Origin of the sequence: Acinetobacter sp. AS23, assembly GCF_023612055.1 — a bacterium.
GTDB lineage: Bacteria > Pseudomonadota > Gammaproteobacteria > Pseudomonadales > Moraxellaceae > Acinetobacter > Acinetobacter oleivorans.
Map to the genome: position 1 here is coordinate 3,054,661 of NZ_CP082274.1, position 57,671 is coordinate 3,112,331.

54 protein-coding genes (1 of these 54 running past the window's edge) are annotated in these 57,671 nt (G+C 40.9%); 18 read left to right on the plus strand and 36 right to left on the minus strand.

Translation table 11 applies throughout. The features are described from left to right. The 13 genes in view from K6I41_RS14445 to K6I41_RS14505 are tightly spaced (at most 42 nt apart) and all read right to left on the minus strand, a layout consistent with a single transcriptional unit that may run on beyond the window. Window positions 1-191: the start of a thiamine pyrophosphate-binding protein gene (locus tag K6I41_RS14445; protein WP_192455525.1), read on the minus strand. The gene continues 1,450 nt to the left of window position 1, outside the view; the window shows 191 of its 1,641 coding nt (coding positions 1-191); it begins with the start codon at window positions 189-191; the stop codon falls past the left edge of the window. 40 nt (window positions 192-231) lie between these two features. Further along, window positions 232-1,698 (minus strand): aldehyde dehydrogenase, encoded by a 1,467-nt coding sequence (locus K6I41_RS14450; RefSeq protein ID WP_250374660.1) that lies wholly within the window; start codon window positions 1,696-1,698, stop codon window positions 232-234. Between the two features lie 13 nt (window positions 1,699-1,711). Continuing rightward, entirely contained in the window at window positions 1,712-2,503 is a 792-nt protein-coding gene (locus K6I41_RS14455; protein WP_240288322.1) for an aspartate dehydrogenase, read from the minus strand. A gap of 15 nt (window positions 2,504-2,518) precedes the next feature. Continuing rightward, a complete protein-coding gene (locus K6I41_RS14460) occupies window positions 2,519-3,313 on the minus strand; it encodes an SDR family oxidoreductase (RefSeq protein ID WP_004703156.1) in 795 nt (264 codons plus the stop codon). A 15-nt stretch (window positions 3,314-3,328) separates the two neighbouring features. Continuing rightward, window positions 3,329-4,153 (minus strand): alpha/beta fold hydrolase, encoded by an 825-nt coding sequence (locus tag K6I41_RS14465; RefSeq protein ID WP_013198648.1) that lies wholly within the window; start codon window positions 4,151-4,153, stop codon window positions 3,329-3,331. Between the two features lie 36 nt (window positions 4,154-4,189). Then, complete coding sequence (locus tag K6I41_RS14470; protein WP_013198649.1) at window positions 4,190-4,711, minus strand: cupin domain-containing protein; 522 nt, start codon at window positions 4,709-4,711, stop codon at window positions 4,190-4,192. Between the two features lie 23 nt (window positions 4,712-4,734). Continuing rightward, the gene (locus K6I41_RS14475; protein ID WP_144733237.1) at window positions 4,735-5,958 is read right to left on the minus strand and encodes an MFS transporter; all 1,224 of its coding nucleotides are present in this window, start codon (window positions 5,956-5,958) and stop codon (window positions 4,735-4,737) included. A 42-nt stretch (window positions 5,959-6,000) separates the two neighbouring features. Beyond that, window positions 6,001-7,212 carry an NAD(P)/FAD-dependent oxidoreductase gene (locus K6I41_RS14480; RefSeq protein WP_250374661.1) on the minus strand — a complete coding sequence of 404 codons (1,212 nt, stop codon included), beginning with the start codon at window positions 7,210-7,212 and terminating at the stop codon, window positions 6,001-6,003. Between the two features lie 28 nt (window positions 7,213-7,240). Continuing rightward, window positions 7,241-8,170 carry a VOC family protein gene (locus K6I41_RS14485; RefSeq protein WP_250374662.1) on the minus strand — a complete coding sequence of 310 codons (930 nt, stop codon included), beginning with the start codon at window positions 8,168-8,170 and terminating at the stop codon, window positions 7,241-7,243. A gap of 11 nt (window positions 8,171-8,181) precedes the next feature. Beyond that, on the minus strand, window positions 8,182-8,946 hold the full coding sequence (locus K6I41_RS14490) for an SDR family oxidoreductase (protein ID WP_192836544.1): 765 nt from the start codon (window positions 8,944-8,946) through the stop codon (window positions 8,182-8,184). Further along, window positions 8,939-10,006: a Rieske 2Fe-2S domain-containing protein gene (locus tag K6I41_RS14495; RefSeq protein ID WP_250374663.1), complete on the minus strand. Its 1,068-nt coding sequence runs from the start codon at window positions 10,004-10,006 to the stop codon at window positions 8,939-8,941. Before K6I41_RS14495 ends, K6I41_RS14490 begins: the two co-directional genes overlap by 8 nt. Before the next feature lie 16 nt (window positions 10,007-10,022). Further along, window positions 10,023-10,322, minus strand: coding sequence for a recombinase-like helix-turn-helix domain-containing protein (locus K6I41_RS14500; RefSeq protein ID WP_250374664.1), 300 nt, complete (start codon window positions 10,320-10,322; stop codon window positions 10,023-10,025). A 27-nt stretch (window positions 10,323-10,349) separates the two neighbouring features. Further along, the gene (locus tag K6I41_RS14505; RefSeq protein WP_192836545.1) at window positions 10,350-10,655 is read right to left on the minus strand and encodes a non-heme iron oxygenase ferredoxin subunit; all 306 of its coding nucleotides are present in this window, start codon (window positions 10,653-10,655) and stop codon (window positions 10,350-10,352) included. Window positions 10,656-10,928: 273 nt separating this feature from the next. On the opposite strand from K6I41_RS14505, the gene K6I41_RS14510 reads away from it, so the two are divergent. Beyond that, window positions 10,929-11,741 carry an IclR family transcriptional regulator gene (locus K6I41_RS14510; RefSeq protein ID WP_005303269.1) on the plus strand — a complete coding sequence of 271 codons (813 nt, stop codon included), beginning with the start codon at window positions 10,929-10,931 and terminating at the stop codon, window positions 11,739-11,741. Between the two features lie 46 nt (window positions 11,742-11,787). Here the strand turns inward: K6I41_RS14510 and K6I41_RS14515 are convergent, their stop codons facing one another. Further along, complete coding sequence (locus tag K6I41_RS14515) at window positions 11,788-12,087, minus strand: hypothetical protein (RefSeq protein WP_250374665.1); 300 nt, start codon at window positions 12,085-12,087, stop codon at window positions 11,788-11,790. 14 nt (window positions 12,088-12,101) lie between these two features. Beyond that, window positions 12,102-12,683, minus strand: a complete 582-nt coding sequence (gene pnuC, locus K6I41_RS14520; RefSeq protein WP_250374666.1) for a nicotinamide riboside transporter PnuC — start codon at window positions 12,681-12,683, stop codon at window positions 12,102-12,104. Between the two features lie 400 nt (window positions 12,684-13,083). Between pnuC and K6I41_RS14525 the strand changes: the two genes are divergently transcribed. From K6I41_RS14525 to K6I41_RS14540, 4 genes are all read left to right on the plus strand, one after another. Continuing rightward, window positions 13,084-14,028, plus strand: a complete 945-nt coding sequence (locus K6I41_RS14525) for a DMT family transporter (protein ID WP_250374667.1) — start codon at window positions 13,084-13,086, stop codon at window positions 14,026-14,028. A gap of 194 nt (window positions 14,029-14,222) precedes the next feature. Continuing rightward, on the plus strand, window positions 14,223-15,011 hold the full coding sequence (locus K6I41_RS14530) for a crotonase/enoyl-CoA hydratase family protein (RefSeq protein ID WP_250374668.1): 789 nt from the start codon (window positions 14,223-14,225) through the stop codon (window positions 15,009-15,011). A gap of 35 nt (window positions 15,012-15,046) precedes the next feature. Next, window positions 15,047-15,925, plus strand: a complete 879-nt coding sequence (locus K6I41_RS14535) for an alpha/beta hydrolase family protein (RefSeq protein WP_005303261.1) — start codon at window positions 15,047-15,049, stop codon at window positions 15,923-15,925. Window positions 15,926-15,953: 28 nt separating this feature from the next. Continuing rightward, window positions 15,954-16,514, plus strand: a complete 561-nt coding sequence (locus tag K6I41_RS14540; RefSeq protein ID WP_250374669.1) for a TetR/AcrR family transcriptional regulator — start codon at window positions 15,954-15,956, stop codon at window positions 16,512-16,514. A 45-nt stretch (window positions 16,515-16,559) separates the two neighbouring features. On the opposite strand, the gene pgaD is transcribed toward K6I41_RS14540, so the two are convergent. From pgaD to K6I41_RS14565, 5 genes are all read right to left on the minus strand, one after another. Further along, entirely contained in the window at window positions 16,560-16,979 is a 420-nt protein-coding gene (pgaD, locus tag K6I41_RS14545) for a poly-beta-1,6-N-acetyl-D-glucosamine biosynthesis protein PgaD (protein ID WP_005303256.1), read from the minus strand. An 89-nt stretch (window positions 16,980-17,068) separates the two neighbouring features. Then, window positions 17,069-18,325 (minus strand): poly-beta-1,6-N-acetyl-D-glucosamine synthase, encoded by a 1,257-nt coding sequence (gene pgaC, locus K6I41_RS14550; RefSeq protein ID WP_250374670.1) that lies wholly within the window; start codon window positions 18,323-18,325, stop codon window positions 17,069-17,071. A gap of 13 nt (window positions 18,326-18,338) precedes the next feature. Beyond that, entirely contained in the window at window positions 18,339-20,333 is a 1,995-nt protein-coding gene (pgaB, locus tag K6I41_RS14555) for a poly-beta-1,6-N-acetyl-D-glucosamine N-deacetylase PgaB (protein ID WP_250374671.1), read from the minus strand. Window positions 20,334-20,577: 244 nt separating this feature from the next. Further along, window positions 20,578-20,916, minus strand: a complete 339-nt coding sequence (locus K6I41_RS14560) for an FKBP-type peptidyl-prolyl cis-trans isomerase (RefSeq protein WP_002117532.1) — start codon at window positions 20,914-20,916, stop codon at window positions 20,578-20,580. Window positions 20,917-21,003: 87 nt separating this feature from the next. Beyond that, complete coding sequence (locus K6I41_RS14565; RefSeq protein WP_005303252.1) at window positions 21,004-21,534, minus strand: YaeQ family protein; 531 nt, start codon at window positions 21,532-21,534, stop codon at window positions 21,004-21,006. Between the two features lie 188 nt (window positions 21,535-21,722). On the opposite strand from K6I41_RS14565, the gene dctA reads away from it, so the two are divergent. Beyond that, a complete protein-coding gene (gene dctA / locus K6I41_RS14570; RefSeq protein ID WP_250374672.1) occupies window positions 21,723-22,985 on the plus strand; it encodes a C4-dicarboxylate transporter DctA in 1,263 nt (420 codons plus the stop codon). A 42-nt stretch (window positions 22,986-23,027) separates the two neighbouring features. Here dctA and K6I41_RS14575 read toward each other — a convergent pair whose 3' ends face one another. Then, window positions 23,028-24,026 carry a CobW family GTP-binding protein gene (locus K6I41_RS14575; RefSeq protein ID WP_250374673.1) on the minus strand — a complete coding sequence of 333 codons (999 nt, stop codon included), beginning with the start codon at window positions 24,024-24,026 and terminating at the stop codon, window positions 23,028-23,030. A 499-nt stretch (window positions 24,027-24,525) separates the two neighbouring features. Here K6I41_RS14575 and K6I41_RS14580 point away from each other — a divergent pair, with 499 nt between their 5' ends. Further along, window positions 24,526-24,726 carry a hypothetical protein gene (locus K6I41_RS14580; protein ID WP_005303247.1) on the plus strand — a complete coding sequence of 67 codons (201 nt, stop codon included), beginning with the start codon at window positions 24,526-24,528 and terminating at the stop codon, window positions 24,724-24,726. A 114-nt stretch (window positions 24,727-24,840) separates the two neighbouring features. Here the strand turns inward: K6I41_RS14580 and K6I41_RS14585 are convergent, their stop codons facing one another. The 4 genes from K6I41_RS14585 to K6I41_RS14600 form a co-directional block, all read right to left on the minus strand. Next, window positions 24,841-25,356, minus strand: coding sequence for an acyl-CoA thioesterase (locus tag K6I41_RS14585; RefSeq protein ID WP_005303245.1), 516 nt, complete (start codon window positions 25,354-25,356; stop codon window positions 24,841-24,843). Between the two features lie 252 nt (window positions 25,357-25,608). After that, window positions 25,609-26,223 (minus strand): MarC family protein, encoded by a 615-nt coding sequence (locus K6I41_RS14590; RefSeq protein ID WP_004794054.1) that lies wholly within the window; start codon window positions 26,221-26,223, stop codon window positions 25,609-25,611. Between the two features lie 11 nt (window positions 26,224-26,234). Further along, the gene (locus tag K6I41_RS14595) at window positions 26,235-28,301 is read right to left on the minus strand and encodes a choline transporter (RefSeq protein ID WP_250374674.1); all 2,067 of its coding nucleotides are present in this window, start codon (window positions 28,299-28,301) and stop codon (window positions 26,235-26,237) included. Between the two features lie 120 nt (window positions 28,302-28,421). Then, window positions 28,422-30,044 carry a BCCT family transporter gene (locus K6I41_RS14600; protein ID WP_250374675.1) on the minus strand — a complete coding sequence of 541 codons (1,623 nt, stop codon included), beginning with the start codon at window positions 30,042-30,044 and terminating at the stop codon, window positions 28,422-28,424. A 265-nt stretch (window positions 30,045-30,309) separates the two neighbouring features. Here K6I41_RS14600 and betI point away from each other — a divergent pair, with 265 nt between their 5' ends. The 7 genes from betI to K6I41_RS14635 all read left to right on the plus strand — a co-directional run bounded on the left by betI (window position 30,310) and on the right by K6I41_RS14635 (window position 39,300). After that, on the plus strand, window positions 30,310-30,933 hold the full coding sequence (betI, locus tag K6I41_RS14605; protein ID WP_005303239.1) for a transcriptional regulator BetI: 624 nt from the start codon (window positions 30,310-30,312) through the stop codon (window positions 30,931-30,933). Then, window positions 30,926-32,398, plus strand: coding sequence for a betaine-aldehyde dehydrogenase (gene betB / locus K6I41_RS14610; RefSeq protein ID WP_250374676.1), 1,473 nt, complete (start codon window positions 30,926-30,928; stop codon window positions 32,396-32,398). The genes betI and betB overlap by 8 nt, the downstream gene beginning before the upstream one ends. A 95-nt stretch (window positions 32,399-32,493) precedes the next feature. Further along, window positions 32,494-34,152, plus strand: coding sequence for a choline dehydrogenase (gene betA, locus K6I41_RS14615; RefSeq protein ID WP_199945223.1), 1,659 nt, complete (start codon window positions 32,494-32,496; stop codon window positions 34,150-34,152). A 510-nt stretch (window positions 34,153-34,662) separates the two neighbouring features. Further along, window positions 34,663-36,303: a malate dehydrogenase (quinone) gene (gene mqo / locus K6I41_RS14620; protein WP_250374677.1), complete on the plus strand. Its 1,641-nt coding sequence runs from the start codon at window positions 34,663-34,665 to the stop codon at window positions 36,301-36,303. A 91-nt stretch (window positions 36,304-36,394) separates the two neighbouring features. Next, on the plus strand, window positions 36,395-36,865 hold the full coding sequence (locus K6I41_RS14625; RefSeq protein ID WP_250374678.1) for a hypothetical protein: 471 nt from the start codon (window positions 36,395-36,397) through the stop codon (window positions 36,863-36,865). Window positions 36,866-37,081: 216 nt separating this feature from the next. Then, window positions 37,082-37,960, plus strand: coding sequence for a homocysteine S-methyltransferase family protein (locus K6I41_RS14630; RefSeq protein WP_199945217.1), 879 nt, complete (start codon window positions 37,082-37,084; stop codon window positions 37,958-37,960). Between the two features lie 5 nt (window positions 37,961-37,965). Further along, on the plus strand, window positions 37,966-39,300 hold the full coding sequence (locus tag K6I41_RS14635; protein ID WP_107881073.1) for a basic amino acid/polyamine antiporter: 1,335 nt from the start codon (window positions 37,966-37,968) through the stop codon (window positions 39,298-39,300). A 54-nt stretch (window positions 39,301-39,354) separates the two neighbouring features. On the opposite strand, the gene K6I41_RS14640 is transcribed toward K6I41_RS14635, so the two are convergent. Together K6I41_RS14640 and K6I41_RS14645 are read right to left on the minus strand one after the other, a co-directional pair. Continuing rightward, window positions 39,355-41,268 carry an esterase/lipase family protein gene (locus tag K6I41_RS14640; RefSeq protein ID WP_250374679.1) on the minus strand — a complete coding sequence of 638 codons (1,914 nt, stop codon included), beginning with the start codon at window positions 41,266-41,268 and terminating at the stop codon, window positions 39,355-39,357. 149 nt (window positions 41,269-41,417) lie between these two features. Next, window positions 41,418-42,125 carry a YoaK family protein gene (locus K6I41_RS14645; RefSeq protein ID WP_151987128.1) on the minus strand — a complete coding sequence of 236 codons (708 nt, stop codon included), beginning with the start codon at window positions 42,123-42,125 and terminating at the stop codon, window positions 41,418-41,420. Between the two features lie 322 nt (window positions 42,126-42,447). Here K6I41_RS14645 and K6I41_RS14650 point away from each other — a divergent pair, with 322 nt between their 5' ends. Beyond that, on the plus strand, window positions 42,448-42,723 hold the full coding sequence (locus tag K6I41_RS14650; protein WP_013198670.1) for a hypothetical protein: 276 nt from the start codon (window positions 42,448-42,450) through the stop codon (window positions 42,721-42,723). 5 nt (window positions 42,724-42,728) lie between these two features. Here K6I41_RS14650 and K6I41_RS14655 read toward each other — a convergent pair whose 3' ends face one another. The 9 genes from K6I41_RS14655 to K6I41_RS14695 form a co-directional block, all read right to left on the minus strand. Beyond that, window positions 42,729-43,169: a YbaN family protein gene (locus K6I41_RS14655; protein WP_191010951.1), complete on the minus strand. Its 441-nt coding sequence runs from the start codon at window positions 43,167-43,169 to the stop codon at window positions 42,729-42,731. A gap of 28 nt (window positions 43,170-43,197) precedes the next feature. Continuing rightward, on the minus strand, window positions 43,198-43,797 hold the full coding sequence (locus tag K6I41_RS14660; RefSeq protein WP_250374680.1) for a biliverdin-producing heme oxygenase: 600 nt from the start codon (window positions 43,795-43,797) through the stop codon (window positions 43,198-43,200). Between the two features lie 32 nt (window positions 43,798-43,829). Next, window positions 43,830-44,750 (minus strand): energy transducer TonB, encoded by a 921-nt coding sequence (locus K6I41_RS14665; RefSeq protein ID WP_250374681.1) that lies wholly within the window; start codon window positions 44,748-44,750, stop codon window positions 43,830-43,832. Between the two features lie 10 nt (window positions 44,751-44,760). Next, a complete protein-coding gene (hsmA, locus tag K6I41_RS14670; RefSeq protein WP_502800616.1) occupies window positions 44,761-46,251 on the minus strand; it encodes a hemophilin secretion modulator in 1,491 nt (496 codons plus the stop codon). A 78-nt stretch (window positions 46,252-46,329) separates the two neighbouring features. Further along, complete coding sequence (hphA, locus tag K6I41_RS14675) at window positions 46,330-47,121, minus strand: hemophilin HphA (protein ID WP_002041986.1); 792 nt, start codon at window positions 47,119-47,121, stop codon at window positions 46,330-46,332. Window positions 47,122-47,312: 191 nt separating this feature from the next. Beyond that, window positions 47,313-50,486, minus strand: coding sequence for a hemophilin receptor HphR (gene hphR / locus K6I41_RS14680; protein WP_284453893.1), 3,174 nt, complete (start codon window positions 50,484-50,486; stop codon window positions 47,313-47,315). A 139-nt stretch (window positions 50,487-50,625) separates the two neighbouring features. Then, window positions 50,626-51,642, minus strand: coding sequence for a FecR family protein (locus K6I41_RS14685; RefSeq protein ID WP_250374682.1), 1,017 nt, complete (start codon window positions 51,640-51,642; stop codon window positions 50,626-50,628). Beyond that, window positions 51,643-52,164 (minus strand): sigma-70 family RNA polymerase sigma factor, encoded by a 522-nt coding sequence (locus K6I41_RS14690; protein ID WP_080779811.1) that lies wholly within the window; start codon window positions 52,162-52,164, stop codon window positions 51,643-51,645. It lies immediately after the preceding gene. A gap of 136 nt (window positions 52,165-52,300) precedes the next feature. Continuing rightward, entirely contained in the window at window positions 52,301-53,191 is an 891-nt protein-coding gene (locus tag K6I41_RS14695) for a LysR family transcriptional regulator (RefSeq protein WP_109046358.1), read from the minus strand. Between the two features lie 186 nt (window positions 53,192-53,377). Between K6I41_RS14695 and K6I41_RS14700 the strand changes: the two genes are divergently transcribed. The 3 genes from K6I41_RS14700 to K6I41_RS14710 all read left to right on the plus strand — a co-directional run bounded on the left by K6I41_RS14700 (window position 53,378) and on the right by K6I41_RS14710 (window position 57,306). Continuing rightward, the gene (locus tag K6I41_RS14700) at window positions 53,378-54,322 is read left to right on the plus strand and encodes a dihydrodipicolinate synthase family protein (RefSeq protein ID WP_000050879.1); all 945 of its coding nucleotides are present in this window, start codon (window positions 53,378-53,380) and stop codon (window positions 54,320-54,322) included. 173 nt (window positions 54,323-54,495) lie between these two features. Continuing rightward, a complete protein-coding gene (locus K6I41_RS14705) occupies window positions 54,496-55,881 on the plus strand; it encodes an MFS transporter (RefSeq protein WP_250374683.1) in 1,386 nt (461 codons plus the stop codon). Between the two features lie 78 nt (window positions 55,882-55,959). Beyond that, the gene (locus K6I41_RS14710) at window positions 55,960-57,306 is read left to right on the plus strand and encodes an OprD family outer membrane porin (protein WP_250374684.1); all 1,347 of its coding nucleotides are present in this window, start codon (window positions 55,960-55,962) and stop codon (window positions 57,304-57,306) included. Window positions 57,307-57,671 lie beyond the last annotated feature (365 nt).

The following is a 57,671-nucleotide window of genomic DNA, read 5'->3' on the forward strand; positions in this document are numbered from 1 at the left end:
CGTGAGTGTGCATCTGCCATGGTGACCGCACCCGCTTCACCACGGGCTGCAACAAAACGCATTTTTTCACGGCGTCCTACTGCATCGGCAATAGGTAAATTGTGGATGGAAATAACACCATAAATACTATCAACTTGGTGCGCTTCTAAAACTCTTGCGATTGCTTCGCCTACATTTACACGTTCAGTCATGTCTGTTCCTCAAAATTTGTTTTTTCAATCCTTGAATTTATTAATCGCACCAAGGGTTAGGCTGTTCATTCAGCCCCATATAAATACTCTTTTGTTGCATGTACGATAAAATGCCCAAACGGCCTTTTTCGCGCCCAATCCCACTGTCTTTAAAGCCACCAAACGGCGCACTAATCGAGAACTTTTTATAGGTATTAATCCATACCGTTCCTACTTCTAACGCACGTGCAATACGCCAAGCTTTACGGTAGCTTTCAGTCCAAATGCCTGCGGCAAGACCAAAACAGCTGTCATTGGCTTGGGCAATTAAATCTTGCTCGTTGTCATATTTCATAACGACTAAAACGGGGCCAAAAATTTCTTCCTGACAGGTTTGAGCACTGTTATTTAAGCCCGTGATAATGGTAGGTAAGTAATAACTTCCTTTGACATAGTCACCAGTTGTAAGTGCTTCACCACCAATCAGAACTTGACCACCTTCGCTTTTAGCAAGCTGCACATAGCGGTCGACGGACTGCAAATGTTTGTCATTGACCAATGGCCCTAAATGCACACCCGCCTGTTCTGGATGGCCCACACGTAAGCCTTTGGTAATTTCAACCAAACGCGTTAAAAACTGATCGTAAAGGCTGCTATGAATAAACAAGCGAGAACCTGCGATACACGCTTGGCCTGCCGAGCTAAAAATGCCGTACGCGACACCTTTAGCAGCCAGTTCAACGTCTGCATCTGGCAAAACGATGGTTGGTGACTTTCCACCTAACTCAAGCGAAGTGGTAATCAGTTTGTCTGCAGCAATATGTGCCAAATGACGCCCCGTGGTTGTTCCACCTGTAAAAGAAATTTTACGAACCAATGGGTGTTGAGCAATGGCATCACCAATGATAGAACCACGGCCAACCAACACACTGAGTAAGCCTTTTGGTAAACCTGCTTCTTCAAAAATTTTGGCAAGCTCTAAAGCAATCAGTGAAGTTGCTTCTGCTGGTTTTAACACCACGGCATTTCCTGCTGCCAAAGCTGGAGCAAGCTTTTGAACTTCACTCGCAATTGGAGAGTTCCAAGGGGTAATGGCTGCCACAACGCCCACTGGTTCATGCACACTCATGGTCATAAAGTCTGGAGCACGTTGAGTGGTGAGCTCATCGTTCAATGTTTCACATGCCGCAGCAACATAACGTGCAGTTGCCGCCGCGCTCATCACCAAGCCACGAGTTTCAGTTAAAGGCTTACCATTATCGCGTGTTTGTAATTTCGCTAATTCATCTACACGCGCTTCAATAATGTCTGCAACTTTGTAGAGAATACGTGCGCGCTCATGCGGCAAGCTGTTTCTCCAACTTGGTTCACGCCAAGCCTGATCCGCTTTTTCAATTGCTTCATTTACATCATCAAGCGTTGCTGTTGAAAGCTCAGCGTTAACCGACTGATCTGCCGGAAACAGGCTTTGAATGACTGCACCACGGCCTAATCGCCATTCACCTGCAATATAAATTTCCTTCGCCATGATCAAATCCTTCTTAAATCTGTATTGCTTCTACACTGTTGCGACAAGCACGAATCACGCTAAGCGCAGCCAAAGTTGATGTTTTTGGGTTACTTGGTAACGGCACGCCCACCAGTTCAATGGTCATTTGCCCAAAGCCACCTTCTGCCACAATGGTGTGTTTGTTTTTGTTGATAGTTGGATCAACCGTTAACTCAACCATGGTTTCATCCATTCCAAGCCCTGCAAGTGCAATCGTTGCTGCAACGTTGGCATTGGCTGGAAATTTCATGGCAGCTTCACGCGCAGTTCCTGTGAAGAAGACCGTAGGTTCAGCAACATGGTCTAAATCGACCAATTGCTCTGCATAACTACCCTTCCAGCTTTTTGGACTTTTACAGCCTTTGTAAGTGACCTTTTGCAAACCACCTTCTTTGGCCGCAGAAATACCGTCAATACCTGCGATAGCCCCTGCCAGTAAATGCAGATGGGCATCATTTTTTTCAGCAGTTTGTTTAAGCTGAATTAAAAACTCGTTATCAGCCAAAGTACCCACCGAAATCAGACCAATGGTCCAGCCTTTCGCTAAAACTTTTTGAGCATGTTCTTTCACTGCTGCTTGACCTGCCACCTCAATGACATAGTCTGGCTCACCATCACATTGCTCAATATCGGAAATCACCTGAATCTCGGAAGACACTTGTGACTGCACTTTTTCAATGCTGCGAGATGGTACGACAATCCATTTGAGTTGCAGATCTTGAGGCAAATGGGCATATACTTCTGCTGCCATTGCGCCAAAACCAATCATCATCAACTTTTTCATGACAGCACCTGATATTTATAAATGTTTGTTAAAACCACCTGAGACATCTATTGCCGAACCTGTGGTGTAAGATGCCAATGGTGATGCCAAGAAAACTAAAGCACGTGCTGGCTCTTCTGGGCGGCCTAAACGCTGCATAGGAATACCGCGATTTTTTGCGATATTGCCTGTCCACTCCTCCCATGACAGATTTAAATCTGAACGGGTTTCATAACGGCGTTTCCACTGCGCAGATTCAACCATACCGAGTAAAATCGAGTTCACGCGAACACCATATTGAGTAAACTCATGTGCCAAAGAATGGGTTAAGTTCAACAGTGCAGCGCGTGCAGATGAAGTCGCAATCATGTGCGGTTCAGGTTGCAATGCCAGTAATGAGTTCACATTGGTAATAGACGCATTTGCCGACTGTTTTAAGTCGTCAAGAAAAGCTCTTACCGGATGTAAAACACTGAAATATTTCAGCTCAATTTCTTTCATCCAGTCTTCATCTTGTGTGTTTTCAAAATTTGAAACACGGCCTTGCCCAGCATTGTTAATGAGCATGTCCACATTGCCCAAATTGAGTTTGACGTCTTTAGCAAATTGCTGAACTTCTTCTTTTTTCAATACATTGCATGCTTTGGTAAAAATATTGGCATGTGGAAATTTTTCTAAAATATAGTGCTTAGAAGCATTTAAACGTTCTTCATCGCGACCACACCAAGCAACTTTTGCACCCTCTGCAACCAGTATTTCAACAGCAGCCAGCCCAATCCCAGATGAGCCACCGGTAACAACTGCAACTTTTCCTTCAACTTGGAAGCTCATAATCCTTAATCTCTCTTACGATTGTTCCTGAATCGTCAACATAATTTGGTTAAATGCTTGCGGTTGGTCGACATAACTTAAATGTCCTGCATCTTCTATGATGAAGCGCTGTTCCAACTGCAATTCCTGAGCAAGCTCTTGTATACCTAACGCAGGAGTGATTTGATCTTGCTGCCCTGCAATCACTGTGCATGGGACTTTTAAATGGGTTAAATAATTACGTATTTCGTCATATGCCAGTAAGTACGATGCATGTGTGAAACCCTGTAGGGTCAACTGTTGCATCACCTCTGAAACTAAGGCTAAGGCTTGTGGCTCTTGTTTATAAATCAAATGAGGTCCACGGCTTTCGGCCATGCCTTTAGCACCAAGTTCTTTCAACATTTTTGGTCTTTTTTCAAAAACCTGAATTTGTGTTTGTTCATCGTGGCGCTGGTAACCTTGCGCTAAGTTAGCGACAACCAAGTGTTCCACTCGCTCTGGGTAAAGTGCAGCGAATGCACTCGCCTGTAAGGCACCTAATGAGTGTCCAACCACAATTGCTTTTTCAATTTTTAAAACATCGAACAATTCAACCAAACGCTTTGCATAATCAGTAGCATCGGGTTGATCAGTTAAAAGTTCATCTGATTTGCCATAGCCCGGCGCGTCCCAGGCAATGACATGAAAATGATGAGACAACACTTCAAGTTGGTTCACCCATGAAGCAGAACCTGAACTAATGCCGTGCAGCAGCACAAGGTACTCGCCCTGACCGGCTTCCCGATAGGCTTGCTGCTGGCCTTGAACAGTGACGGTTTTCACCGGAAATTCTGCTAACTTTTCAATGAGTGTCATCATTTTCAATTCTTTCCTTTTATTCACTTCATCAAACAATTAACGTTTGATTTGAGACAATGGATGCTCTGGTGGATAGTTCGGAATGGTTGGTTTACCTGTTCCTAACATCACACACATCAAGGCATCTTCTTGACCTGGGTTAAACAAACCACGGTAAATTCCCGGTGGAATTGAAATCAGGTCACGCTCTTTTAAACGAGTCTCAAATTTTTCGCCGTTGTGCTCAATGAACAAATCAATTTCGCCGCGAAGCATAAAGAACACTTCTTCAACATCGTGATGAATGTGCAAAGGACCTTCACACTGTGGTGGCAGAACCATGGTTGAAAACGTGAAGTTTTCTGCTGGAACGGTGTTACCGTCATTTGCAACACCTGTTGCACCGGTACCCATGTAACGCATTTGTGCACGGCGATATTTCGGGTCGTAATCAGCTTGGAACTTCAAAGCCTCAAAGTCATATTTACGTGTCTCAAAGCGAGCAATACGCGTGTTTAACCAATCTTCTAAAGAAGCATTTTCTGGTTGTGCCCACGATTCGAATTGTTGTGTAGTCATTTTTTAAACTCCTATACAGTGAATTAATAACGTTTTAAAAGAGGAACTAAGAACAACGATCCAATGACAGCGACAGCAGCCAAGAAGGTAATTCCTAAATTAAAACTATGTGTTTGCATCACGATGTAACCGATAAGAACAGGCGCAATTGCACTTGCAAAATTACCTAAACCGTTAAATATTCCACCCGCAGTCGCCCCTACATTTGAGGTCGTCACTCTTGCAAGCAGAGCAAATACCGCCGCTACTCCAAAGCCCCACGCCATAGCACTTAAAGACATGGCAGCAATAATCAATAGTGGCTCAGTCATAATGACCATCACATACATGAAGATGCCCGCGAGTAATAAACCGCTAAATACTTGAATTGCACGGCGGCCTAACTTGTCAGATAAAAACGCACCGATAATTTCGCCAATTAACATGGCAATGAACGGAAAGCTTGAATACATCCCAAACTCTTTGAGATTGAATCCTTTGTCTTGCATTAAGTAAGAAGGAACCCAGCTGTTTAAGCCCCACAAATACGTCATCAACGCAATGTTAAAGAGACACACCAACCAGAATGCGCTGTTACTTAAGAGCAATTTAGTATTGGCAATGTGACCTTTGAAATTGGTACGTTTACTCTCACCATCAATTTCGACAGTTTTCTTGAGCTGTAAGTTACGTAAACCAAAAACAATGCTGAAAATGGCAATGAGCGTTAAACCCGCCATCACAAAAAACGTGGTGTGCCAGTCATGGTGCGCTAAAACATTTGCAGTGATTGGGAACCCAAGAAATGCACCAATCGGTGTTCCAAGTAAGAACATGGTAGAAGCACGTGCTTGCTGATGATCTGTGTAAGTCTGCTTAACAATGGTGTATGCCAAGGCAAATAACGGACCTTCTGCTAAACCAAGTAATACACGTAAAATCAACATGCCTGAATAACTGGTGGTGAAGCCCATGCAAAACATGAGTAAACCCCAAGAGGTCACGCTCCAGAACAGCATTTTCTTTGGGTTAAAAATGTCACCCAAGAAGCTTAGAAAGACTGATGAAAAACCATAAGCAAGCAAGAAACTTGTCATGAGCCATCCGAGCTTGGCCTTATCTTCAGCAATTCCCATTGCACTTTGAAAATGAGGATCTGAAAATAAAACCGCAATACTAATCTTGTCGAAAAATGCCAGTACCACACACACCATAAGGACAAAAGCAGGCACCCAATGCTTCAATCCACTTTTTTCTTCATTACTCATGCGTCATTCCTTCGATTTGGTAATGAGAACCAGATTTAATGCTTACGGTTTTAACTTCATGACATTAAATTCGGCATCTACTAATAGTTTTGGATCTAAAATGGTGTTGGCTTGCATCCAACGTTTTGCCAGTTTGATCAGCTTTGAATCATTAATGGCAATCATATTCAGCAAACGATTTTCATGGTCGAGATATAAATAACTCACCTGATCCTCACCACCTTGGCGAATCACTACTTCTTTGGTTCTATCTGGTTGATACGTACCTAAAATCTGAATATTGAAGTGGTACTGATCAGACCAGAGCCATGGAATATCTGTATATTCAGTATCAATTCCGAGCATTGATTTTGCTGCTGCAATCGCCTGATTTTGTGCATTTGCCCAAGACTGAATGCAATATCCCAAGCCCGGATGAATCGCGACATCACCTGCGGCATAAATGTTTTGATCTGAGGTTTGCCCAAAACAATTCACCACAATGCCATCTTTCACATCGAGACCAGCGTGCACACCTAACTCTTTGGCAATTTCAGCACCAGCACCTACCACAACACAGTCAAATAACTGGCTATGTTGAGGATGATTTACCACTTCAACTTTGCGATCTGGTGCTTCAACCAAATGAAGGCTTTTGCTGCCTAAATGAATTTTTGTGCCTTGTGTTTCATGCATATTTTTTAAAAATGCAGAAACTTCCGGACTCACACTTCTTGCACATAAACGGTCGCCATATTCAAAAACATGTACCTCTTTACCTTGCTTACGTGCAGTTGCAGCAATTTCTAAACCAATCCAGCCACCGCCGATCACAGCGACATTTTTTGCATTCTTTAAAATTTCAGCCAAACATTCACAGTCTTGCACATTGCGTAAGGTCACAACATTTGGAATGAACTGCCATGTATTGACTGGTACACGTGCACGGCTTCCAGTTGCAATCAACAATTTGTCATACGGCAAAACCTGGCCACTTTCTAAATGAACCTGTTTTTGCTCACGGTCAACTTTTGTCGCAATTTCCGGTTTATGCCATTGAACCTTGAACTCTTGAACTTGTTCAGGAGAGAACAGATTCAAACTTTCATAAGTTGCTTCTTTTGAAAGTACTTGCTTAGACAGTGGCGGACGCTCATAAAACACTTGATCTTCATTTGAAACCACGTGAATTTCGCCCACATAACCGTTTTGGCGTAGTGTGCTTACTGCCCAACCCGCTGCCTGTCCGGCACCTACAATTACGATCTTTTCCATAGCCATCTTCCTTGTAAAGCCATACCTGTTAAACAGGCTTCACCTGACGGCGAGTTGTGTCATCAAGACCACCTTCAATCGCCCATTCGGTGAAAAGCTCTAGACGATGTTCTTCCACACGTGGCTGCCATTCTTCTGTCAAATAGTCATCGTTGGTGTAATATTCAAATGCACCACCCAATGGTGAGTTGACGTACCAGAAATAAGCAGAAGAAATTGGGTGACGTCCCGGCCCAATAAAGGTTGACCATTCCGAACGATTCATATTTAAACCGCCCCCAATCACCTCGTGAATATCACGTACTACAAACGCAACATGATTTAAGCCAGCAGGTTTATTTGGAACACTGAGCAAGAACAAATCATGGTGATAACCTTTACCGCGACAACGTAAGAATGCACCGCGATTTTTATAGGCATCAGATAAATGAAAGCCTACTTTTTCAATATAGAAGTTTTCAGTTGTTGCCAAATCTGGTGTAAAGAACACCACGTGTCCAATCGCAACAGGCTGACCTTTTTCATAGACAGGACTTGCTGCATTCACACGTTGAATGTTGCCGTATTGGTTAATACCTTCCGTTTTAAGTTCTGGTACTTCTTTTACAAAACTTTGTTCAAAACGAATGGTCATGCCATTTGGGTCAAGACACTGAACTGTATTTTCTGAACGTTTAAAACCTTCTACATCAGCCAAACGAGCTGCCAAGTCTTCAAGGTCTTGAGGACTATCAACACCCCAAGTCACTTCACGTAAAGTTGAACCTTGCTCAATGGCAACTGGCAAACGATCATCATCACAATTAAATAGATAAATTTTGCTGCCATTTTGGGTTTGGTATAAATCTGTGCCTTCAATATCTGAACTACTTTGACTTAAACCAAAATCTGCCAAAAACTTGTTTGAAGCGGCTCTATCTTCAACTCCAAACTTTAAAATCTCGATCCCTGTAATCATTTGACTACTCCTTAGTTAAAGACAAAACCGCCATTGACCGGAATATTTTGACCTGTCACAAAAGAGGACAAATCCGACAGTAGATACAATGCTGTTCCATTTAAATCTTGTGGAAGTTGCTGACGTTGAATCGCTCTTCCGTTCACATATAAATCGTGACGTTCTTGAGGCACATACTCGGTTGCTTCAACCAGAGTAAGGCCCGGAGACAATGTATTGACACAGATATTGGACTGCCCCAACTCTCTTGCCATTGAACGCGTCATGGCAACAATTGCACCTTTACTTGCCACATAAGCCATTAGGTTCGGTGCACCCCAAAGTGCTGTATCAGAAGCAACATTAATAATTTTGCCAGCCGCCGATTGCTTTAGATGGGGAACGCATGCCTTACTGATTAGCCATGTACCTTTCACATTAATATTCATGACCCGATCCCAAAGTTCAGGATCGTAATCAATCATATTTTTTCCACCGACATTGGTCGCCAGTGCCGCGCAATTCACAAGGCCATCTAGTCCTTTTAATACTTCAACGCTTTTTGCAACCGCATTTTCAATAGAGTCTGCATTAGCAAGGTCAACGGTGACAGCATGAACGTTTAGCCCTTGTTTCTGTAAAGCTTGTGCTTCTTGTTGCACCAAGTCAGACAAAATATCTGCCATCACAACTTCAGCACCGGCCTCGGCAATGGCTTGAGCAAAATCTCGACCTAAACCACGTGCAGCACCAGTCACTAAAACTTTTTTGCCTTGCAACAACGCTACATTAGCCATGAGCTTCTTCCTGCATCTCGATACGATTTGATGCATTTAGCGCAGCAATTTTCTTTAATTGCTTTTCAGCTTCTTTTTTCATTAAACGGCGTAAACGTGCAAGACCAACATCGTGTTGATAGAGGAACTCTTTTTCACGCGCATGTGGTGCAAGGTTTTCTAAAATAATTCGGTCTTGTTCCAATACATCCCAATGCAACTGTTCTAAATGATTGCGATATAAGAAACGCCATACATTACGTTGCCAGCCACTTACCTTACGGCAGCGCCAGAAAAATACGCGAGTATTGTTAGCGTCAATTGGCGTTGCATAGCCCACAATCCAGAACTCACCACCTGGGCCAAATTGTTTACGGTATGGAATTGAAAGTCGTAACCAACTCGCACCTGTTGAACCATATTCAACCCAGTCGAAGTTCACACCTAATTGACCTTCTTTTTCAAAAACAAAGCCATTATCGGTCGTGCGGTGTTTCATCTCTGCGGTACGATCACCATCTGCCATCGAGTGCGATGTCGCATGTAAATAACTACCATGCATTGGGTCCATCACGTTATCAATTGCGTATTGATGGTTTACTTTCCAGTCTGCTTGGCAAAGGAACGCACTCCATTCTTCACTTGCAAGTTGCTCTGGGAACTCAAGCGGTTTTGGCTGTTCATTTGCATCAATACCAAACCAGATGAAGATTGCGCCATGTTGCTCAATTACTGGGTAGTTCTTTAAACATTTAGTTCCGGTCATTGGACATTCATGAACGGCTGGCACATCGGCAACCACACCATCAGCACGAACTTCAACACCGTGATACCAGCAAGCCACTCGGTCACCCAAATTCCAACCGAGTGAAAGACGTGCACCGCGATGCGGACAGCGGTCTTCAAGTGCATGAACCTGTCCTTCAGCATCACGCCAAACCACAATGTTCTCGCCTAAACGAGTAATTCCAACTGGATTAGCAGCGACTTCCCAACTTGCTAAAACCGGATGCCATTGGTCACGTAAACCAAGTTCTAAATATTCTTCAGCGCTTTGTGAAGTTGATACGATTGCGTTCATTTTATTCTTCCTTGAATCAATAACCTAAACGTTGCATTTCTTCTGTAAAGCTTGCAGAAGTCCATTCATCACCAGATTCACAGCGGAAACCCTGTTGATTAAGTGCAGAAACAACGTCATCTAACTCTTTTGCGCCCGCAGAAAATGCCTGAATCAAGTTCTTTACAAAATCTTGTTCATAGAGCGTTGGTTCTTTATAACGTGTTTGCCAAACCAACAATTCAGATTGACCAGGAATTTGAATATTGTTGATACCTGCTTCGGTTGCCGGCGTTGCATGAATCCAGCTTGCCAACTTTTCATTAAATGTCTTCATTGTTCTGCTTCCTTGTACATGTGAGGACTAGAGTTGAATTTGAATATCATGTCCTTCAACACGAACTGGGTAAGTACATAGGTTTCTACACCCGGGTCCACTTTTTAGCTCACCTGTCTGAATGTCAAAAATTGCTTCGTGCAATGGACATTCAACAGTCTGATCTTCGATAAATCCTTCGGTTAATAAGGCATACGCATGAGGGCAAACATTTTCGATAGCAAAGTAATTTTCATCGACGAAAAATACGCCTATTTTTTTCCCTTCAATTTCGATGGCTTTCGGCTCATCTTCGCTAACGTCACCCTGCTGACAAACTGAGATCCAACTCATACCTTGCGTCCTCATTTTGTTTTATATACAAAACATAATTTGATTTTCAAAACACAAGCTAAGCATAATCCCCTTGATCATTTTTTGTCAAAGTAAAAATAAATATAAAATTCATTAGCTTAATTAATTTTAAATATTTTGTTACGTTTCAAACAAGAAACAAAGTTTTGAATATAAAAATTGTTTTATGCATTTTTAACAATTACAATAGTTATAAAATAAAGCAGCATGCCCCAAATTGAATCATGTTTTATTTATAGGAAAATGACACGAATGAGCATAGCAATTGAAGAAGATTCGCAAGAATCAGAAACAACAAAAAATGATGATCGTTATTTAGTACCCGGACTTGTACGGGGTTTAGCTATCTTGCAAGCATTTAACCAACAAGCGCAAGAAATGACCATTACAGAAATTGCTGAAATTTTAGAAGTGAACCGTTCTAGTGCATTTCGTCTGATCTATACACTCGAATCTTGTGGCTATTTAAGAAAAGCATCTCAAAAAACTTATGCTCTCGATTCTAAAGTCATGGAGCTTGGTTTTAACAGTTTATCTAAACTTTCATTACTCGATTTATCGACACCATTAATGAAAGAACTACGTGACCAAACCAAACTTGCGGTACACCTTTCAATTTTAGAAGGCACGCACATTGTTTTTGTAAATAACATTCAGTCGATGGGAACCTTCACGAGCAACATTAGCTTAGGGACTCGCTGGCCTGCTCATGCAACTGTCATTGGTCAAATGTTATTATCTGATTTACCTGAAACTGAAGTACGTCAGCGTTACCGTAACTTTGATGATTGGGATAGTTTTTCTGAACTGACTCCAACCAATTTAAAAACCCTATTACAAAGATTAGTCTATGTAAAAACCCAAAAAACCATGGTGAGCTGGGGTCATTACAATCATGATATGGCAGCCTGTGCGGCACCTATTTTTAAACAGTCAAACGGGAAAATGGTTGCTGTTATCTCTGTGAGTTGTCCAATTACTACTTACGATGAAAGAACATTTAAAGAAGATATCGCAAGCCTAGTCGTTGAAACAGCAAATAAAATTTCCAAATTTATTTATTAAAAAAAAGCGACGTTAAGTCGCTTTTTTTGTGATTTTATTTCTTAAATTAAAAATTACGCTTAGATACTTTCCCATTCATATCTTGAAAAATCAGTGCCGAAAGACTTTCTTTAATATCAAATTTTAAATACTGCTGTTTAAATTGAACAACTGCATAAAACTCTTCAGCACCGTCATCTAAGCCAGTGGCAGAAATCTGGCTGCCTTGTGGGAAATCTTTGAGCCACGCGGCATTATAAAAATCCGATACTGAACTAAATTCACAATACTGTTTTGGCTCTGCCATTATTTTTGCAGCAATCAGATCAAACTGTTGTTGTTTATAGACATCTAAGCTCAACAACATGATCACTCTCCAAATTAAAGCTGGTTAGAGGCTAAAAGCTGTTTCTTTTTAACTTTTTCCCATTGATACCAACCATAAGCGGCCATCAGAACAAATGCTGCATATAACGCAGCTGTTAAAAATAAATCTTTATAGATAAACATGCCCACATAAATAATATCGACAAATACCCAAAGCACCCAAGTCGCAATATGCTTTCGGCTGGTCCAATACGTTGCAAGTAAACTAAAGGCTGCAAGCTGTGAGTCGAGCATCGGTACTGCTGCATCGGTAAAGTTTTTAAGAACTAGACCAAACACTAAACCACCTACCGCAGCAATAATCATTTGGATGATAGCGGTTTGAACTGCAATAGGTTCAATTCGAATGTCGTGATCTTGCTGCTTCCCTTTGAACCAATAGTAAAAGCCATAAAAATTTACGACCATAAAAAAGAACTGCAAAATTGTTTCGCCATATAATTTAAATTCGTAAAACAAATAGGCATATAAAACAAAGGCAAAGAAATTAAACAGCCAACACCACATATTACGGATGACGGTTAATCCAACTCCAATGAGACTAATTAAGACCGCAAAGATTTCTAGAGGTGACATAAGCTGCTTATTGAGATCAATTTGACGAGGTATTATGGGAAAAATATGAAGCTAAGCAAACTACTAATTTAAAGTAATCAAAAAAACCATGTCTCATGCTTGAATCTAATTTGTACTTTTCCATTTATATGTTATAAAAATATCATCTATATTTTAATATACTTATCATGTTTTTATCTAAAGCCCATTGTTGTCTAGCGCGTCAATCATACGCCCCAGAGATTAAGTTCTATGTGGTCAATTGGCGACGTCCTTATTTTGGACAATTTGGCGCTTTAGATACGAAAATCGAGATATTTAATTTGTAATATATCCTCTGATTTTCATCACAAGCCGCCATAAAACGCGGCTTTTTTTATGTCCTTTTAAAACACAAAAACCAAACTTTCTGGAGCTTTATATGAAGCCATTATTTGAACAACAGAGTATATCCACCCCGCAGATTCAGCCGGTTGTAGCATTATCGTCATCTCCGACTCGCCTTGCTACAGCCGGCCAATTTATTGCTGTCGTCATTATTTGGTCACTTACTCCACTCGCGGCCGTCTGGACAGTACAAGAAATTCACTGGGCATGGGGATTATTTATTCGATTCAGTTTGGCGATTCCAATCGCCTTGCTGTGTCTAAGATTTTTTCGTTTAAAGCTCATCTTTAGCAAAAAAGCTGTTTTAAGTTATTGTGCTGGAGCCATTGGCTTATTTGGATCTATGGCATTTTGCTATATGGGTGCAGATAAAGTCCCCTCTGCCATTATCTCAATTATTTACGGCACCTCTCCGTTAGTATCTGGACTGATTAGCTCCTTTTTATTAGGACGCGAACGTTTTTCAGTATGGCAATGGCTTGGACTCGGTATTGCTCTTGTCGGGATGAGTTTTACTTTAGGACTATCTTCATCAGGTTTTCAGCTCAACCGCATCGGTATTCTATTAGAACTGATCGCGATGCTGTTTTATGTCTTGTCGACGTTTGCCGTGAAATCTGTCGGAGCGCATATTCCACCCATTACACAAATGACAGGTGCTACTCTTGTCTCATGGGTCGGTTATGTATGCTTGTTACCTTTCTTTTGGTCACATCTTCCAACTGAATTTCCAAGTCTGAAAATTTCTTTAGCAGTGCTCTATAGCGCGGTTTTTTCATCTGTGCTTGCCATGATTTTTTATTATCAGCTCATCAAAATACTACAGCCAACGACTGTGCTACTTATTACCATTATCACCCCAGTGTTAGCCACATTTTGGGGAACATGGTTCAACCATGAGCAGCTCAGCTCACATCTTATTTTAGGTTTAACCTTGTTATGCCTAGGGTTATTGATGTATTCACGTCGCCCCTCATAATCTTTATAACCTGATTGAGAGCACTCATCAGGTTATTCTCCCCCTCATCTTTACCTTGACCTTAATAATAAAAACCTAGTTTTATTTTAATCCTCCTTTTATTTTTATTTACGGAATAGTCAACAAATTGTATTTGACACTTTTTAAACGATCGTTTAAAAATTTATTAAAAATAAACAAAGGACATCGGAAAAATGTCAAATCAAGAAGGAAAAGTCAGCCGTGAAACTCGTGGACATATTTTTTTAATTGGTCTAGATCGAGCAGCAAAGCGTAATGCCTTTGATAGCCACCTGATTAAAGATTTATCACAGGCGCTTACTGAATATGAAAATAATGATGCTCTTCGTTGTGCAATTATCTTTGCTCATGGCGACCATTTTACGGCCGGATTAGATCTAGTTGAGTTACAACCCAAGCTCGCTACAGGTGTTTTTGATTTTAGTGATGAAGAAGTGAACCCTTGGGGTACAGTGGGACGAAAACTGAGTAAACCATTGATTGTTGCGGTACAAGGTTATTGCTACACCGCTGGTATCGAACTATTTCTGAATGCAGACATTGCCTTAGCAAGTGAAAATACTCAGTTTGCACAGATGGAAGTTCAGCGCGGCATCTTACCTTTTGGTGGAGCTACAGCACGCTTTACTCAAGCCGCAGGTTGGGCCAAAGCCATGCGCTATTTACTCACCGGTGACTCTTTTGATTCAAAAGCCGCCTTTGATATGAACCTGATTACAGAGATATGCCCAGAAGGTACGGAGCTCAACCGTGCAATAGAACTGGCTGAACATATTGCTCAAGCTGCACCACTTGCTGTAAAAGCGACTCTCGCTTCTGCCCGTGAAGCCATTAATGAAGGTTATGAAACTGCATTTAGTCAATTACAGGGCCATCTTCAGCCTTTACTCACCACAGAAGATGTTCAAGAAGGTGTGTTTGCCATGTTACAAAAAAGACCACCTGTTTTTAAAGGTAAATAAAATTTCATCACGCTAGAAAAATAAAGAGAAAAGCAATGCAATCAGCAACTCAAATCAATGAACAGCTTAGCCAAACTGTACAATTCCCAGCTTTAGATGGCTATCAACTCAAGGGCACACGTTACTTTACAACGACATCAGCTAAAGCAAATATTGTCGTTGCGGGAGCAACGGGTGTGCCACATGAATTTTACCGTCGCTTCGCTGAATATATGACGCAATTTGGCTATCAGATATTCACATTTGACTATCGAGGCGTTGGAAAATCGAGTCCAAAATCTTTAAAAGGATTTAATATGTCTTATTTAGATTGGGGGCAATATGACTTAGCAGGTGCAATTGAATATCTATCAAAAGAGCCATTACCTCTTTTCATGGTTGGTCATTCCTATGGCGGCCATGCGCTAGGTCTACTACCTAATCATGATAAATTACTGGCCTGCTATACATTTGGTACAGGTGCTGGCTGGCACGGCTATATGCCACTGAAAGAACGCTTTAAAGTTCAAGTGGTCTGGAATATTGTGTTTCCACCTATCGTTGCCGTGACAGGTTATTTGCCTTGGAGCAAATTTAATATGGGTTCTGATTTACCCTTAAATGTTTATAAACAGTGGCGTAAATGGTGTAAAAACCCTAAGTATTTTTTTGCTGATCCAGAACAACAACACTTAATTGAACAATATGCTTCTGTCAAAACCCCAATTTATGCAGTCTCTGCCCTAGATGATGATTGGGCTTTACCCGCTTCATGTCGGGCATTTATGCAGCATTATCGACAAGCTCAAGTCTCATACGTCAGTCTTCAACCTCAAGATGTTGCTATGAAAACCATTGGCCACATAGGCTACTTTAAAAAAGATGCTGAACACATCTGGAATAAAATCCGCACCACTTTTGATGGTTTTTTATAAAACTGCTTTATGTTTTGGATAATGTGAAATGAGACCGCAAAAACTGACCAAAGAAGATCTGCTTAAACACTGCGCTTTGCAGTTCAAAACTTATGGATATGCAGGAACGAGCATGGACATGCTGGCAAAAGCTTGCGGCCTCACCAAAGCTTCTTTTTATTATTATTATCCAAATAAAGAAGCGCTTTTGCTTGAAGTGTTAAATGGTACTCATCAATATTTAATTCATTCTTTATTTGGAAATACGGTAAATTCTGAACTCTCAGCCATTGAACGGTTTGAACAAATGCATGAGCGTGCTATTCATTTTTTTACACAAGGAGTGAATGGTTGCTTAATAGGTATTATTTCTATGGAAGCAGCATATGGCTCACCTGAAATTTTAGCCAAAATACGCAGTATTTTTCAGGACTGGCAACTGGCTATTCAGTCTATTTTTGCTTGTTGCATTGCTCAAGATCGAGCTGAGATTTTAGCAAAACAAAGTATTGCTGATTATGAGGGGGCAATCTTGATGTACCGTGTCACTCATGATGAGTTTTACATCAATCAAGTTAAGCAACGTATTCTTAGACTTCTTAATTCTTAAAAAAAATAAAGCCCACTAAAGTAGGCTTTATTTTATGGCTAATCGTTATTCAACTCTCACGATTTTACCTAATTCATCGTGGTGAACGACTGTAATTTTTTGGCTACGCCCCTGCTCAATTTCATGTTCAGGTAAATCGAAGTAGCGCGCATAATCATCAGTCTGTTTTGCTTTAAGTGCACTGCCACCGACACGGCGCTCTGGTAGCAAATGGCTCCATAACAATAAGCAAATTGCACAAGCAATTAATGCGGTAAGTCCATGTTCAATTCCTACACCAAAGGCACTAAATAAACGGTGTACCAAATGAGTTTTTTGTAATTCAACCAATAGCCATACAAACACGAACGGACGCCACAACAACAACCAAACCGCCCACATCATAGCTGTGCTTGTTGTAGAAGCATAGCGTTTATGCCATGGTAATTGACGGCGTAAATCAATAATCAACGAATCTGTCTTCATTTCTCTCTTTACCTAACGAAGTGCTGTGGTTTTTCCCCAGACATCAATACAGCACGATCTTTAAAATCTCATGACTCTTGCATTTCATTCTAGCGAATGCCCCGATCCGGGCTCACCCAACGTGCTCGTTTCTCATCTCCACGTCGTAAGACTTTTGGAAATGCCACAATGGTTGCTGAAATAGTGATTAGCCAAAAGACCAATGGATACCAGATCATCCAGAAATAGTTTTTTCCTAGATGCGGTTCATAACGACTATCCATCCATTTGCTTAAAGCAAACTGAATTAGACAGGTTGCCCCCAATAAAATACCAGTACCATACGGTAAAAATGGGGAGCTCACAACAGCTAATGCAGGGACTGGTAAAATAAAATGTACCAACCACAACAAAGCCATCGCTAGCATTAAATATGACCAGACTAAAGTTAAGCAAAGCTCAAACATTAACGGCCATAAAAAATTCAATTTTGGTTTAGTGAACACATCAATATTTTTAATTAATACCTGTGCACCACCCATTGCCCAACGTAAACGTTGTTTCCACAACCCATTGAGGGTTTCAGGCATTAAAATCCAAACCAAGGCATTCGGTTCAAACTCAATATCCCAACCTGCACGCTGTAATTTCCAAGTAATATCGATATCTTCAGTCAACATATTTGGTGACCAATAATCGACTTGGTGAACGGCACTTTTACGAAAAGCCGTAATTACACCCGACACGGTAAACAAGCGACCGAAGGTACGCTGTGCACGTTTAATCATGCCCACAATCGAAGAAAACTCACCAACCTGAATACGCCCTAACAAAGTTGAGCGAGTACGGATACGCGGGTTTCCAGTAACAGCTGCAACCGTTGGATTTTCAAGGAAATGACGAATCATCCACTTTGCTGCATGTGGATCAAGTAAAGCATCACCATCAATACCAATTAAAAACTCGGCATCGGTCATTAAGCTTCCGGCTTGCAACCCCATGGCTTTACCTTGGTTTTGAGCCAAATGGACAACACGTAGTTTTTCATGTTGTGCTGCTAAACGGTCGAGTACCTCACCTGTATTGTCCGAGCTACCATCATTAATCGCGATGACTTCAAAATGAGGATAGTCCAGTTTTAATGCATGGCTAATGGTTTCTTCTGCATTATCCCCTTCATTAAAACAAGGAACTAATACAGCGACTTTTGGATAACTTTCCAATGGAGCTGGTTGATCGTAAGGCGGAGCCTGACGTTCTCTCCAATAGAAAATGATCGCACCCATCATCCATAAATACGACATGAATAAGGGATAGTAAAAAACGAATTTTAAGGCATGCGACCATATTGCAGCAAAGATTGTCATGTTTCAGCCTCGACTACGGCACAAGACGAGATGATTTTTCAGCAAATGCTTTATGCATTACGTCAACATCCGGGTGATCTTTGATTGGGTCATCAGGGTAATATCCGACATGCATTACACCTTGCTGATACAGTGAATGAATTGTTGCTGCCATTTCAGTTGAAGGTACCTTTTCATTTTTACGCCAGTCGGTGGCCTGTAATTCAAAAACAGTTTTCTTGAGGCCATTAGGATATTGTTTCACGCGATCAATCATGTCTTTATAGAACTGATCTGAATTATCGACCTGCTCCATATAAGGCATTGCCATAATAGCTGTAAAATCATAATGCTTTAATGACTCTTCAAGCGATTGTGAATACCAGTTTTCTGCATATGGTTTTAAAGCCACTTGCGCATATAAGTTACGTGCAGTCACCAAGAACGGTTCATATTGTCTCACGTCATCAACGAGTTGCATTGCAAAATCATCTAAATATTTTGTCTTATATGCAGTCCATTTCTGCAAGTCTTGATCATTGTCACGGATTTTTGCTAAATCTGTTGGCAAACCTTGTTTTGCGTAGGCTTTTAAAGCATCAGGGCTTGCATCTTCATAATCAGATAAGGTGACGTCATCATGGAATAAAAGTCCGTTAAACGGCGTTGATTTAGCTAAATCCTGATAAATTTCACGAATAGTTTGGCGTGCATCTGCTGAGAACGGACTTAAACGAATATAGCCCATATTAAGGTGCTCACCCGCTTTTTCCTGCTGAGTTACCACCAAGTCCTTAGAAACAGGATCGGTTTTTGGTAGTTCCCACGCCAATAATGGCATCCACGCATAAATACGGCTTACAGAAGTGCGCGTTTGAATTTGCCATGCAACACGGTTAAACAAGTCTGCACGCATTGGAATATGGCGGTTTGGGAAATAAACCATATCCGCAGAACCATTCGCATCTGGATCTGAAAATGCCTGTAAATAAACTGTATTTACACCCATGCCATTAATTCGATCTAACAAGTGACCTAAATTACGCTCTTGTTGTTTCGGATCTGGATCATAAATATAGTCCAGATCGACATGCATGATTTTTTGCGGACGATTATTATCTGTTAAATTTAATTCACGGTTTTTAATTTCTTGAGCCAAATCATCAGTTGTCATTCCACCCTCTACCAAAATACGGCTCATATTTTGTAAAGATTGTTTTGCATGGTCTGCCCCATCATCAAGTGTAATGGTCACTGGCATTCCCAATTTTTTTGCAATTTGGACAGTTTGCATATTATAGCGACCATATGGCCACACCATAACACGTGGCGAACGTAAGCCATGCGCTTTTAATAAGTCATTATTCTGTTTCAGGTCGCCATAGATTCGTGCTTCATATTGTTTATCGTTTTCATATGTTTGTGTTTTAACATCATAAAAACGTGTGGTCGCAGCAGGTTCAGAGTTACCTTGCGGGTTACCTGTAATACCACGATGCAAATGATAGCTATGGTTCGCAATTTCGACTAAACCACTATCTTGCATCTCTTTAAGTTCATTCCAGCTTAAGATTTTATCACGTGGAATTTCTTCACCCGAAAAATCTACTTTTTGACTAGCTTTGGGCTCTAACCATGAACCCACTACAGCCAAAACAACCGGAATCTTTTTAGCTTTAAGAACTGGATAAGCATTTTGATAAAAAGACTGATAACCGTCATCTACAGTTAATAAAACCGGTTTTGTAGGCAGTTGAAATTTGCCCTGATGAGCACGGATCAACTGATCAACCGTAATAAAATGGAATCCGTTTTTTTGTAGCCACTCAACGTGCTGTGTAAATTGTTGAGTCGTCACTGCATATTGAGGAATTAACGCATTTTTAGTATCGGTAATTTCATGATAACCAATCACCGTGAGTGTTGAAGCGTCCAGTTTAGGTGGTTTGGCTAATGCCATGCCTGACAAACCTGCCAAGGCCAAGCCAAGTGATATGTTCAACAAAGGAGATGCAAAGCGGATAATCATGAAATAGCGTCTCAATAACAATATAGATTACTTATGTGAAATTTGATGTTAGGGCACAAACTTTTTGAAAGTTGGTCTTAATATCACACTGCTCACAAATGAACAGTTTTTCAGTCAGCATTTATAATCAAATAATCTGAAAATAATCTTAAATATTCAAAAAGCTAAAATATAAATTAATAATGTATTTATATTTAAAGCTCATATAAACAAGAAAGCCCCCTAAAGGGCTTTCAGTTTTTCACTAGTCACGAGTTTTGACATCAAATAATTCAATTTCAAAAATTAAATTAGAATTCGCTGGAATAATCTTACCCATTTTACGCTCGCCATAAGCTAAATGAGCAGGCACGATTAACTTACGCTTGCCACCAACTTTCATTCCCATAATGCCTTGGTCCCAGCCTTTAATTACACGACCTGTTCCAATCACGCATTCAAAATAGTTACCGCGGTCAATTGAAGAGTCGAATTTAGTACCGTCTTCTAACCAACCTGTATAGTGAGTTGTAATCAAAGCACCTTTAACCGCTTCTTTGCCCTCACCTACTTTTAAATCGATAATTTCTAATTCATTTGACATGGTTTAACCCTTAAACTGAATTTCTAAAATCGCAATTAGTACTTAGTGTACCAACTGAATCTGTAGAATTTGTTGCGCTTTTCTAAATTACTGTAACTGTGTCCAAACAACATTTGCCTGACCCTTTTCACCTAAAAGCGTCCACTCGTTGTCCATCACATTTAATTGTAGTTGCATCGTACGTTCACAGAGCTGTTCGAGCTCGGCTGTACTTTGAGGGGCAATTTGCCACACCTGAACGTTACTTAAAGTTTTAATTTTACTGTTTCGCTTCCACCAGTCTTCGACTTGTGTGCCATAAACAACAACCGCAACTGTTTTACAACGCGCACTAGCTTTTTTAACTTTATCTTCAGAGGGCAAACCGACTTCAATCCAAGTTTCTAATTGACCCGTTAAATCTTTTTGCCATAACGCTGGCTCGTCAGTTTCAAAAAGGTCTTTAGTAAACTCAAGCTCATCACTTGCGAAACGGGCAAAAGCCATCAAACGAACCATTAAACGTTCTAAAGTTTCCGAAGGATGCAAGGCAAGCGTCAGTTGATAATCACCATAAATATGGTCATCCATATTGGCAATATTCAAGTCTGCCTTATAAATTGTTGCTTTAAGCGCCATGATTAATATGTTCCAAAATTTGGCGCTAAGGATACTCGATTTTAGGTAAAAATTATAAAAAAACTAAGCAATCCACCGCATAGTAATTAGAAATTTGCATATTCTTCCAAAACGCTCTGCTTGCTTTAGAGTTGGCCGGCTTTTTGCTTGAAAGAGAAATATTCTCCTCTTGCTAAAATTGATGACTTATGTGGCAGAAGCTTAAACGTAGTTTATTTTTACAGGTTCTTTGTGCTCTCTTGCTAGGAGTTGCAGTTGGGGCTGGTTTTCATGATTTCTCCCTATCTTTAAAGCCATTGGGCGATGGTTTTATTTCTTTGATTAAAATGCTGATTGCACCCATTGTGTTTTGTGTCGTTGTACTGGGAATCTATGGTGCAAATGACATCAAAAAAATGGGCAAAGTCGGTGCAAAAACCATTCTCTATTTTGAAGTGGTCACCAGTATTGCTTTAGTTTTAGGCATTATTGTGGCTTATGTATTTAAACCGGGCGTCGGTATGAATATCGATATCAACCATTTAGATGCAAAAGATTTAAGCACCTATACCGAACGTGCTCATGAAATGCACACAGGTTCGGAATTTCTACTCAATATTATTCCGAAAACATTCACTGCTGCTTTTGCAAACGGCGATATTTTACAAGTTTTACTCATCGCTATTTTATTTGGTGTATCACTACTTTTAATTCCTAAACATTTGGCAGAGTTAGTACGTCAGGCGCTTGAGGCTTTTTCAGAAGTCTTCTTCAAAATTATGGGTCTGATTATTCGTTTAGCGCCGATTGGTGTATTCGGATCAGTGGCCTATACCACAGCCAAATTTGGTTTAGATTCACTTCTACAATTGGGCTATTTGGTTCTACTGTTTTATGCGACCTGCATTTTATTTGTTGTGGTTGTCTTAGGTTCAATTTTAAAACTTGCAGGTCTCAACATCTTCAAATTTGTGGCTTATTTTAAAGATGAGTTAGCGATTGTTTTGGGTACAGCATCTTCTGACTCTGTTTTACCCCAAATTATGAAAAAACTCAGAAATCTGGGAATTAAAGATTCAACGGTAGGTCTGGTCATTCCTACGGGTTACTCTTTTAACTTAGATGGGTTTTCAATCTACTTAACTTTAGGGGTAATCTTTATTGCACAAGCCTGCAATATTGATTTGTCTATGCATGACTTACTGGCTATTTTGCTAGTTTCACTCATCACTTCTAAAGGTGCACATGGTATTCCCGGCTCAGCTTTAGTTATTCTTGCAGCAACACTTTCAGTTATTCCAAGCCTTCCTGCGATTGGCTTAGTACTTCTACTGTCCGTAGATTGGTTCATTGGCATTATTCGTGCCTGTACCAACTTAATCGGTAACTGTGTTGCTGCTGTAGTGATTGCACACTGGGAAAAAGATATTGATCATGCTCAAGCCAAAGCAGTATTAGATACTAAACCTTAAATCCATTATGAGAACATTAAATCGTCTTTGGTTTAATGTTCTCTATTCTTCAAGCTGACAGGCAAGTAATGCTGTTTCAAAAGCCAACCAATCATGGTTATGTTCGCTAATGATTTCAATACGGTTATCAATACCCTCTTCACCAGACTTATAATTAAACTGATCAGGATTAAAGTTAAAAACTTTCCAACCTTGATCTGTGTTAAAAATTCCCTTAATTCGAAGCCAGTCTTGCTGCGCACACAATAAATCTAGCAAATTATAAAAATCGAATTTCCAGCGTTTAGGTAATTTCCAACCTGCCACAATATAGCCTTGTGCCGACTCGACATAATGATAAGGTAATTGTTGAATTTCCTTCTTAACCTCGATTTCAGTCATTTGCTTTTGAAGTTTAAGTAAAGGCTGTATAGATCGCTCAGTTAAACGAGCAGCTACATCAATTTTATTTAATGCTAACTGACCATTTTCAGTTTTAATCCACTCTTGGTGATAAGGCTTGTATTCATCTATTAATAATTCAAGCGCCTGATCATCTTCAAAAGTCATCACGTCAGTATGTGACACCACCACAATCTGGGCAGCTTTTAACTGATCTTCATAAAGGTTTTGTTTAACCCAATTTGTATCGTGCAAACGGCTACCATCAACAACAGTAATTAATGCTCGCATGGCTAAACTACTTTGCCAATGCGGCTCAGTCAGTTGGTCAAATAATTGAGAAGGATGCCCAAGTCCTGTCGGTTCAATAAAGAGTCTATCTGGCTTTTGTTCACTCAATAGACGAGCTAAAGCAATATGCATAGGCAATTGACTGCTACAACACAAGCAACCACCTAATAATTCTTTGACTGCATAGCCTTCATCTTGAGGTAAGAGTTGTTGGTCTACTCCAATTTGCCCAAACTCATTCATTAATACAGCCCAGACTTCATCTTTAGGCTTCTGACTTAATAAATGCTGTAATAATGTGGTTTTGCCTGCCCCTAAAAAACCGGAAATAATATGGGTAGGAACAGTTTTTTGGGCAATAAATTTCACAAGCGACTCAAATCAACAAAGTTTCAAAACTAAGAAAGGTATATCACTGTTTAAATCCCATGAAAATGATTTTTCACTTTGAAGATATACTTTTCAATTATCAGGCCAAAACACTTAATATGTGATATACATCTCACTCAAAATCTAAATTAACTTTTGATAATTAAAATTCAAACGGAATATTCTATTTATGCGCATTCACAATTCATGCCAGAGTGTAAGTTTTACGTAACACGATTGATCTTTTTTCATTCGATAAGAAATATTTTTACACATTTTAAGGTGTAATTAAGCCCTTTAATTTTACAGATTCCGCACATAAACGGTCCGTATATTTCATATTGTTAAGATAGCCGTAATAGATTGTTAAGTTAATTGATGTAATCCAAACCTCGGCTTAGCATGTGTCCTAGCTTAGTCATTCAGCCATACAGGTTTCATGTAGGTACGAACGATTAGGTTTAATTTATTTTTAAATGAAATTTAAGGATGCCATAAAATGAAATTAGCTAAAACTTTACTCGCTACTACACTTGCTTTAACTGCTGCTTCAACTTTCGCTGCTTCTAAGCACGACCAAGCACATACTACTGCTGGTGAAGAAAAAGTTGTTGTTTCAACTCAAGAACAAGCAAACACTGCAAATGCTGCATCTGATGCTGTAGGTTCTGCTTCTGAAGCTGCTCCTGCAACTCGTTAATTCTCTCAGCACTCTCCTCCAAGCTCAGAGATAATTTTACTGAAATGAAATATGGACGCTGAATTTTAGTAAAGAAGAAAAAGGATCGAACCATGCTGCGGTTCGATCCTTTTTTTAAGAAGATTTTTTATACATGCTACAAGATGGGTTATGGTTTTCTTGTAGACGTAAAACTTTACGGTGCTCAGCTGCTTCAAAGCGGCAACGCTTCCACTCTGTATCAAGTTTTAAATGAGGCACTTCACATGGCTTGCCCTGTTCATCAACAGCAACCATAGTGAAATAACAGCTATTGGTATGGCGTACTGTGCGCTTCTGAATATTTTGGGCTTCAACACGTATTCCGACTTCCATTGAAGTACGGCCTACATGGTTAACACTTGCCAAGAAGGTTACCAGCTCACCTACATAAATAGGTTCTTTAAAATTTACCTTATCTACAGATAAAGTCACTACGTAGCCACCCGAATAACGACTTGCGCAAGCGTAAGCGACTTGGTCTAGTAATTTTAGAATCGTACCACCATGAACATTACCTGAAAAATTTGCCATATCAGGCGTCATCAAAACTGACATCGTCAATTCAGACTGATCATCAGTTGCTGTGGTTATTTCATCTAATGTAGGCATAGCTAAACTCTGTGTCTTAAAACAAGCTCAGTAAACATTATGGTTGATAATTCACAAAAAAAACATGCTTAAATCCACAACATAGCATTGTATTTTTTAATATCTTTGATTGTTTTTTAAAATTTAAATTTTTAAGGCATTATTTTTAAAGTTCTTTTTTAAAGATTTTTTTATTTATCTTAGTTTTTTTAGAAGATGCTATGCCATTTTATTCCACGCTTAATGGCATAGCAGGATGTTATAAGCCACTCGCTATACTTTAGTAATAACACCAGTCACACCATTAATGATCATATCAATGGCGATCGTACCGATTAATAAAGCAGATAAACGACCGACAATATCAAAGTAGCGGTCGATATGTTTGGCATGTTTATAGCGTAAATGATCATGTGAAAATTTCATCAAAATCAAAATACTACAAGTTAAAAATAAGGTGAAGGCAATCACTAGAGCTGCCTCACCAATTGACATTTCAATGCCTGTAACCACAGCAGCACTAATGGTGCCCGGACCGATCATAAACGGCATGGCAATAGTGCCGGCCAGATGCTCTGGTGCACCGCGCATTTCACCAATCGTATCAGCACCCTGAAAAACATAGCGATAGCCAATCACCAAAAAGATAAGGCCTCCAAATATCTGAAAGGCTTCAAAACGTACATTCAGATATTTACTAAAAATTGTTTCGCCGCCCCATGCAAATAGCATGAACACGACAAAAGCAATCAAACTTCCCTGAATCAGTGCTTTATTAAACACCTTGGCTTCTGAATGACGGATCAGGCCAATCATGTAGATGCTCATTAGAAATGGATTGAGCAACGAGAAAAATAAAGCAAAAGAATGTAGATAAGGAGAAGCCATGCATTTTCCTCTTAAGCTTGTGGATCTGGGAACAATGGACGATTCCCTGGACTAATACGATTAATATGTAAGAACGTCATATGTCTTTCATATTTATCTAAAATGTCATTAATAACCTGTTCTTTACTATAACCGACCAGATCGTTATCTTGAGAGCCATCATAAAGATAGGTTTCAAGACGGTAATAGAACTGTTTACCTCGTTTCACACGTTGACTGAAGTTTGGTGCGCTATAGCGTACAGGCCAGATCTGGTAAACGAAGTTTTGCTCTTCTTCCAAATGAATAGTGAAATCCAGATGGAAAAGCGTTTCTTCATCTTCAAGCGGCGTTTGCTGTACATCTACATTCATGCCCTGCTTAATAAGCTCACCAGCAACGGCCTGAACAGCTGGTAGACAAACTGTATCTAGCATGCGTTGGGTTTCAGTGGTTCCCGGATGATGCATCACTCGAGTTAAACGCTGTTTCCAATTCAGAATATCGACATTACCTACCACTGGAGCTGCGTTCATACTTCGACTGGCTTGCCGGTAATCTTCAAGCCTCAGCGACTTATAAAGCCCCGCCATCACAAGGAACATTACAAAACTAAACGGTAGTCCCATAATGATGGTCGCGTTTTGCAAAGCAGTAATTCCGTTGGTCATGAGCATGGCGAGCGTTAATAAACCAATGGCAATTGCCCAAAACACGCTTAACCAACGCGGAGCATCATTATCGATATTCGTAAGTTTAGTCGTGAAGTTACCTAAAACCAGCGCTCCCGAATCAGCAGAAGTTACGTAGAACAAAAGCCCTGTTACGGTGGCAATTGAAGCGATAAAGGTAAAGCCCGGATATTGTGCTAACAGGTCATAAAAACCATGAGCCGGATTTGCTAACACAGTCGCAGCTAAGGTTTGGTTGCCTTCAAAAATAACGCTGTGCAATGCACTATTACCAAAAATGGATAACCATGTGAGTGTAAATAGAAGCGGAATAATTAAGGTACCGCATACAAACTCACGAATGGTACGCCCTCTTGAAATGCGTGCCAGAAAGAGTCCTACAAATGGAGACCAAGCAATCCACCACGCCCAGAAGAAGAAAGTCCAACTACTCATCCATTCTTTAGGCTGTTCAAAAGCAAAACTTTGTAATGCTAAAGCAGGGAAACGAGTTAAATAGTCACCAATATTTTGAACAAGGGCATTGAGTAAAAACTCGGTATTTCCTAAGAATAAAATAAACAGCAATAACCCGACCGAAACATAAATATTGATTTCAGATAAAATCCGCAGACCTTTATTGACCCCAGATGTCACCGAAATAACACTAATACCGACCGCGACAGCAATTAGGATAAATTGCATCCAGATATTTTCTGGTAACCCCAATAACACATGTAGGCCATAATTCAGCTGTACCACTCCAATCCCGCAGGTCGTTGCAATACCAAAAATTGTCCCGATGACGGCAGCCGTATCAACACTATGCCCAATTGCCCCATTAATTCTGTTCCCGAAAATTGGGTAAAGTGCAGAACGAATGGTAAGTGGTAAGTTATAACGATAGCTAAAGTATCCCAATGACATACCAATCAAGGCATACATACACCAACCGGTTAAGCCGTAGTGGAATAAGGTCCAGACCATACTTTGGCGTGCGGCCTCATAGGTTTGACCAACTCCGACTGGAGGTTGCATATAATGAGATAATGGTTCAGCGACCGAGAAGAACATCAGGTCAATACCGATACCAGCCGAAAACAGCATCGCAGACCAACTGAGTAAACTAAACTCAGGTTTTGAATGCTTAGGTCCTAATTTAATACTGCCGTATCTTGAACAGGCAATAAAAATCACGAAAACCATATATAACGTTGCGGCAAGCAGATAATACCAACCAAAGGTTGAGGTTACCCACTGAAGTACGGCGTTCATGACTCTATTTGCAAAATCATTGAACAAAAACGTGACGAGAGAAAAAATTAAAATAAGTACAGCTGAAAAATAAAAAACCACACGGTTGAGCGGGTCTTTTTTAGATTTAGATAATGTTAAATCATCAACTGCTCTTGGATTATCTGTTGCCATACAATCCTCAAGGAATAAAATAAAAACAAAATATTTAATTTCGTCTTTTCACTCTTATTTAAAACAATGAAAAGACGACTTTAAACGCAAAAAATAATATATAGATGTGATCGGTTGAGGTTATAAAACCTCAGTCACTTTATTCTGGTCACAATTCGACGGAACCGAAATGTCTTTTGAAACAGCTAACTGTTTTTTCACTAATTGAGGGTCAAAATCATCTTGCTTTAACGCTTTGGCTAAACCAAACATATAGAGCAAAATAATCACTGAAAATGGTAAACCACATAACACCACAGCACTTTGCATGGAGTTAAAACTACCGGCTAAAAGCAAGCCAATACTTACAATGGTAATTACCACAGACCAAAAAACGCGTAACCAGATCGGTGAATCACTATCATTGGTGCCCCCTTTTGAGGACAAATTAGCGATCATTAGTGTACCAGAGCCAACTGGTGTCAAAAATAAAACGAAACAAATTACAACAACAATGCCAGCAACATACGGATTAAACGGCAGATATTCGAGTAACTTAAATAAAGATAATGCCGGATCAGTTAAAACCATATCGCCCAAAACTTTCTGTTTCTGGTTCAAAATAAAGTAAATGGCCGTATTTCCAAAAACCGAGATCCAAGCCAGTGTAAAACCGAGTGGAATCAGGCATACACCTAATACAACCTCACGAATCGTACGTCCTTTTGAAATACGCGCAATAAACATGCCGACAAAAGGCGCCCATGCAATCCACCAAGCCCAATAAAATACGGTCCATGACCCTAGCCAGCCACTGGCTTTTTGATTGTATAAATACATATCAAAGCTTTTACCAATAAAATTGCTTAGATAATCTCCCATATTCTGTACAAGACCATTTAATAAATGATTTGTAGGACCTGTTAAAAATACAAATAAAAGTAAGGCATACAGCAGACGTAAATTAATACGCGATAACCACGCCAAACCTTTTTCAATGCCAACCACTGTCGTGATCGTGGCAACACTCATCATGATGAGAACAGCAGCAATTAAGGTGACTGAGTTATTAGGAATTTGCGGAAGTAAATAACAAATGCCTGATACCAGCACCAATGCTCCGATTCCCAAGTTGGTGACCAAGGAAATAACCGTCGCTAAAATTCCAAAACCATCGACGAAATCACCAACTAACCCATGGACTCGCTCACCAAAAATTGGGTAAAGCGCCGAACGCAAAGCTAGAGGTAAATTTTGTCTGAAAGCAAAATAACCTAACGTGACTCCGAGCAATGCATAGAGTACCCAACCATGGATGCCCCAATGCAAAAAACTATAGGTCATGGCATTTCGGGCTGCCTGAATGGTTCCTGACTCACCTTCCGGCGGTCTTAAGAAATGATCAACAGGTTCAGCAACACCATAATAAAGTAATGCAATACCAATCCCTGCCGAGAACAACATTGAAGTCCAAGCTAAATAGCTAAACTCAGGTTTGTCGTCGTCTTTTCCTAATGGAATCTGCCCTACTTTTGAAAAAGCGAGCCAAGCGACAAAGCCCAAACACAGCACAATAACCAACATGTAATACCACCCAAAAAAGTGATTTACCTGCTCTTGTACATAGGTCAGCCAAAACTGACTTTTTTCGGGAAACAGCACAAAAAGTAGGCCAAAAATACCAATACTGACGGCTGAACTCCAAAATACAAAACGATTTAACCGAATATGGTCTGAAGAATATTTATCACTTTTCAACACCATCTTATTGCTCCTTGCAATCGGTGTATTTTCTCAAAATAACGTGATAAGTAATGTACTTATGCGCATCATCCTATCCTTAAAAACTTTTGATTTTAGCGCTTTATTCCTCGTGCTAATCTTCAAAAATTCATTGATTTTTATATATCATACTTGTTATTGATTGAACGTTCAATCAATAACAAGTATGATAAAAAAAGTGCTATGATGCTCTGCAAGTTAACATGCTGAATTTAAAGCACCACTAAAAGTGCTGATGTGGAAAAACATGACAAAACGCAGAGTAAAACCAGAGCACGTGCGACGTGAAGAAATTATGAATGCCGCACTCGACGTGATTTATGAAGTGGGGTTATCCAATACCACCATTGCTCAAATTGCAAAAAAAGCCGAGCTGTCGACCGGCATTGTCAGCCATTATTTTGGCGACAAACAAGGGTTGATAAATACCTGTATGCAAGAAATGTTAAATGTTCTGCGTCGTAAAACCGAACAGTACAGAGCAGAAGCAGATTCGCATCCAGAGAGCCAAATTAAGGCCATTATCGACTCGAACTTTGACATTAGTCAGGTCAATGAAAAAGCAATGCGGGTCTGGTTAGACTTTTGGTCAGCGAGTATGCATGTACCAGACTTAAGCCGCTTGCAAAAGATTAATGATCAACGCCTGTACTCTAACTTGAAGTTTTATTTCCTCAAGTTAATGAATGAACAACAGGCCAGTGTTGCCGCTAGAGGGTTGGCAGCATTGATTGATGGATTATGGTTACGAGGCAGTTTAAGCCGTCATAACGAATTTGACAGCAATCTTGCCCGTTCCATTGCTTACGATTATGTACAAACGCAAGTTCAATTTGCGAACAAGCCTTTGCAGGAGAGACAAAATGAGTGATGCACAAGTTCATCAACTGTATATCCATGGACACTACGTTAACGCAACCAGTGGAAAAACATTTAATAGTATTAACCCTGCCAACGGCGAGACAATCGCGACTCTTCAACAAGCTTCTGAACAAGATATTGAAGCTGCTGTACAAAGTGCCCAACAAGGACAAAAAATCTGGGCTGCCATGACTGCCATGGAGCGTTCACGTATTTTACGTCGTGCTGTCGACATTCTTCGTGAACGAAATGATGAGCTTGCACGTCTTGAAACACTCGACACAGGCAAAGCTTTTAGCGAAACATCTACCGTCGACATCGTGACTGGCGCAGATGTACTCGAATATTATGCAGGACTTGCAACCGCCATTCAGGGTGACCAAGTTCCGCTTCGCGAATCAAGTTTCTTTTATACACGCCGTGAACCTTTAGGCGTGGTTGCTGGTATTGGGGCTTGGAACTATCCAATTCAAATTGCTCTATGGAAATCTGCCCCTGCCCTTGCTGCCGGCAATGCCATGATTTTCAAACCAAGTGAAACCACTCCACTTACTGCATTTAAACTTGCAGAAATCTATACTGAAGCTGGCTTACCAGACGGCGTATTTAACGTGGTGCAAGGTGCTGGTCGTGAAATTGGTCAGTGGCTCACTGAACATCCCGTGATTGAAAAAATTTCATTCACAGGTGGTGTAGAAACTGGCAAAAAAGTCATGGCAAGCGCTGCGGGCTCTACACTGAAAGAAGTGACCATGGAACTTGGTGGGAAATCACCACTGATTATTTGTGAAGATGCCGACCTTAACCGCGCAGCAGATATTGCAGTCATGGCGAACTTCTTTAGCTCAGGTCAGGTATGTACCAATGGTACACGCGTATTTGTTCCAAAATCACGTTTAGCCGACTTTGAAAAAGCGGTTGTAGAGCGTGTAAAACGGATTCGCATTGGCGACCCAATGGCTGAAGACACAAACTTCGGACCACTCACTAGTTTCCCGCACATGGAAAAAGTGTTGTCTTTCATTGAGTCAGGTAAACAACAAGGCGCTAAAGTGTTAATTGGCGGTGGCCGCGCAACAGAAGGCGAACTTGCCAATGGTGCTTATGTACTACCGACTGTATTTAGCGACTGCACCGACCAAATGGCCATTGTCCAAGAAGAAATTTTTGGACCTGTCATGAGCATTTTAAGCTATGAAACCGAAGAAGAAGCCATCCGTCGTGCCAACGACACGACCTTTGGTTTAGCTGCTGGCGTTGTTACTCAAGACATTAGCCGCGCTCATCGCATTATTCACCAAATTGAAGCTGGTATTTGCTGGATTAACACTTGGGGCGAATCGCCTGCCGAAATGCCAGTGGGTGGCTACAAACAATCTGGCGTGGGCCGTGAAAATGGCTTAACCACACTTGGGCACTATACCCGTATCAAATCTATTCAAGTTGAACTTGGCGATTATCAAAGCATTTTTTAATGCCTCAATCGCTCTAAACACTTCAACCTAAATCACATATGCCGAGCAGTCTTTATAGATTGCTCAGGCAAACTGTTAGTAAAAAAAGGATAGTTATGAATATTAAAGAATATGATTACATTATTATTGGCGCAGGATCTGCCGGAAATGTACTTGCTGCGCGTCTAACCGAAGACAAAGATACTACCGTTTTACTCTTAGAAGCGGGTGGCCCGGATTATCGCTTGGATTTCCGTACACAAATGCCAGCAGCTTTGGCCTACCCTCTTCAAGGTCGTCGCTATAACTGGGCTTATTTAACCGACCCTGAACCGCACATGAATAACCGTCGTATGGAATGTGGTCGTGGTAAAGGTTTAGGTGGCTCATCTTTAATTAATGGCATGTGCTATATCCGCGGTAACGCAATGGATTTAGAGCAATGGGCAACTCATAAAGGCCTTGAAAACTGGTCTTATGCCGACTGTTTGCCTTACTACAAAAAAGCCGAAACCCGTGACATTGGTGAAAATGACTATCATGGCGGCAATGGCCCTGTATCAGTAGCTACGCCTAAAAATGGCAACAATGTCTTGTTCCATGCCATGGTTGAAGCTGGTGTACAAGCAGGTTACCCACGTACTGACGACTTAAATGGTTACCAACAAGAAGGCTTTGGTCCAATGGACCGTACAGTTACCCCAAAAGGTCGCCGCTCAAGTACCGCACGTGGTTATTTGGATATGGCAAAAGGTCGTCCAAACCTGACTATTTTGACTCATGCCACGACCAATAAAATCTTGTTTAATCAAAAGCAAGCAATTGGTGTTGAATACATTATTGGCGCTGATCAAAACAACTTGCAACGCGCCTTGGTTAAACGAGAAGTGTTACTGTGTGCAGGTGCAATTGCTTCACCACAAATTTTACAGCGCTCGGGTGTTGGCGAAAGCAATTTCTTAAAATCAATGGACATTGATGTCGTTCATGATTTACCGGGTGTAGGTGAAAACCTGCAAGATCATTTGGAAATGTACTTACAGTATAAATGTAAGCAACCCGTTTCTTTATACCCTGCCTTGAAATGGTATAACCAACCTGCGATTGGTGCCGAGTGGTTATTTAACGGTACAGGTATTGGCGCAAGTAACCAGTTTGAAGCAGGTGGATTTATCCGTAGTTCGGACGAGTTCAAATGGCCAAACATTCAGTACCATTTCTTGCCAGTTGCTATTAACTACAACGGCAGTAATGCAGTGAAAGAGCATGGTTTCCAAGCACACGTAGGTTCAATGCGCTCACCTTCACGTGGCCGTATTAGACTGAAATCAAAAGATCCGTTTGAGCATCCAAGTATCTTGTTTAACTACATGTCGACTGAACAAGACTGGCGTGAGTTCCGTGATGCGATTCGTATTACACGTGAAATCATGCAGCAACCTGCACTTGATCCATATCGCGGTGAAGAAATTAGCCCGGGCAAACATTTGCAAACTGATGCAGAGCTTGATGACTTTGTTCGTAACCATGCAGAAACCGCTTACCATCCATCTTGTAGCTGTAAGATGGGTGAAGACGAAATGGCTGTCGTAGATGGTCAAGGCCGCGTACATGGTATGAATGGTTTGCGCGTAGTTGATGCCTCAATTATGCCGCTGATTATTACCGGTAACTTAAATGCAACCACCATTATGATTGCCGAGAAAATTGCAGACCAGATTCGTGGACGTGAAGCATTACCACGTTCAACTGCACCGTTCTATGTAGCATCATAAAACCTTAAAGGGCATATTTCTTATGTAGAGATATGCCCTTAATTTCATATTCATTGAGCCAATATTAATAAGAACTATGTATGACAGAAAATAAGCATGTGTAAGGAGCTTATTTACATAAATATGTCATGAAATAAAAATTAATCTATTTTTATAGGCAAATATTCTTCAAATGGTCCAACTTTAACCAAATTAATATTATTATTTTAATTTCAAATACTTAAAACAAAACAATTAGCTTAAACTATCTTATAAAAGCTCAATTTGATTAAATATAAATCATATTTATGATTTTGATGAACCCCATTTATTATAAAAATTGTCTTGTCAATGCAAAATTAGTCTAAAATATAGAGTGTTTGCGATAATCCCAAGTATTTTTTATTTTTTTCGAAGTTCTCTAATTTTGAGAATTCAGTTTCGCATTTATATCCATTTTGTCTGGATACGCTGTCTAGGTTTCCTCACTCCTTAAGTGACTCAAATAACTTATTTTAAGGTCCCCCTTACATGAAAAAGTTTTTGAAATACCTTCTGGTATTAATCATTCTTATTTTAATTGCAGGTATTGCGTTCTTGTTTAGACCTACAACGTCAAAACAAGTTGAAACTGCAAAAGATGAGCCAGTAGTTGATGCTGTTCTTGTTGGCGGCGGCATCATGAGTGCTACTCTTGGTACTTATTTCACTGAGCTTGAACCAAACTGGCAAATTCGTATGTACGAACGTCTTGACCAAGTTGCTCAAGAAAGTTCAAACGGCTTTAACAATGCCGGAACAGGCCACTCTGGCTTTATGGAAATGAACTATACCGAAGAGAAAAACGGTAAGATGGAAATTGCCAAAGCTGAAAAAGTTGCTTCTCAATTTGAAGTAGCAAAACAGTTCTGGTCATATCAGGTAAAACAAGGTGTTTTAGCTGAACCTAAATCATTCATTAACCCAGTTCCGCACATTGCTTTCGTTTGGGGCGATAACGTTCAATTCTTAGAAAAACGTTATGCTGCAATGATTCAAAGCCCGTTGTTCAAAGGCATGAAATTTACTGAAGACCCAGCTGTGATTAAACAATGGGCACCTTTAGTCATGAACGATCGTGACCCTAGTCAAAAAGTTGCAGCAACTCGTATGGATGTTGGCTCTGACGTAAACTATGGTTCTATCACTAAACAATTAGTGAATCGTTTAGATCAAAACCCGAATTTCAAATTACAGACTTCAACTGAAGTGACTGGCATCAGCCAAAATGATGACAAAACTTGGACTGTGTCTTTCAAAAATTTGAAAACTGGTAAAGTAGATCACGTTAAAACACGTTTTGTATTTATCGGTGCAGGTGGTGCAGCAGTTAAATTATTGCAACTGACAGGTTTACCAGAAGCTAAACAATATGCTGGCTTCCCTGTTGGTGGTGAGTTCTTAATTACTGATAACCCAGCAATTACTGCTCAACACACAGCAAAAGTTTATGGCCGTGCTGAACTTGGTGCGCCTCCAATGTCTGTACCACATATTGATACACGTTATATCGACGGTAAAAAATATGTATTGTTTGGACCATTTGCAACATATTCAAACAAGTTCCTGAAAAATGGTTCTCAGCTTGATTTACTTGCATCAACTAACAAAAACAACGTTTTACCAATGACCACTGTTGGCTTGGAAAACCTTGATCTTGTTAAATACTTGGTGAGCCAAGTCATGATGTCAGATGAAGATCGTTTAAATGAACTTCGTAAATACTACCCAGATGCGAAAGCTGAAGACTGGCGTTTAAGCCAAGGTGGTCAACGTGTTCAGATCATCAAAAAAGAACCAGGTAAACCTGCAACGCTTCAATTCGGTACAGAAATCTTTGCGTCTAAAGATGGTGCTGTAACTGCATTGTTAGGTGCGTCTCCGGGTGCTTCGACTTCTCCATACATCATGCTTAACTTGCTTGAAAAAGCTTTCCCAGAGCAAACTGAAGGTAAGTGGAATCAGAAGCTTCATGAAATTGTGGTGTCTTATAAGCAAGACTTGAGCAAAGACCCTGTGTTACTCGACAAAGTTCGTCAGTACACAAGTTCTACGCTTGGCTTGAACTATACATCTCCGTTCAAAGCTGCAAACGATGAAACTACTGCTGCCCCAGTTGCAAAAGCAAACTAAGTTTGACGATGTATAACTAAAATATCAAAAGGATGAATTTCGATTCGTCCTTTTGTTTTTTAAGACCTCAGTTGAGATATTTAGACTTGCCATGACGCCTTTAAACTCATCATCTCGCCTCTTGTCATTTTGTTTTAAGCTCGTGCTTGTTTTGCTACTGGCCTATCTTTTGGTAAGCGGTTTTTATATGTGGATGATTGGCGGTACAGCCATTTATGTCAGCTCAGCCGTGTTACTTACCATAACGGCTTATACATTTAAGCTCGGTAAATATCAAAAAATATGTTCTGTTTTAAATGTGCTGATGAGTGTAGCGGCGTTATATTTCAGTACTGCTCATTTATTTTTCTCGCCTATTCAGTTCTTTATATTCTTACCTGCGCTGTTTTTTGCTGTGCTTGCTTTTATTTCTCAGAACAAGACTCGCAGCTTATGTAAGCTTTTATTATTCATCAGTTTATTGTTTTGGTCAGGCATACATTTTACACAGCTTGAACAACTTCAAGCCTATTATCAAACTCAGCACACAGGCGAAAGCTGGCAACAATTTGGCGCGTTGTAAGATTATTTTTTATTCTATATTTTCAATTAAATACGTGTTCTTTTTCACATGAAGTTCATCAGTAAAACTGAACATCATCTACAGAAATCCTTTTAAGAAAAAATATTCATAACAATCTAATTTATTTAGAAATATATCGAGCATATTCGCGATTGTACACGGCTCATCTACACGCTAGATTAATCAAATATTTTTTCTCCCTTTATGTTGTAATTTATGAAGATTTTAGATGGCGGTTTAGGCCGTGAATTGGCCCGTCGTGGCGCTCCGTTTCGTCAACCAGAGTGGTCTGCACTTGCACTCATTGAAGCACCAGAAACAGTAAAAGAAGTACATCTCGATTTTATTAACGCAGGTTCAGAAGTTATTACAACTAATAACTACGCTGTTGTGCCCTTTCATATTGGACAAGAACGCTTTGAAACTGACGGCGTGCGTTTAATTCAAGTTGCTATCGAACAAGCAAAAAATGCAGTTAAAGAAAGCGGTAAAAATGTCAAAATCGCAGGCTGCTTACCGCCGTTATTTGGCTCTTATCGTGCAGACTTGTTCCAACCTGAACAAGCTAAAAGCCTTGCTGAGCCAATCATTAACACCTTGGCACCCGAGGTTGATTTTTGGCTCGCTGAAACTCAATCGTGCTTAAAAGAAGTCGAAACAGTTCATGCGCTATTACCAAAAGATGGTAAAGACTATTGGGTATCGTTTACGCTGCAAGATGAAATTAAACAAGAACAAGCGCTACTTCGTTCTGGCGAAAACATGCAACAAGTGGCTGATTTCATCAAACAATCAAATGCCAAAGCAGTGTTGTTTAACTGCTGCCAACCTGAAGTGATCTTGCAAGCAATTAATGAAATTAAAGGTCTCATTCCAGAGTCTGTACAAATTGGTGCTTATGCCAACGCTTTCCCACCGCAAGATGAAAGCGCTACTGCCAACGATGGTCTGGATGAAATTCGTAAAGACTTAGACGCTCCAGCTTATCTTGGTTTTGCTAAACAATGGCAGAAAGCAGGTGCAAGTCTAGTCGGCGGTTGCTGTGGTATCGGGCCAGAACACATTGCTGAACTTTCTCAATTTTTTAAAGAATAAATACCATGTCTGCTGCCAAAATTGGACTATTGTCTCTTACAGCGCTGGTCTTTAGTTCTATGGTGGGGTCAGGCGTATTTAGCCTACCCCAAAATATGGCTCAAGTCGCTAACGGCTCTGCCCTTCTTGTTGCATGGCTCATTACTGGGGTCGGCATTATTTTCTTGGCCCTCACGCTATTACATTTAACGCGTCAACGACCAGATCTAGACGGCGGTATTTATAACTATGCGCGGGAAGGTTTTGGAGACCTGATTGGGTTTTGCTCGGCGTGGGGTTATTGGTTGTGTACCACCATTGGTATTGTCGGCTATGTAGTGATTGCCTTTTCAGGCGTCGGCATGTTTACCGATAGCAAAGACCATATTATTTTTGGTGAAGGCAATACGCTCTACTCTCTGATTGGCTCAAGCATTTTTGTATGGCTGGTGCACTGGTTAGTGAGTCGAGGCATTAAAGAAGCTGCGATTGTGAATTTACTGGCAACCATTGCCAAAATCATTCCAATGGTAGTCTTTATCTTTTTCACATTTATTGCCTTTAAGTTTGATTTGTTCAAACTCAACTTAAATGACTTCTCTTTAAAAGTTCCGCTTTGGCAGCAAGTAAAAGACCTGATGCTCATTACCCTTTGGGTATTTACCGGTATTGAAGGTGCTGTGGTTTTATCATCGCGTGCGAAAAAACGTCATGACATTGGTAAAGCGACCATTTTAGGTGTGTTACTGGCCTTAAGTTTTTACGTCATGGTCACCGTATTAGCTTATGGCGTGGTGAGTCGTGAGGCCCTTGCTGGCATGCACAACCCATCAATGGCAACCATTTTGCAGCAACTGATCGGTTTACCTGGCACAATCGTTATTACTATCGGGCTTATTATTTCAGTTTCTTCGTCTTATTTAAGCTGGACGTTATTCGCCACTGAAATTCCATATTTGGCTGCAAAGAATGGTGCATTCCCGAAATTATTTTTAAAGAATAATCAAAACAATGTACCCATTTCATCACTTTGGCTAACCACCATTGTCGTACAAGGTGCTTTGATTGCGGTGTATTTTTTCAATAAAAACTACACCCAGCTTTTATTAATTTCATCAGTGATGATTTTGCTGCCTTATTTTCTGGTGTCGGCTTTTTATCTTAAAGAATCCATTCGCCATAAACGCACACCGCATATTGCCATTGCAAGTGTTGCTTCCATTTATGCACTTTGGTTGCTCTATGCAGCAGGATTAGATTTATTACTTCTGTCTGTAGTGTTGTATTTGGTCGGCTTGATTATTTTTTCAATCAGCTATTTTGAGCATAAAAAATCGCTCAAACAAAATCAGCTTAATTAATCATTTCAACCACTGTTGAGTCATTTCAGCAGTGGTTTTCTAAATCAAAAAATTCTATTTTAAAGGCTGTGACTGCTTTAAATGCAACCGTAAAATACGGCGTAATTCTAAAATCGCTTCTGGGGTAGTCTGAATCGAATGCCCGCCCTTAATAATGAGTTCCGACTGTTCACCACCTAAATGTGAACTTTGATACGGCACAATTCCATCGCTGCTTTTTAACTTATCAGTCGTCCCATTTATGTTCCCCATAATCGAGTGATAGACCACATTGGACGATGGCTGAATAGCTTGCGTAAGCTGCATAAAGCTAGAAGAACGACTTAAATTACTCGCCCCATTTTCAATTAAACCTTTTCTGAGTTTTGTATTTTTCTCATCTCTCATTTCGACCGCAATAAAGAAATCAGCTGGCAAACGAATAACACGGCGGGCAATTTGGGTAAACCATCGGTCAGCGTAGTCTGTGCCATGATGCGGTGCCGAAACAAAAACAACCCGCTTAAAATAAGGCAAAGCTTTGAATTGAAAACGCTCTAGCACCACAGGATTTTCTTTTAAACGATTTAACTGCGCTTCATTCATTTTTTGCATGGCTAAATCTGAAACATCAGCATCACTTACCAAAAGGCGGCTAATCACTCCGCCCATACTATGCCCGACCAACACTGCATCATGTGCAGCGTAACTGTCTTTAGCCACATTTTGAAAAGCCTGGTTCAGCAAAGAATAAATCTGAAAACGACTTTCAAAAATCGGCATATTGGTTGAATAAAACACCTGCCAGACTTGATAGTTATTCCTTAATTCGGCATCGCCCATAATGTCATTGGTTAGACTCACCCACGCCTCTGGGCTACTTGCCAAGCCATGAATAAATACAATGATTTTTTTATTCGGGTTAAAAGGTTCCAGCATATATAAATGCGGCATGATCAAATTGTTTTCTTTATTAATTAAAGACCAATAACCTGCTGCACCTAAATTATATTTTGACAACCAAAGCCCATAAGGCGCCGAATAGTTTGCAGTGAGCGGATAGTCCACACCTTCAACCTTTACGCGGTCTTGTCGATATGGATCAAACATGGCAATTTCTAAATCTGCTCCAGCAATGACCTGATCTGCTGTGGCTTTTTGTTTTGGGTAAGCAATCGCAGTGACTGGAAAAAAGCGCGGTAAATGTATGTTCGGATTATTCTGGTGAGCGTAAAAAGTATCGGGGTCTAAAATGAAGCCTTGATTTACATCATTTTCTTTACGCCCAACAATAAACTCTGCTCCTAAACCATCCTTACGGTTAACCGTATTAAAGCCAGAAAAGTTCATGTTATAGCTAGAGCGAAAAGTATCGACTTCAATTTTTTGTACATCTACGGCATGGTCAAAATTGACGTGGTACTCATGCCCATCTGCTTTAAGCAGCGGTGGAAAACGATGCGTATTTAAATGATTAAAATACGTGGTCATGAGCTTCGACAAAGCCACGTTATAAAAAATACGCACCTGATTTTGCCGATGGTCAAATACACGATCAAACGGTGATTCTTCAGAGTCAAATAAATAGACATAACTATAGCGCAAGCTTTTATCAAACAGCGCTAACTCTTGCTCAATGCAACTACTACTTTTATTAATGACATTACATTGGCTATTACGTCCGACGTCTAAAGCTTTTGCCAAATAAATTTCACTGAGCGCAGCATAACGTTCTTCTCGGCTGCTATTTTCAGACAAGCTTTGAATTTTAATTAAACAATCATCAAAATTTTGCAGACAAGATTTTTCGTCTTTTTTAACTAAATACAGCAAGTTTTGAGTTTGATGACTCAAGGTGCCGTCGGTCAGAATACTTTCATTCTTACTTTTTAAAGCATTGCTTAAATTACTTTCTTTTAAATTAATGACCTGACAGCCACTGAGCAAAGCCATTATTGTTATGATTGAATAATGATAAGACTTTGTCATTGTGCATTCCTTAATCGAATGTATTCCCCATCTGGTCATTATGCCTGTAAAGCAGTGAACGAACAATTTCGGCTCAGCTTCCATTTTCCTTTATTGCGAAAAAAAGCCTGAACTCATTTTAATTCAGGCTAATTTATTATTTTTTCTAATCAAGCTTGGTTAAACTTTTGCTGTGAAGCTAAATAAGAGAAATACAAAATAGGTAAGATAAATGGCGCTACACTCCAGAAGTCAAAATAAACATAGAGTATCGCTCCCAAGAAAGCACCAATTACAAACCCAATCACAATACTGGCACTTTTTAGAAAACTTGCCCGATTTGCTGCATTATTGTTTTTAAGCAAGTTGGCTATATCAATACCAAGCTGAGTGGTGTTGCCTGTCATCATGGTACTTGGGCTAATATTTTTAATGAGGGTTTTGCTGGACGTATTACGAATAGCCAAAGCAATTAAACCCAACCCGCCTGTTACTGCAACTGTTAATGCATCCGGATTTTTAAATGGTTCAAAGTAAAGTCCTGCAACCATAAAGGCACATAGAAAAATAGCTTCAAATAAAAATAAATAAGACAGGGTTTTGTGCTTAACCTGACTACGGTCAATTAACAGTTTGGTGATCACAACTGTCAAAATAAATAGCGGAATAGCAGCAAGCTTAATCCATATGCCAGCGCCGCCTTTAACCCATGCAGCACCTGCCAATACTAAGTTTCCCGTAACATGCGCGGTAAAAAAACCAAACAGCGCAATAAAACCTATGGTATCAATTGCCCCACCCACCATAGTCAACAAAACAGGATCTCGACATATTGCCCAGGTACTTTCTGTCTCTTTTTGAATTGGGGTATCTGCCATATAAAATATCCTGTTAAATTAGAGTTTTAAAACAAGTAAGTTGTATATAAATGATTTAAAAAATAAGTAATACTAAAGTGTTTATGAAAACAAAAAATGATGTAAAAAAATAGGGTGTGTAATGTCGCAACACTGTCTTTAAAATGGCAACAATTAAAATTGAGTGTTTTTGAAACAATAAACGGTTCTCAACTTCAAATCAATTTGACCTCTAAAACTGTTATAACTATGATGAAGCCGCAAGTTGATATCAATTGGTTTTGAACCTGAAAAAGTTATGCCAAGATATGGATAATGAAAAACAACAACCAAGAGTAGATATATGTCACTTTATAATTTTTCAGTTTTTCTAGGTGGATTATTATTTGCATCTATTGCCTTCGCGGGTCAAAAAAATAATGCTCAACGTGATTTCTATTTAAAATGTATGGCAGCAGGTCATAGCCGTGCAAGTTGTACATGTATTTATCATCGTTTAGAACGTCAATACTCTCCTAAACTCATGCATAAACTTGGCAGTTTAAGTTTACAAAGCCCTGAAGTACCGCGTGATTTTGTAAAAACCATGAAGCGTACTATGCAACAGTGCCAATCATAATTCTTTCATTTTTTAAGCCACATCCACACCAATACCCCTGCCATACATAAAATTGCCGGATAGACAAACCAGGGATGTGGAATAGTCCAAATCATCAGTCCCGCAGCCAAACTCATACTCACTGTCGAGATGTATTTTGCTTTTTTAGGAATACGCCGATGTTCTTGCCACTCGCGAATGAGTGGACCGATATAACGATGATTTCGAAACCATTGATGAAGTTTTTCAGAGCCTCGAGCCGCAAAGAACACAGCCAAAATTATAAAATCAACGGTGGGTAAACCCGGAATAAAAATACCCAATATGCCAAGCGCAATACACAACCAAGCCAAACCAATAAACACCCAACGCGCCCAAACAGAACGGGCAAGCTTACTGACTGGTTGAGCGGGTGCTAACGACTGCTCATGTTTTACGATCACATTTACTTGATTGAGTTTATCCATATCGGGTATTCCCTTTATCCACTTTTTATTATTTCAATTCATCAAGCTGATCAAGCGCTTGACCAAAATATCCAAAGGCATCTAACGCCCCTTGAACAACTCGGTCTTGCTGGGTTTGGTCAAAGCCTGTTTCATCAAGTGCTTGTACAAAACGTTTCCAGACTTTAGCGCGCCCTTCGGGATAGGCCGCTAAATTACGCGCAGCAAACGTTTCAGAAAAACCCAAATGCTTTTGAGCTTCTTTAAATAAAAATGCAGCCCCTAAAGTTGAACCCTCAGACACATAAATCCAGCCTAACGCCTCGGGTAGCTGTACGTTTTCACTCTGTAATTGCTGCCCGTTAGGTTGAATACCTAAATCATTTAAATCGGCAAGTGCTTGTTTTGAGCGGCCACGAATGTCGAGGTCCGGAATCAGTCCTGCCACACCCTCTTTTTCAAAAAGATGTTCAATTTCACGCTGAAAGTAATATTGAGACAAAGTAAATTGCGCATATTTTTCTTTACTTGAAAATACCTTTGCCTCTGACATTAATTGATGCATACGTTCGTGTTCAGCAGCAGTTTCTTGTTTCAAACGTAAAGACAAACTGTTGCTAATGATTCGGTCTGTAGATGAGTTCATCATCTTTCTCCTGCAAAGTGGATATCGATCATCGGTTAACGGCCCCGATTGAGTTTGAGTTGGACTGGAAAATCCACAACAATGGTCACGGCTCGACCGTTAATTTTGTGGGGTTTAAATCTGGATTTACGTGTAGCTTGCATGACCCGTTCATCAAGGCTTTGAATGCCTGAGCTTTGACGTAATTGGATGTCAATCGGCTGCCCTTTTTCATTAATGCGAATCCGAAGCTCAACCAAACGATTTTGTTGTTTTAACTCGCGGTCATCATAGTCAAGCCCGCCAAAACTCAGCACATCCACGCTACTCACCTGAACAACATCATCGTGTTCAACTTGAGTGCTCGGTGCTTTGGAATACTCTTGTTGCGTTGCGGGTGTTTTGACGCCGCCACTTTTGGTTTCGCTATTGATGTTTTGTGGCAAATGCTCAGATTGCGTTTGTTCAAGGTCTGTCGAACTCAGTTTTTTATCGTTGTGAGCCGCTCGCCTTTCTGTAGGCTGCGCTGCTTGAGACGAAGCTAAATTGTTTAAAGTCGTTTTTGGTTGTGCTTGCTGTTTGTCATTTAAATTATTTTGCACGACCTCTTCAGAGGCAGTTTTTGACACTAATGTTTGAACATTTGTAGGCGAGTTTTTTGATTTTTCAGGTACTGAAGATACCGAACTGTTTAACGCAGATTGAGGCGTTACACTTTTTTCAGGTTGGCTTTCAGTCTTTTCAACCGATGGCTTTTTAGCAGGTGCCAATGACACAAAACTTACTTTTAATGCATCTACTTTTGGCGATGCTTGAAAAGTATAAGGCTCTATTAAATGACTCAGCATCCAGACAACAAACACATGCAGACCAATCACCACGACTACGGTTAAGCACTTATAAAAATGCTTCGGCCCTTGTGGTAAAGGCAACATAACCATCGGCTTATGTGTAGGGAATAATGATTTTGATTTCATGACTTATTCCCTAAAAACGATGCTCAAGCTTGAGACTAATGTTGTGTTTATCGTAGGAATACAGCCAATCGACATTGCTTTTATTTTGGTTATAGCGATAGGTTAAATTAGGCGTCATGCCATAAAACTCAAAGCGCGGCATTTGCACAACAAAAGTATAGTTCTGTTCAAAATCATGACGGCGTGCTAAGAAAGTTTCTGCATATTTATCAAACTGGCGCCAACGGTAAGAACTCAATAAAGTGGTGTTAAATCCTGTGCTCCAAGACTTGCTTAAGCCCAATCGCACACCTTGCTGTTGGTAGGCAGCCATATATTTTTCTTGGGTCGAATGGTCGAGCACATCTAGACCACCAAAAAAAGTCCACTGGTCTGGAAAAATCTTCCAGAAAGTAGCAAAAGCTGAGCTTTCTACCCCATCTAAGGTTTTATATTTCTGATAATTTAAATCTTTACTCTCAGCCTCAAGCTTGAAGGCTTTATCTGCCGAGATAAAATGCATCCACTCGGCACGCGCACCCCATGCATTGTAAAGACCATCATTGCCATAACGTTTATGTTCAAATAGCGGACTCACCCCAATTTGATTTTTTAAGTCAAAGTAGCTGTAGCCTGCATTAATGTTAATGGTAGATTCATTAAATGCCGCGTGGTCGTTATAGGACTGCCCAAACGCCAGCGCACGTAAAGCCACGCCATGATGCCCCTTAATCGCATAGCGTTTAATCAGACTGGCTTCATAATCTAACCCCGTTGCTGATTCGGCTTTAGGCGTTCCACGGGTAACTTGCTCAATTGGGATAATATTACCGTTACTATCTTTGCCATAAAGCGTCCATGTTTTGCTCTGTTCAGAAGAACTATTTAAATTACTAACATAGGTATAGCCAGCTGAAACCGAGCCTTGCCAAGAGTCTCGTTTTTTTAATGCCTGAACAAAGGTATTCACTGTTGTTAAAACCCCAGACGGGATTACAGCAGGGTCACTTTGTTTCAGTTGGTCTTGAATGGAAATAAAAAGGCGTGCTGCTTCCTTATTCTTCTGTTGTTCAAACAGCACGCGCGCTAACTCAAGTTCACAAATTAAATTATGAGGTTGTTGTTTTAGGCTGCTTTGAAATTTTTGTTCAGCCAATTTCAGTTGCCCCTGAGAACGTGCAACTGCCCCTTCGGCAAAGTCGGTTAAAGCCCGATCGTAGCCAACATATTTCTTATAATGTTCTAAATAAACCGTGGCTTTGAGCCACTGTTTTTGCATGACAGCCAAATATAATGCCTTGGCAAGATCATTCGGGTTTTGCTCAACACTGTATTCTTGTCCATTAATTTGAAGTTTAGGTAATTGCTCGGTACTACGAATGGTTCCTTGCTCGTGAAACTGGCGCTGTTCTTGTAAAAGTGTTTGGTCCAAGCTTTGATTGAGACGAAGCTGTGTGTCTTCGTCGGCATATAAAAATGGACAACTCAACAATGTCAGACAGCACAAAAGCGTTCGTTTCATAAAACAATAAACCTGAAGCAACCAAGCAAAAGCCAAAAAACAAAAGGAACCTACGTATGTAGATTCCTTTTGCATTCATTAATTTTTAGCACCGCCAAATGCAGTGTTGTAAGACACGTTATCAAACTGGGCAATACCTGCTAAAGCAGAAGCATTTGCACCAAAGAATTGACCTTGCACTACACCAGAGTTGTCGACACCAGCCGTACCGTTAGCCGTTGCCAAACCTGCAAACGCAGCAGTGCCCGGGTTAAATGCCACACCATCTAGGCTTAATGATGAAACAGCCGTACCTGTTCCGGTAAGCGTTCCTTCAAGTGTACCCGCGCCATAATTTGCCGTGAACGTACCACTTAATAGATTGCTTCCAGAACCATTAATCCCTGCAACGGTATAAGTTGCAGTACCCGCGGTTGGAACCGTGGTATTGGTGTTATCACCCGCGTAGTAAACGGTATGGCTCGCGCTTGCTGGCGTGTCGCCCGCTTTCCACCATTCACCAAAATAGACTTCCTGTGTGCCCACCTGACCAAAGTTAAAATTACCTAATGCACTGTGTGAAGGTGGCATTGCAGACACTGGAATATGCGAAATATTAAAGGTTTTGCTGCCAACCGTTACATTGGTATTACTCGTTCCCTGAGCAGCAAAAGCCTGAGCCAAACCTTTTAACGAACTAAAACCTGTAAAAGCGTTATATGGTGCACCCGCAGCTTGAACCGACACCGCTGCTACACCACCCGGATGGCTTGCATTGGCAGCAGCACCGATTTTGATGTTACTTTCATTACTCGAAATACCATCAATTCCTGCATAAGCAAATGCAGTTGAACAAGCAACGAGACCCAAGAACAATTGAGAGATTTTCATTTGTTGTTACTCCATCTTTTTTAAAACTAAGTTATTGTTTAATTTAAAATAACGATTTCGCTATTTTTAGTTTATTGAGTAGGCCCAGCTGCAAACCTACTCGTTTTTCTGTAAATAATAATCATTCAATCTTATTATTTACCGTTACCTGACTCCCCTTTTATGTATGTGTAGAGGGAATCAAATTCTGTTTAAAATTTAGTGGTCCAACTAATTTTCATCGTTCGGCCGGGTGCGGCCATGGCACTACGAGTTAAAGGATCGATATAAAACTGGTTAGAAAGATTACTGCCGACAAACTCAACCGTGTTGTAGTCATCGACCTGATAACGCGCATAAGCATCAAAAATCCACGTGTCATCCCAAGCCAAAGGCACATTGAGGTAATAGCCTTTATTGACGCTAGCATCATTGTTTTTTCGTAGCGGGCTTTCATAAGCTTTATAGAATGTTGCGCGTGCACCGAGCTCTAACTTTTCATCGAACAAGCGTGCGCCAAGCAAACCGTGGAAACTCAGTTCAGGTGTAGCCATTGTTACTAAGTAGCCATTTGGGAAACCATCATCGACACAACGCTGATACGATTCACGGAACTCAAGGCCCTGCTCGGTTTGAACCGTACCGCCTAAAATCATTTTGTTAATGGCACTATTGGTGTCACACACTTCATTTTTTAAGTTATAGGCCACGCTCAAGTCTGTGAAGAAACCGCCATTATCAAAACGGCTTTGTAGCTCAAGACCTGACAGCTTTTGCTCATCCATATTGGTAAAAATAAGGTTTTGGTCACGCTCAATCACATTTTTGGTTTTGTTGTAGTAATAGGCGAGCTTAATGTCGGCATTGCGCGCTGTGCTGAACCAATCACGCATGTCATAGACATAACCCACTTCGTAGTTAAAAGCGTGTTCAGGTTTGATTGCTTGATATGGCAACATCGCAGAAAAACCGACAGTGCTTTCAAACAAACTTGGTAAGCGATATTCCTCTGCATAGCGTGCATAGATTCTGCTGTTTGGCGTGAGATGAATTGAGGCGCCTAACTGTGGTGCCCAGCCGCTATCTTTAACTTTGTCGGCAGACTCAACCGGAACTTGGTCTACCACCGACATAAAGTTACCGCCAGTCACGACGTACTTTTGGTCAGAGGCATTGAGCTGGTTTAAAGGATTATCGACAAGCGACAATTGCCCATTCGCATCTGCTTTCCAGCTCAACGTATTTTTCTGTGACCAGATCATGTTATACAACGTGCTCTCTGATGCAGGTACAGTGTCGAGCTGCCCATCCCAATCAGGATTTTTTGTGGCATAGCGCTGTTTTAAAACATTGATTAAACGCTGCTGAGTCGAAGTGTAACTCTCAGGCATGGTCTGATATTCAAAGGTATATTCTTTGAGCCTACTTTTTTTGGTAAACAGCGGATTTAAACTCGGGTCAATCTCGCTCTGCAAAGACTTATTTAAAAAGTCATCAATAGCCCAATACGAACGATAACGCATGCCCGCATCAAAACTTAACCAAGACAGCGGTCTATAATTAAAGTTAAAGTCGAACGTTTTTTCCTCACGGCGCCCTGCTCGTGGCAGCGCCTGATAGAGCGAATAACTTGGGCCAAATTCGCCATATATATCGTCAGACGTTAGTTTTTCTTTTAAGAAACTTCCACCGAGTGTCAAATCAAGCTGGTCTAACAAACGGGTTTTATTACTGACCGTAATACCTTTACGCGTATTGTCAGAATGGCTTATCGCCGTGTTAATAATGGTGTTATCTCGAAAATCGATTGTGGTTGGCCACCCACCACGTGTGTATGTCTGGCTTTCGGTGTCGGTTTGCCAAATGTTGGCATAGAAATCAATCCAGCGATTATTCTCAGGCTTAAACTTATATTCGAGGCTATAGGCTTTAGAGTGAATATTGCTTAAAGGCCACTGCGGAACACCCAAGTCAGGCGTAATGCCCCAAACAATACGGGACGGCATAATTTCACCAAAAATATTTTTGGTATCTCGGTAAGTCAGTTTAAGAGTCTGGTGATCGGTTGGGCGATAGGTTCCTTTTAATAACCATGACTCCATATGACTTGAAGTGTTGGGAACTTCATCGCCCGGTTGATAGGCATAAGCAAAGTAAGGAATAAAATCGAGGCTGCTGTCTGGCGTCGCTCGTTTATAGTAGCCCGCGCCATGTGTACCCGAAAAATAATTGCCGCGCTCACGTACTGCATAGACAGCCAGTAAATCGAATTTATCTTGCTTGGTGGCAATTGCCAGTCGGCCCGCTAAGTCATCGCCCGAAAAATGAGAGTTATCACTTCTGGTCCGGTTCTTTTTATAAATATCGGGGTCATATTTGGCCCCGTTCATGTCGATCCAAGGCGTTGTGTTATCGTAGTTTTGGCCTACTTTACTCATGTCTGGCAAAGACGGATCAATTGAGTTGGTTGAGCCTTCTACTTTTAACTCAGCACCGAAAGACTTACCCGGACGAACAATGTCATCGGCCTCTAGCGTTTTAACCACTACACCGCCGCCAACAGAAGTTGTGGTATTGCGCTCTAAAGATGGGCCTTTAATGACTTCAATGCCCGCAATGAGATTGGGGTCGATATAGTTTCGGTTGTTTACCCCGTTGTAACCACGCCATACGGCAATTGACTGTTCAGTGCCATCAATGGTTAAAGGCACACGACCAACACCCTGCACACCACGTACACTTGGGTCGAGTGCGCCACTGTTGCGGGCATCGCCGCTATAGACTCCCACCATACCTTGTAAAACATCGGCTGGGTTGGTTCCTTTAAATCGCTCAACATAGTCTTTGCCCGCATAGACCGAGGAACGGTTTGCGTCATAAACTTTGTTATAGCCTTCTGTGTCACGGTCTTCTTTGCCGTACACCACAATTGGCGTAAGTCGTACCGATGCATCTTCTTCAATTACGGCACTACTTGGCGGCAGGCTAGCGGCCTGAACCTTAGATGAACTTACCCGTGGTGTAGATTTTTTGCTGAGTGTGTAGCCATGCCCAACCTTTACAGCATTAAATTCGGTTGATTTTAAAAGCTGCTCAAAACCTTGCTCGACGGCAAAGCTGCCTTTTAAGCCTAGGCTATGTAACCCTTGGAGTTGCTGGGCATCCATTGCAATTGAAGTACCCGATTGTTCGGCAAACTGGTTGAGTACGTTAGCAAGGCGACCCGCAGGAATGTTATAGCTTTTCACTCCGGCTGTTTCTGCATAGGCCTGCTGCATAGGAAGCACAACAAGCCCACCCATCGACACAGCATGTATGGCAAACGCCAGTGTTGAAAATCGAAAAATCGATCGATTCCGCTTTTGCCCCGTTCCCGCTTTTTTCATTTGCCCCGCCCCAGTAAATCTTAATAAGAATCATTCAATACAACAAATTAAAATGATCCATATTTATTGCTTCTACTTACTATGACGAACGACTTTCAAAAAAGTGGAACCTAAAATCGAAAATAAATTTAATTTTTTATTATTTTAAAGAAACCATAACCACAAACGGCGTGATTTGCTTAATTTTCAGGTCAGGAAAAACCGTAGCTAAAAGCTTAAGCGACTCTGTGGTTTGGTCTAAAGGCAATACCGCATTGACCCGCACATGTTGCAGTGCCGCATCATTAAAAATAATTTTGCCTTTGTAGTTGCGGTCTAGCTCTTGTAGCACTTGATTTAATGGCAGGTTTTCTACCATAAGCTGATGCTTTTGCCATTTTTGTTGTTCGTTATAAACATTTATTGCAGGCAGTTTTTGTACGCCATTTTTGTCCATTTTAATGGCTTGCCCTGCTTCAACAATCGCCTGACGAGTTGCATGCAATTGGGTGGTTTTAACTTGCGTGGCTTCTACTTTTACCTTTGAGTGCAACATGTTGAGTTCTGTTGCCGAAGCGTCATAACTGACACTAAAAGCTGTGCCGAGTGCCTGAATTTGACCATGACTGGTTTTGACCAAAAACGGTCTGGTCTTATCTTTGGCAACATCGACATAAATTTGCCCCTGCACCAGCTCAACTACTCGCTGGTTGGTTTTAAAATCAAGATTGACTGCGCTTTTACCACGTAAAATTAAACGTGAACCATCTGGTAAGGTTTGCGTAGTCCACTGCCCCGATTGCCCTTGAATATCAGCCGTAACATAGGCCACAGTGGTGTCAGTTAAATAAAATAACGCCCCACTCATGGCAACAAACACAACGGCAAACGCTGTTCCTGCTCGTAAATGTTTATAGGCTTTGCCTGAGTTTAGGCCAGCTTTAAGGGCAACTTTAGTGACTTTTTTATGTCCGCTGGTTTGGGAAAGTTTTTGAATTGAACCGATACACTGTTCAATATCGGCAGCCACTTGGCGGTGTTGCTCACTGGTTTTTTTCCACTGTTCAAATTTTTGATTGGCGGTTTTTCGTGAGCGTTCATCATCCGAGCTCAGTTGAACAATCCAATGTGCGGCTTCTTCAACCAGTTGGTGATGTTTGCTTTTGTCCATAGCCATTTAAATGCAAGCGTCCATGTCTTGTCGGTTTTGGTAGCACTGAATTAAACAGCTCGCCAAATATTTTTGAATCATTTTGGTCGACACATTTAAACGCTCTGCAATTTCTTTATGGGTATAACCTTCGAGGTAATGCAAAATAAAAGCTTGCTGTGCTTTTTCAGAAACCCCTTCGAGTGCTTTGCAAAGCTGGTTAATTGCTTGAATAATTTGCATTTGCTCTTCGGGTGAAGCCACTGCGTCAAGCATATATTCCATTTGACTCAAGCCATCTAAATAAGCTTGTTCAATGCGTTTACGGCGCACTTGGTCAATGAGCAGGTTTTTAGCAATCGAGGTTAAATATGCACGCGGTTCCTTAATGCCGAATAGCTCGTCACGCGTTTGTAGCAGTTTAATAAATGTGTCCTGAACCAGATCTGCGGCCTGATCAGTATTACCTAATTTTTGTCTCAACCATTGGTGAAGCCAGCTTTGGTGACTTCTATATAACTGATCTACAAGCAAAGAAGTTTTGTTCACAGCAATTGGACTCAAAACAAGGAACTTATAAATGATAATAATTATCATTTAAACAAGTCAAGCAATAATTCAAGTAAAACTTAAATCACTGTTTAATAAATTGAATTAATTGCCCGCTCGCTTTGCTGTACTTTTCTCAAAGCAAATCAGCCAAATTCCTAATTTCTTCCATCACCGCCTTACACGCAGGGGTTAAATAGCCATGTTTAGAAATAGACAAAGAAATATAACGCTTGAGCGCGGGGTTAATAATTTTTGCAGCTTGAATTGAGGTGTATTGGCTGGCCTTCTTTAACGCTTGCGGCCCCAGCATGGTGTACATGCGAGATTCGGAAACCAAATGGGTTTGCAAGCTAATCGAGTCGGCTTCAAACACAATGTTCAGTTCTACCCCATTTTCATAAGCCATGTGGTCTAAAAAATTACGCCAGTTACTTGGCCTGCAAAACGTGACCAGAGGTAACTCACTTACTGCTTTAAAGTCGACTTCATTGGCCTGAGTGAGCGTATCTCCTTCACAGCCCACCAAATAGGTATCGGCTTCGGTAAGGTAAACATCACCCTGTTTAGGCGTCGGGTTGAACCGATAAAGTATGGCTAAATCGACGCTGCCATCTTCAAGCCATTTTTCTAAATGTACACCTTGTCCTTCACGCACCGACAGTTTAATTAGGGGATATTTCTCTTGAAGTACTTTATAGAGCGTCGATAACAATGGATGAGCAGTAGACGGCAAACTGGCAATACGAACTGTGCCAATTGGGGTATCGGTCGAATGCAAAATTTCATTATTAAGTTGATCGGTCACGTTTAGCCATGAACGAATTTTAGGAAGTAAATGCTGACCTAAGTCGGTGAGTTCTACGCCGCGGCCAGTTCGGTTAAACAAACGACCGCCACATTGCGCTTCAAGCTCGTTCATTTGCCGACTAATTTGTGGTTGGTTGGTGTTATGCAGCATCGCAACTTTGCTTAAGCTACCGAGTTCGACCGCATCTAAAAATATTTTCCATAATTCATAATTCATCGATTCTTCCTAAACCGTAATAGACAGCTTTTTGAGCCATACATTTTCAGTATAACTGAAATTCAAGAATTGGTAATTCCTACATAGCTCACCTATTTCTATACTCCAATCATGTTCTCTACAACACGATTTAAGTCAGATTAAGAACCAGAGAATATTTAATTACACTGTATAGGAAGTACGATTATGAGTTTAGATTTACGTGGATTAACCCCAGCACCTGTGACTCCTTTTACCCGTGACGGACAAGTAGACCATAATGCAATTCAACGTTTAGGTTCATGGTTAGGCAGTATTGATGGTGTGAAAGGCTTGGTTGTTCTTGGGCATGCAGGTGAAGGAACATTCTTGTCGCAAAAAGAACAAATGCAGGTCATCGAAAGCTTTGTTAAATCGGTAGATGACAAAATTCCGGTAATTGCTGGTATTACGCTCGAAGGTACTTCGGTTGCAGCAGAAGAAGCAAAACGTGCAGTGAGCGCAGGTGCTTCGGCAGGTTTGATTTACCCTTCACACGGCTGGTTGCGTTTTGGCTATCAAAAAGGCGCACCACAAGACCGCTATAAAGCGATTTATGAAGAAAGTGGTTTGCCATCTATTTTATTCCAATATCCAGATGCAACGAAGGCCACTTACGACCTAGAAACTCTACTCGATATTTCTGCACAGCCAGGTGTGTTTGCCATGAAAAATGGTGTGCGTAATATGCGTCGCTGGGATGTCGAAATTCCTATTATTCGCCGTGAACGCCCAGACTTACAGGTATTGACCTGCCACGATGAATATTTGCTTCACACCATGTTTGATGTAGACGGCGCTTTGGTTGGCTACGGCAACATTGCCCCTGAACTGTTAATTGAAATGATTAAAGCAGGTAAAGCCAAAGATTATGCCAAAGCTCGTGCGATTCACGACCAATTATTACCAGTGACTCGCAATGTTTATCACCGCGGTTCACACATGGAAGGTACGGTCGCGCTTAAACATGCACTGGTTGCTCGCGGAATTTTGGACCATGCCACTGTGCGTTCGCCTCTGCTTCCACTGGCAGATGGTGCTGAGCAAGAAATTCATGATGCAATGCGTCAAGCCGGAATTGGCAAGGTCGATTTAACCCAAGCCGTTGCTTAAATTCTATTCGGGCTAGCATGTACGCTAGCCTTTTTTTCCTGTACGCTGCCTGAGGCCAAACATCGGGCATGTCTCTTAAAAACAATAATAAAAAAGCATGCAAACTGTGGTGAACAGGTAGTGCGAAATAGAACAACAAAACTACGAGGAATGTAGTAATAAGGAGATAGAAGATGACAAATCTAGCGGATGTAGAACAAATTAGTCATCATCAAAAAAATGCGGAAATTATTGCAAGACTCGAACGGCTACCCGTCACTGGTCGATTGCAATTTATGCGAATTACCATTGGTATAGCGACCTTTTTTGACGCTTATACTGTTCTAGCAATTGCCTTTGCTTTACCCCAACTCATTACCGAATGGCACCTCACGCCCGCCTACGTCGGTGCGATCATTGCCGCGGGTTATATCGGGCAACTGGTCGGTGCAATCTTCTTTGGTTCTCTTGCCGAAAAAGTCGGTCGTTTAAAAGTGCTGTCTTTTACCATTTTACTGTTTGTGGCAATGGATATTTCTTGTCTGTTTGCGTGGAGTGGAATGTCGCTGTTAATTTTCCGTTTCTTACAAGGTGTTGGAACAGGTGGCGAAGTGCCTGTTGCGAGTGCCTATATTAACGAGTTTATTGGTGCAGAAAAGCGCGGTAAGTTTTTCTTGCTCTATGAAGTTTTGTTCCCACTCGGTCTTATGTTTGCAGGCATGGCGGCATTTTTCCTCATGCCAATTTACGGCTGGAAAGTCATGTTTATTGTGGGTCTAATTCCATCGTTACTGGTTATTCCTTTACGGTTTTTCTTGCCTGAGTCACCACGTTGGCTTGCCTCAAAAGGTCGTTTTAAAGAGGCAGATCAAGTCGTCAAAAGTTTTGAAGACGGTGCCATTAAAAGCGGTAAGACTTTGGCTGAACCTGTGGTTAAAGAAATTAACCCGCAAGGCATGGCAAAAACCGACTGGCGCGAGCTGTTCCGTGGCATCTACCGCAAACGTACCTTTACCCTGTGGGGCATGTGGTTTTGCGTGTATATGGTAAACAACGCTATGGTGACTTGGCTGCCATCGCTATACAAACAACACTTTGGTCTGTCGCTTCAAACCAGTTTAGGTTATGGCTGGATTACCTCGGGCGTGGGTGTGATTGCCTCTATTATCTGTGCGTTAATGATCGATAAAGTCGGCCGCCGTCCTTGGTACAGTGCAGCGTTTTTCTTAGCAATTATTCCACTCATGAGCCTCTCGGTTTTAGGCGCAAAATCGGCGATGGAAGTGGTAATTTTCGCAACGATTAGCTATGCCATTTTGCAAACCATTTCATTCTCTTTATACCTCTACGCTGCCGAACTTTACCCAACTCGCCTACGTGCGATGGGCATCGGGTTTAGTACCGCTTGGCTCCGTGCTGGTTCTGCAATTGGACCAGTTATGGTGGGCCTCGTGGTTGGTGGCTATGGCATTCAATATGTGTTTAGTGTGCTTGCCGTTGTGGCACTCATTGGTGGTCTAGTGACCTTCTTGTTTGCCATTGAAACCAAAGGCCAAGTGCTCGAAAAACTCTCTCCTTAATTCATCTATTTCATAAAAAGCTTGCCTAACCTCAGCGTTAGGCAAAGGGCTTATTCATGCTTAAAAAAGGAATTTAAAATGAATAAATATTTGCTATGGGGCTGTATTGGTCTAGGCAGTGTGAGCAATGCGTATGCAGAGCTTCCTCAAGAATTTGGCAAGTTAGAATTAAAGCTTAACACCCGTTACTGGAACGATGAAGGTACTGCTCACCCTACGCTTGCCAACCCTTCGCCTTCGTCGAGTGAATATGAACAAAGTGCCTTAGGGCTTGAGTTAAATTATCAGTCACCTTACTTGTGGGACTGGCTTGGAGTAGATGGTTCACTCTATGCAGTCACCAAGTTATTTGACTCTGGCAAGCCTAGTGCTCAGCTTTTAGAGGTCGAAAATAACGGCAAGCTCGACCAAAACTTTGCGACTTTAGGACAACTCTACATCAAGGCAAAACTGGGTGATAAAGGCGAATTTAAATTAGGCCGCCAGCTGCAAGACTCGCTGTTACTTAAAAGTACCAACAACCGCGCGGTACCCGACACTTTTTCGGGTGCGAGTGGTCAGTTTCAACTGAATGACCAGCTACAGACTTACATTGCTTACTATGACCGCTGGAAACCACGCAGCATGGACTCTTTTGAAAAACTGGTGACTGAAAATGACGAGCGCATTGATTATGTCGGTTTGCTCGGTGCCAAGTATCAGTATAAAAACTGGAGCGTGAATGCCGAATATTTAAATAGTAAAGATTATTTAAAAAAGTATGGAGCGATTGCTCAATATAAATTGCCCTTGCATGGCTTGGTGTGGACATTTAACACAGGCGCGTTTTTCTCGCGTGATGATGGCAAGCTGTTTAAATGCGGTGCCGAAAGCGAGCTGGACTGTATCAAAGGCCAAGACATTAACAACCGTGGCAATGGTTATTTTGTCGATGTAAATGTGGCCAAGAATAACCTCGAAGGTGGCATTGCCGTTTCAAAGTTTGATGGTTTTTGGATTGAAGATAACTTTGCCGTTCATTCCGCCCGCAACTCTGTTTTGACGCAAGACCACGGCACCAACCCGTTTCCGACCTCTGCGACCATTGGCCCTGACTTTACCAATAACGATGAAACCGCCGTTGCCCTTCGGTTGAAATATAACTGGAAAGACTATGTGAAAGGTTTAAAAACCGAAGCGAAGTATATTTATGGCTTTGGCGCTCACCAAAGTAACATTAGCAGTGATATTGAAGGTAAAGAACGTTACTTTGACTTTACGGTGAGTTATGCCTTGCCATGGGTGAAAAACTTAGATGTGCGTTATTCATTTTTGCATTATGAGTCAAAGTTTAAAAATGCAAACCTAGGTGAAAAAATAAATGGTATGACTCGTAAAGATTGGGACCAGCACCGTGTATTTATTAATTACCGTTATACATTTTAAGAGCAAGCTAAACGTTTAGTTTAACTTTATTATATTTATTAATTCACCGATTTAAATCGATAAATTTTTGAGTTTAATTAAAATATAAATTTATATTTTAATTTTTTATAATATTTTATTTAAATTGAATTGACCTGTTAAAAACTTATGATTATTATGGTCTCGCTGGCCTACATTGCCAGTCGGTTTTGACAGACCGAGTATACAGCGTATCAGGTAAATACTCCCTGAGTATGAGACTTGTGCGCAACTTGCACCTCCCCCTTACCGTTGCGGTAGGACGGGAGGGGGACGCGCTTGCGCGTGCTGGTTTGTATACCCAGTCTGTCAACCCTCTTCCGTTCTACCACCATAATCAATTGACG

What these genes read in the sequence shown, in the direction of transcription:
- K6I41_RS14450 (WP_250374660.1), bottom strand. Translation starts at nt 1,698, where the DNA reads ATGGCGAAGGAAATTTATATTGCAGGTGAATGGCGATTAGGCCGTGGT.
- K6I41_RS14455 (WP_240288322.1), bottom strand. Translation starts at nt 2,503, where the DNA reads ATGAAAAAGTTGATGATGATTGGTTTTGGCGCAATGGCAGCAGAAGTA.
- K6I41_RS14460 (WP_004703156.1), bottom strand. Translation starts at nt 3,313, where the DNA reads ATGAGCTTCCAAGTTGAAGGAAAAGTTGCAGTTGTTACCGGTGGCTCA.
- K6I41_RS14465 (WP_013198648.1), bottom strand. Translation starts at nt 4,153, where the DNA reads ATGATGACACTCATTGAAAAGTTAGCAGAATTTCCGGTGAAAACCGTC.
- K6I41_RS14470 (WP_013198649.1), bottom strand. Translation starts at nt 4,711, where the DNA reads ATGACTACACAACAATTCGAATCGTGGGCACAACCAGAAAATGCTTCT.
- K6I41_RS14475 (WP_144733237.1), bottom strand. Translation starts at nt 5,958, where the DNA reads ATGAGTAATGAAGAAAAAAGTGGATTGAAGCATTGGGTGCCTGCTTTT.
- K6I41_RS14480 (WP_250374661.1), bottom strand. Translation starts at nt 7,212, where the DNA reads ATGGAAAAGATCGTAATTGTAGGTGCCGGACAGGCAGCGGGTTGGGCA.
- K6I41_RS14485 (WP_250374662.1), bottom strand. Translation starts at nt 8,170, where the DNA reads ATGATTACAGGGATCGAGATTTTAAAGTTTGGAGTTGAAGATAGAGCC.
- K6I41_RS14490 (WP_192836544.1), bottom strand. Translation starts at nt 8,946, where the DNA reads ATGGCTAATGTAGCGTTGTTGCAAGGCAAAAAAGTTTTAGTGACTGGT.
- K6I41_RS14495 (WP_250374663.1), bottom strand. Translation starts at nt 10,006, where the DNA reads ATGAACGCAATCGTATCAACTTCACAAAGCGCTGAAGAATATTTAGAA.
- K6I41_RS14500 (WP_250374664.1), bottom strand. Translation starts at nt 10,322, where the DNA reads ATGAAGACATTTAATGAAAAGTTGGCAAGCTGGATTCATGCAACGCCG.
- K6I41_RS14505 (WP_192836545.1), bottom strand. Translation starts at nt 10,655, where the DNA reads ATGAGTTGGATCTCAGTTTGTCAGCAGGGTGACGTTAGCGAAGATGAG.
- K6I41_RS14510 (WP_005303269.1), top strand. Translation starts at nt 10,929, where the DNA reads ATGAGCATAGCAATTGAAGAAGATTCGCAAGAATCAGAAACAACAAAA.
- K6I41_RS14515 (WP_250374665.1), bottom strand. Translation starts at nt 12,087, where the DNA reads ATGTTGTTGAGCTTAGATGTCTATAAACAACAACAGTTTGATCTGATT.
- pnuC (WP_250374666.1), bottom strand. Translation starts at nt 12,683, where the DNA reads ATGTCACCTCTAGAAATCTTTGCGGTCTTAATTAGTCTCATTGGAGTT.
- K6I41_RS14525 (WP_250374667.1), top strand. Translation starts at nt 13,084, where the DNA reads ATGAAGCCATTATTTGAACAACAGAGTATATCCACCCCGCAGATTCAG.
- K6I41_RS14530 (WP_250374668.1), top strand. Translation starts at nt 14,223, where the DNA reads ATGTCAAATCAAGAAGGAAAAGTCAGCCGTGAAACTCGTGGACATATT.
- K6I41_RS14535 (WP_005303261.1), top strand. Translation starts at nt 15,047, where the DNA reads ATGCAATCAGCAACTCAAATCAATGAACAGCTTAGCCAAACTGTACAA.
- K6I41_RS14540 (WP_250374669.1), top strand. Translation starts at nt 15,954, where the DNA reads ATGAGACCGCAAAAACTGACCAAAGAAGATCTGCTTAAACACTGCGCT.
- pgaD (WP_005303256.1), bottom strand. Translation starts at nt 16,979, where the DNA reads ATGAAGACAGATTCGTTGATTATTGATTTACGCCGTCAATTACCATGG.
- pgaC (WP_250374670.1), bottom strand. Translation starts at nt 18,325, where the DNA reads ATGACAATCTTTGCTGCAATATGGTCGCATGCCTTAAAATTCGTTTTT.
- pgaB (WP_250374671.1), bottom strand. Translation starts at nt 20,333, where the DNA reads ATGATTATCCGCTTTGCATCTCCTTTGTTGAACATATCACTTGGCTTG.
- K6I41_RS14560 (WP_002117532.1), bottom strand. Translation starts at nt 20,916, where the DNA reads ATGTCAAATGAATTAGAAATTATCGATTTAAAAGTAGGTGAGGGCAAA.
- K6I41_RS14565 (WP_005303252.1), bottom strand. Translation starts at nt 21,534, where the DNA reads ATGGCGCTTAAAGCAACAATTTATAAGGCAGACTTGAATATTGCCAAT.
- dctA (WP_250374672.1), top strand. Translation starts at nt 21,723, where the DNA reads ATGTGGCAGAAGCTTAAACGTAGTTTATTTTTACAGGTTCTTTGTGCT.
- K6I41_RS14580 (WP_005303247.1), top strand. Translation starts at nt 24,526, where the DNA reads ATGAAATTAGCTAAAACTTTACTCGCTACTACACTTGCTTTAACTGCT.
- K6I41_RS14585 (WP_005303245.1), bottom strand. Translation starts at nt 25,356, where the DNA reads ATGCCTACATTAGATGAAATAACCACAGCAACTGATGATCAGTCTGAA.
- K6I41_RS14590 (WP_004794054.1), bottom strand. Translation starts at nt 26,223, where the DNA reads ATGGCTTCTCCTTATCTACATTCTTTTGCTTTATTTTTCTCGTTGCTC.
- K6I41_RS14595 (WP_250374674.1), bottom strand. Translation starts at nt 28,301, where the DNA reads ATGGCAACAGATAATCCAAGAGCAGTTGATGATTTAACATTATCTAAA.
- K6I41_RS14600 (WP_250374675.1), bottom strand. Translation starts at nt 30,044, where the DNA reads ATGGTGTTGAAAAGTGATAAATATTCTTCAGACCATATTCGGTTAAAT.
- betI (WP_005303239.1), top strand. Translation starts at nt 30,310, where the DNA reads ATGACAAAACGCAGAGTAAAACCAGAGCACGTGCGACGTGAAGAAATT.
- betB (WP_250374676.1), top strand. Translation starts at nt 30,926, where the DNA reads ATGAGTGATGCACAAGTTCATCAACTGTATATCCATGGACACTACGTT.
- betA (WP_199945223.1), top strand. Translation starts at nt 32,494, where the DNA reads ATGAATATTAAAGAATATGATTACATTATTATTGGCGCAGGATCTGCC.
- mqo (WP_250374677.1), top strand. Translation starts at nt 34,663, where the DNA reads ATGAAAAAGTTTTTGAAATACCTTCTGGTATTAATCATTCTTATTTTA.
- K6I41_RS14625 (WP_250374678.1), top strand. Translation starts at nt 36,395, where the DNA reads ATGACGCCTTTAAACTCATCATCTCGCCTCTTGTCATTTTGTTTTAAG.
- K6I41_RS14630 (WP_199945217.1), top strand. Translation starts at nt 37,082, where the DNA reads ATGAAGATTTTAGATGGCGGTTTAGGCCGTGAATTGGCCCGTCGTGGC.
- K6I41_RS14635 (WP_107881073.1), top strand. Translation starts at nt 37,966, where the DNA reads ATGTCTGCTGCCAAAATTGGACTATTGTCTCTTACAGCGCTGGTCTTT.
- K6I41_RS14640 (WP_250374679.1), bottom strand. Translation starts at nt 41,268, where the DNA reads ATGACAAAGTCTTATCATTATTCAATCATAACAATAATGGCTTTGCTC.
- K6I41_RS14645 (WP_151987128.1), bottom strand. Translation starts at nt 42,125, where the DNA reads ATGGCAGATACCCCAATTCAAAAAGAGACAGAAAGTACCTGGGCAATA.
- K6I41_RS14650 (WP_013198670.1), top strand. Translation starts at nt 42,448, where the DNA reads ATGTCACTTTATAATTTTTCAGTTTTTCTAGGTGGATTATTATTTGCA.
- K6I41_RS14655 (WP_191010951.1), bottom strand. Translation starts at nt 43,169, where the DNA reads ATGGATAAACTCAATCAAGTAAATGTGATCGTAAAACATGAGCAGTCG.
- K6I41_RS14660 (WP_250374680.1), bottom strand. Translation starts at nt 43,797, where the DNA reads ATGATGAACTCATCTACAGACCGAATCATTAGCAACAGTTTGTCTTTA.
- K6I41_RS14665 (WP_250374681.1), bottom strand. Translation starts at nt 44,750, where the DNA reads ATGAAATCAAAATCATTATTCCCTACACATAAGCCGATGGTTATGTTG.
- hsmA (WP_502800616.1), bottom strand. Translation starts at nt 46,251, where the DNA reads ATGAAACGAACGCTTTTGTGCTGTCTGACATTGTTGAGTTGTCCATTT.
- hphA (WP_002041986.1), bottom strand. Translation starts at nt 47,121, where the DNA reads ATGAAAATCTCTCAATTGTTCTTGGGTCTCGTTGCTTGTTCAACTGCA.
- hphR (WP_284453893.1), bottom strand. Translation starts at nt 50,486, where the DNA reads ATGAAAAAAGCGGGAACGGGGCAAAAGCGGAATCGATCGATTTTTCGA.
- K6I41_RS14685 (WP_250374682.1), bottom strand. Translation starts at nt 51,642, where the DNA reads ATGGCTATGGACAAAAGCAAACATCACCAACTGGTTGAAGAAGCCGCA.
- K6I41_RS14695 (WP_109046358.1), bottom strand. Translation starts at nt 53,191, where the DNA reads ATGAATTATGAATTATGGAAAATATTTTTAGATGCGGTCGAACTCGGT.
- K6I41_RS14700 (WP_000050879.1), top strand. Translation starts at nt 53,378, where the DNA reads ATGAGTTTAGATTTACGTGGATTAACCCCAGCACCTGTGACTCCTTTT.
- K6I41_RS14705 (WP_250374683.1), top strand. Translation starts at nt 54,496, where the DNA reads ATGACAAATCTAGCGGATGTAGAACAAATTAGTCATCATCAAAAAAAT.
- K6I41_RS14710 (WP_250374684.1), top strand. Translation starts at nt 55,960, where the DNA reads ATGAATAAATATTTGCTATGGGGCTGTATTGGTCTAGGCAGTGTGAGC.